Annotated in this window: 52 protein-coding genes (2 of these 52 cut by a window edge); 23 read left to right on the forward strand and 29 right to left on the reverse strand. The window is 70.0% G+C overall.

Annotated features, from left to right (window positions below; genetic code table 11):
• On the reverse strand, positions 1–1,107 hold the 5' portion of the coding sequence (locus AC1DP3_RS13485; RefSeq protein ID WP_477294074.1) for a glycosyltransferase. It extends 300 nt beyond the left edge of the window; the window shows 1,107 of its 1,407 coding nt (coding positions 1–1,107); the start codon lies at positions 1,105–1,107; its stop codon lies beyond the left edge, outside the window.
• An 88-nt stretch (positions 1,108–1,195) separates the two neighbouring features.
• On the opposite strand from AC1DP3_RS13485, the gene AC1DP3_RS13490 reads away from it, so the two are divergent.
• Positions 1,196–1,534: a helix-turn-helix domain-containing protein gene (locus AC1DP3_RS13490; RefSeq protein ID WP_477294075.1), complete on the forward strand. Its 339-nt coding sequence runs from the start codon at positions 1,196–1,198 to the stop codon at positions 1,532–1,534.
• Between the two features lie 305 nt (positions 1,535–1,839).
• Here the strand turns inward: AC1DP3_RS13490 and AC1DP3_RS13495 are convergent, their stop codons facing one another.
• From AC1DP3_RS13495 to AC1DP3_RS13535, 9 genes are all read right to left on the reverse strand, one after another.
• Positions 1,840–2,442, reverse strand: coding sequence for a ClpP family protease (locus tag AC1DP3_RS13495; RefSeq protein WP_477294077.1), 603 nt, complete (start codon positions 2,440–2,442; stop codon positions 1,840–1,842).
• 103 nt (positions 2,443–2,545) lie between these two features.
• Positions 2,546–3,175, reverse strand: coding sequence for a ClpP family protease (locus tag AC1DP3_RS13500; RefSeq protein WP_477294079.1), 630 nt, complete (start codon positions 3,173–3,175; stop codon positions 2,546–2,548).
• 608 nt (positions 3,176–3,783) lie between these two features.
• On the reverse strand, positions 3,784–5,367 hold the full coding sequence (guaA, locus tag AC1DP3_RS13505; RefSeq protein WP_477294081.1) for a glutamine-hydrolyzing GMP synthase: 1,584 nt from the start codon (positions 5,365–5,367) through the stop codon (positions 3,784–3,786).
• Positions 5,368–5,380: 13 nt separating this feature from the next.
• Positions 5,381–5,902, reverse strand: a complete 522-nt coding sequence (locus AC1DP3_RS13510; protein WP_477294083.1) for a DUF3817 domain-containing protein — start codon at positions 5,900–5,902, stop codon at positions 5,381–5,383.
• Positions 5,903–5,912: 10 nt separating this feature from the next.
• Positions 5,913–7,157 carry an SURF1 family protein gene (locus AC1DP3_RS13515; RefSeq protein WP_477294085.1) on the reverse strand — a complete coding sequence of 415 codons (1,245 nt, stop codon included), beginning with the start codon at positions 7,155–7,157 and terminating at the stop codon, positions 5,913–5,915.
• The gene (locus AC1DP3_RS13520; protein WP_477294183.1) at positions 7,154–8,272 is read right to left on the reverse strand and encodes a GuaB3 family IMP dehydrogenase-related protein; all 1,119 of its coding nucleotides are present in this window, start codon (positions 8,270–8,272) and stop codon (positions 7,154–7,156) included. Before AC1DP3_RS13520 ends, AC1DP3_RS13515 begins: the two co-directional genes overlap by 4 nt.
• Positions 8,273–8,624: 352 nt before the next feature.
• The gene (locus AC1DP3_RS13525) at positions 8,625–10,313 is read right to left on the reverse strand and encodes an ABC-F family ATP-binding cassette domain-containing protein (protein ID WP_477294087.1); all 1,689 of its coding nucleotides are present in this window, start codon (positions 10,311–10,313) and stop codon (positions 8,625–8,627) included.
• A gap of 721 nt (positions 10,314–11,034) precedes the next feature.
• Complete coding sequence (locus tag AC1DP3_RS13530) at positions 11,035–11,319, reverse strand: DUF2277 domain-containing protein (protein ID WP_477294089.1); 285 nt, start codon at positions 11,317–11,319, stop codon at positions 11,035–11,037.
• A gap of 50 nt (positions 11,320–11,369) precedes the next feature.
• Positions 11,370–12,011 carry a TetR/AcrR family transcriptional regulator gene (locus AC1DP3_RS13535; RefSeq protein ID WP_477294091.1) on the reverse strand — a complete coding sequence of 214 codons (642 nt, stop codon included), beginning with the start codon at positions 12,009–12,011 and terminating at the stop codon, positions 11,370–11,372.
• 83 nt (positions 12,012–12,094) lie between these two features.
• On the opposite strand from AC1DP3_RS13535, the gene AC1DP3_RS13540 reads away from it, so the two are divergent.
• On the forward strand, positions 12,095–13,618 hold the full coding sequence (locus AC1DP3_RS13540) for a DHA2 family efflux MFS transporter permease subunit (protein ID WP_477294093.1): 1,524 nt from the start codon (positions 12,095–12,097) through the stop codon (positions 13,616–13,618).
• A 361-nt stretch (positions 13,619–13,979) separates the two neighbouring features.
• Entirely contained in the window at positions 13,980–14,138 is a 159-nt protein-coding gene (locus AC1DP3_RS13545) for a hypothetical protein (RefSeq protein WP_477294095.1), read from the forward strand.
• A 7-nt stretch (positions 14,139–14,145) separates the two neighbouring features.
• On the opposite strand, the gene AC1DP3_RS13550 is transcribed toward AC1DP3_RS13545, so the two are convergent.
• Positions 14,146–15,012, reverse strand: coding sequence for an endonuclease domain-containing protein (locus tag AC1DP3_RS13550; protein ID WP_477294097.1), 867 nt, complete (start codon positions 15,010–15,012; stop codon positions 14,146–14,148).
• 205 nt (positions 15,013–15,217) lie between these two features.
• The gene (gene guaB / locus AC1DP3_RS13555) at positions 15,218–16,720 is read right to left on the reverse strand and encodes an IMP dehydrogenase (protein ID WP_477294098.1); all 1,503 of its coding nucleotides are present in this window, start codon (positions 16,718–16,720) and stop codon (positions 15,218–15,220) included.
• 274 nt (positions 16,721–16,994) lie between these two features.
• On the opposite strand from guaB, the gene AC1DP3_RS13560 reads away from it, so the two are divergent.
• The 4 genes from AC1DP3_RS13560 to AC1DP3_RS13575 are packed head-to-tail and all read left to right on the forward strand — an operon-like array spanning position 16,995 to position 21,044.
• The gene (locus tag AC1DP3_RS13560) at positions 16,995–18,317 is read left to right on the forward strand and encodes an ABC transporter permease subunit (RefSeq protein WP_477294100.1); all 1,323 of its coding nucleotides are present in this window, start codon (positions 16,995–16,997) and stop codon (positions 18,315–18,317) included.
• Positions 18,318–18,326: 9 nt separating this feature from the next.
• Positions 18,327–19,307, forward strand: a complete 981-nt coding sequence (locus tag AC1DP3_RS13565) for a branched-chain amino acid ABC transporter permease (RefSeq protein WP_477294102.1) — start codon at positions 18,327–18,329, stop codon at positions 19,305–19,307.
• 25 nt (positions 19,308–19,332) lie between these two features.
• Positions 19,333–20,307 carry an ABC transporter ATP-binding protein gene (locus AC1DP3_RS13570; protein ID WP_477294185.1) on the forward strand — a complete coding sequence of 325 codons (975 nt, stop codon included), beginning with the start codon at positions 19,333–19,335 and terminating at the stop codon, positions 20,305–20,307.
• On the forward strand, positions 20,304–21,044 hold the full coding sequence (locus AC1DP3_RS13575; RefSeq protein ID WP_477294104.1) for an ABC transporter ATP-binding protein: 741 nt from the start codon (positions 20,304–20,306) through the stop codon (positions 21,042–21,044). The genes AC1DP3_RS13570 and AC1DP3_RS13575 overlap by 4 nt, the downstream gene beginning before the upstream one ends.
• Before the next feature lie 130 nt (positions 21,045–21,174).
• Here AC1DP3_RS13575 and AC1DP3_RS13580 read toward each other — a convergent pair whose 3' ends face one another.
• Positions 21,175–22,458, reverse strand: coding sequence for an ABC transporter substrate-binding protein (locus AC1DP3_RS13580; protein ID WP_477294106.1), 1,284 nt, complete (start codon positions 22,456–22,458; stop codon positions 21,175–21,177).
• A gap of 268 nt (positions 22,459–22,726) precedes the next feature.
• Between AC1DP3_RS13580 and AC1DP3_RS13585 the strand changes: the two genes are divergently transcribed.
• From AC1DP3_RS13585 to AC1DP3_RS13595, 3 genes are read left to right on the forward strand one after another with little or no spacing between them, the layout of a single operon-like run.
• Positions 22,727–22,936 (forward strand): heavy-metal-associated domain-containing protein, encoded by a 210-nt coding sequence (locus AC1DP3_RS13585; RefSeq protein WP_477294108.1) that lies wholly within the window; start codon positions 22,727–22,729, stop codon positions 22,934–22,936.
• Complete coding sequence (locus AC1DP3_RS13590; RefSeq protein ID WP_477294110.1) at positions 22,936–25,395, forward strand: heavy metal translocating P-type ATPase; 2,460 nt, start codon at positions 22,936–22,938, stop codon at positions 25,393–25,395. The genes AC1DP3_RS13585 and AC1DP3_RS13590 overlap by 1 nt, the downstream gene beginning before the upstream one ends.
• Complete coding sequence (locus tag AC1DP3_RS13595; protein ID WP_477294111.1) at positions 25,392–25,739, forward strand: metal-sensitive transcriptional regulator; 348 nt, start codon at positions 25,392–25,394, stop codon at positions 25,737–25,739. The genes AC1DP3_RS13590 and AC1DP3_RS13595 overlap by 4 nt, the downstream gene beginning before the upstream one ends.
• A 606-nt stretch (positions 25,740–26,345) precedes the next feature.
• Here AC1DP3_RS13595 and rarD read toward each other — a convergent pair.
• Both rarD and groES read right to left on the reverse strand, forming a co-directional pair.
• The gene (gene rarD, locus AC1DP3_RS13600; RefSeq protein ID WP_477294187.1) at positions 26,346–27,254 is read right to left on the reverse strand and encodes an EamA family transporter RarD; all 909 of its coding nucleotides are present in this window, start codon (positions 27,252–27,254) and stop codon (positions 26,346–26,348) included.
• 251 nt (positions 27,255–27,505) lie between these two features.
• The gene (groES, locus tag AC1DP3_RS13605) at positions 27,506–27,802 is read right to left on the reverse strand and encodes a co-chaperone GroES (protein WP_163618107.1); all 297 of its coding nucleotides are present in this window, start codon (positions 27,800–27,802) and stop codon (positions 27,506–27,508) included.
• 147 nt (positions 27,803–27,949) lie between these two features.
• On the opposite strand from groES, the gene AC1DP3_RS13610 reads away from it, so the two are divergent.
• The gene (locus tag AC1DP3_RS13610; protein ID WP_477294113.1) at positions 27,950–29,161 is read left to right on the forward strand and encodes a THUMP-like domain-containing protein; all 1,212 of its coding nucleotides are present in this window, start codon (positions 27,950–27,952) and stop codon (positions 29,159–29,161) included.
• 360 nt (positions 29,162–29,521) lie between these two features.
• Here AC1DP3_RS13610 and AC1DP3_RS13615 read toward each other — a convergent pair whose 3' ends face one another.
• From AC1DP3_RS13615 to coaA, 9 genes are all read right to left on the reverse strand, one after another.
• Positions 29,522–30,181: a DUF4190 domain-containing protein gene (locus AC1DP3_RS13615; protein ID WP_477294115.1), complete on the reverse strand. Its 660-nt coding sequence runs from the start codon at positions 30,179–30,181 to the stop codon at positions 29,522–29,524.
• Entirely contained in the window at positions 30,178–31,269 is a 1,092-nt protein-coding gene (tsaD, locus tag AC1DP3_RS13620; RefSeq protein ID WP_477294117.1) for a tRNA (adenosine(37)-N6)-threonylcarbamoyltransferase complex transferase subunit TsaD, read from the reverse strand. The genes AC1DP3_RS13615 and tsaD overlap by 4 nt, the downstream gene beginning before the upstream one ends.
• A complete protein-coding gene (rimI, locus tag AC1DP3_RS13625) occupies positions 31,266–31,904 on the reverse strand; it encodes a ribosomal protein S18-alanine N-acetyltransferase (RefSeq protein ID WP_477294119.1) in 639 nt (212 codons plus the stop codon). The genes tsaD and rimI overlap by 4 nt, the downstream gene beginning before the upstream one ends.
• A complete protein-coding gene (gene tsaB / locus AC1DP3_RS13630) occupies positions 31,901–32,569 on the reverse strand; it encodes a tRNA (adenosine(37)-N6)-threonylcarbamoyltransferase complex dimerization subunit type 1 TsaB (protein WP_477294120.1) in 669 nt (222 codons plus the stop codon). The genes rimI and tsaB overlap by 4 nt, the downstream gene beginning before the upstream one ends.
• Positions 32,570–33,078: 509 nt before the next feature.
• Complete coding sequence (tsaE, locus tag AC1DP3_RS13635; protein ID WP_477294122.1) at positions 33,079–33,591, reverse strand: tRNA (adenosine(37)-N6)-threonylcarbamoyltransferase complex ATPase subunit type 1 TsaE; 513 nt, start codon at positions 33,589–33,591, stop codon at positions 33,079–33,081.
• Positions 33,592–33,700: 109 nt separating this feature from the next.
• Complete coding sequence (gene alr / locus AC1DP3_RS13640; RefSeq protein ID WP_477294124.1) at positions 33,701–34,825, reverse strand: alanine racemase; 1,125 nt, start codon at positions 34,823–34,825, stop codon at positions 33,701–33,703.
• Entirely contained in the window at positions 34,822–35,205 is a 384-nt protein-coding gene (locus tag AC1DP3_RS13645) for a holo-ACP synthase (protein WP_477294126.1), read from the reverse strand. The genes alr and AC1DP3_RS13645 overlap by 4 nt, the downstream gene beginning before the upstream one ends.
• 392 nt (positions 35,206–35,597) lie before the next feature.
• On the reverse strand, positions 35,598–37,451 hold the full coding sequence (gene glmS / locus AC1DP3_RS13650; RefSeq protein WP_477294127.1) for a glutamine--fructose-6-phosphate transaminase (isomerizing): 1,854 nt from the start codon (positions 37,449–37,451) through the stop codon (positions 35,598–35,600).
• 304 nt (positions 37,452–37,755) lie between these two features.
• Positions 37,756–38,709: a type I pantothenate kinase gene (gene coaA, locus AC1DP3_RS13655; protein ID WP_477294129.1), complete on the reverse strand. Its 954-nt coding sequence runs from the start codon at positions 38,707–38,709 to the stop codon at positions 37,756–37,758.
• Positions 38,710–38,784: 75 nt separating this feature from the next.
• Between coaA and AC1DP3_RS13660 the strand changes: the two genes are divergently transcribed.
• The gene (locus AC1DP3_RS13660) at positions 38,785–39,717 is read left to right on the forward strand and encodes a Ppx/GppA phosphatase family protein (RefSeq protein ID WP_477294130.1); all 933 of its coding nucleotides are present in this window, start codon (positions 38,785–38,787) and stop codon (positions 39,715–39,717) included.
• Positions 39,718–39,880: 163 nt separating this feature from the next.
• Here the strand turns inward: AC1DP3_RS13660 and glmM are convergent, their stop codons facing one another.
• Genes glmM through rplM form a run of 3 tightly spaced genes read right to left on the reverse strand, consistent with a single transcriptional unit; the run spans position 39,881 to position 42,209 of the window.
• Positions 39,881–41,239 carry a phosphoglucosamine mutase gene (gene glmM, locus AC1DP3_RS13665; protein WP_477294132.1) on the reverse strand — a complete coding sequence of 453 codons (1,359 nt, stop codon included), beginning with the start codon at positions 41,237–41,239 and terminating at the stop codon, positions 39,881–39,883.
• Positions 41,240–41,256: 17 nt separating this feature from the next.
• Complete coding sequence (rpsI, locus tag AC1DP3_RS13670; RefSeq protein ID WP_477294134.1) at positions 41,257–41,736, reverse strand: 30S ribosomal protein S9; 480 nt, start codon at positions 41,734–41,736, stop codon at positions 41,257–41,259.
• Positions 41,737–41,762: 26 nt separating this feature from the next.
• A complete protein-coding gene (gene rplM, locus AC1DP3_RS13675; RefSeq protein ID WP_477294136.1) occupies positions 41,763–42,209 on the reverse strand; it encodes a 50S ribosomal protein L13 in 447 nt (148 codons plus the stop codon).
• A 303-nt stretch (positions 42,210–42,512) separates the two neighbouring features.
• Between rplM and AC1DP3_RS13680 the strand changes: the two genes are divergently transcribed.
• Positions 42,513–44,405, forward strand: a complete 1,893-nt coding sequence (locus AC1DP3_RS13680) for a DUF4012 domain-containing protein (protein WP_477294138.1) — start codon at positions 42,513–42,515, stop codon at positions 44,403–44,405.
• 197 nt (positions 44,406–44,602) lie between these two features.
• On the opposite strand, the gene AC1DP3_RS13685 is transcribed toward AC1DP3_RS13680, so the two are convergent.
• Positions 44,603–46,573: a hypothetical protein gene (locus tag AC1DP3_RS13685; RefSeq protein ID WP_477294140.1), complete on the reverse strand. Its 1,971-nt coding sequence runs from the start codon at positions 46,571–46,573 to the stop codon at positions 44,603–44,605.
• A 359-nt stretch (positions 46,574–46,932) separates the two neighbouring features.
• Here AC1DP3_RS13685 and AC1DP3_RS13690 point away from each other — a divergent pair, with 359 nt between their 5' ends.
• The 6 genes from AC1DP3_RS13690 (at position 46,933) to galU (ending at position 51,795) form a co-directional block, all read left to right on the forward strand.
• Entirely contained in the window at positions 46,933–48,096 is a 1,164-nt protein-coding gene (locus AC1DP3_RS13690) for a glycosyltransferase (RefSeq protein ID WP_477294142.1), read from the forward strand.
• 67 nt (positions 48,097–48,163) lie between these two features.
• The gene (locus tag AC1DP3_RS13695; RefSeq protein ID WP_477294144.1) at positions 48,164–48,781 is read left to right on the forward strand and encodes a hypothetical protein; all 618 of its coding nucleotides are present in this window, start codon (positions 48,164–48,166) and stop codon (positions 48,779–48,781) included.
• A gap of 34 nt (positions 48,782–48,815) precedes the next feature.
• Positions 48,816–49,526: a signal peptidase I gene (gene lepB / locus AC1DP3_RS13700; RefSeq protein ID WP_477294146.1), complete on the forward strand. Its 711-nt coding sequence runs from the start codon at positions 48,816–48,818 to the stop codon at positions 49,524–49,526.
• A 40-nt stretch (positions 49,527–49,566) separates the two neighbouring features.
• Complete coding sequence (locus tag AC1DP3_RS13705) at positions 49,567–50,403, forward strand: hypothetical protein (RefSeq protein WP_477294148.1); 837 nt, start codon at positions 49,567–49,569, stop codon at positions 50,401–50,403.
• A gap of 87 nt (positions 50,404–50,490) precedes the next feature.
• Entirely contained in the window at positions 50,491–50,823 is a 333-nt protein-coding gene (locus AC1DP3_RS13710) for a DUF3467 domain-containing protein (protein WP_477294150.1), read from the forward strand.
• 75 nt (positions 50,824–50,898) lie between these two features.
• Positions 50,899–51,795, forward strand: coding sequence for a UTP--glucose-1-phosphate uridylyltransferase GalU (gene galU, locus AC1DP3_RS13715; RefSeq protein ID WP_477294152.1), 897 nt, complete (start codon positions 50,899–50,901; stop codon positions 51,793–51,795).
• 155 nt (positions 51,796–51,950) lie between these two features.
• Here the strand turns inward: galU and AC1DP3_RS13720 are convergent, their stop codons facing one another.
• Positions 51,951–52,892 carry a lysostaphin resistance A-like protein gene (locus AC1DP3_RS13720; RefSeq protein WP_477294154.1) on the reverse strand — a complete coding sequence of 314 codons (942 nt, stop codon included), beginning with the start codon at positions 52,890–52,892 and terminating at the stop codon, positions 51,951–51,953.
• A 54-nt stretch (positions 52,893–52,946) separates the two neighbouring features.
• On the opposite strand from AC1DP3_RS13720, the gene AC1DP3_RS13725 reads away from it, so the two are divergent.
• From AC1DP3_RS13725 to AC1DP3_RS13740, 4 genes are all read left to right on the forward strand, one after another.
• Positions 52,947–53,537 (forward strand): arsenate reductase/protein-tyrosine-phosphatase family protein, encoded by a 591-nt coding sequence (locus AC1DP3_RS13725; RefSeq protein WP_477294156.1) that lies wholly within the window; start codon positions 52,947–52,949, stop codon positions 53,535–53,537.
• Between the two features lie 161 nt (positions 53,538–53,698).
• Positions 53,699–55,240, forward strand: a complete 1,542-nt coding sequence (locus AC1DP3_RS13730) for a tyrosine-protein kinase domain-containing protein (RefSeq protein ID WP_477294158.1) — start codon at positions 53,699–53,701, stop codon at positions 55,238–55,240.
• A gap of 3 nt (positions 55,241–55,243) precedes the next feature.
• On the forward strand, positions 55,244–56,179 hold the full coding sequence (locus tag AC1DP3_RS13735) for a hypothetical protein (protein WP_477294160.1): 936 nt from the start codon (positions 55,244–55,246) through the stop codon (positions 56,177–56,179).
• 172 nt (positions 56,180–56,351) lie between these two features.
• Positions 56,352–57,671: the 5' portion of a gluzincin family metallopeptidase gene (locus AC1DP3_RS13740; protein ID WP_477294161.1), read on the forward strand. It continues 585 nt past the right edge of the window; 1,320 of the gene's 1,905 nt are visible here — the first part of the coding sequence; it begins with the start codon at positions 56,352–56,354; its stop codon lies off the right edge, out of view.

A 57,671-nucleotide genomic window follows, 5' to 3' on the forward strand; every position in this document is an offset into this window, starting at 1 on the left:
CGCGGCGAGCGCCTCGAGGACGACCAGCGGCTGACCTTCGTTCGTGCTCGCCAGGACGAAGACGTCCGCTTCCGACCACGCCAGGGCGGTGTCCGAGGCGTGGCCCTTGAACTCGATGGCATCCGCGATCCCGAGCTCGGCGGCGAGCGCTTCGAGCTCGGCGCGCTGCGCACCGTCGCCGTAGACGTGCAGATGGGCTTCGGCACGGTGCTCGTGAACCGCGGCGAGCGCCCTGATCGCGTGGTCGACCCGCTTGCGAGGGATGAGCGAATTGAGCACGAGGATGCGGCCGGGCACGGGGTCGGGCGCGAGACCGGATGACTGCGGAGCCGGGTGCGGCACGACAGCCGAGCGGATGCCGCTCCCCACCCGCCGCTCGACATCCCGCTGCTGGCTCTCGGTGAGCCAGAGCACGGCGTCGAAGCGGTCGGCGACATGGAACCAGCGCTGCCACGCGGCATCCATCGGCGAATCCCAGGTGAAGGGAGCCAGCACGTGGCAGGCGTGGGTGGTGTGGAGGATCCGGATGCCGGGGTCCAGCGCCGGCTGACCGGCGGCGACAAGCGCCTCCCCCACCTGACGCGCTTCGCAGACGAGCACGACGGGCTCGTCCAGCGGTGCGGTGATGCTGTTGATCCAGGCGCGGTAGAGCCCCGCGAAGCCCGGCAGCCAGCCGGCCGCGCCAGCGTCGTTCCAGACGCGGACGGGCGCCCCGGCGAGATGCCAGGCCGGGTCGCCGCTGATGACCGGCAGCTCGAGCACGGTCCGGCCGTCATCCCCGAGGATGGCGCGATACTCCCCCTCGTATTCGGGGATCGGCTCCGAGAGCGCGGCATCGCGCAGCCAGGAAGGGTCGGTACGGGCATCGTCGAAGAGGTTCCGCAGCCGGTCCGGATGGGGGAGCAGCCCGCGGCGCACCCACTCGGCGCGGTCGGCGTCGTGGTCTGCGCTCTCTCCCGGGTCGATCGTGAGGAGGAGCGGATCGGCGCCCGTCGCCGCCATGTCGAGCGCGCGGCGCAGCACCGAGATCGTGAAGCCGCCGTCACGGTCGGGGATCAGCCGGCTCGCGAGCACGAGGTAGCGCGCGTCAGGCAGCAGGTCGGTCACCGGTCCATCCTCCCCCACCCCGCCCCTCCCGTTCTGCTCAGAGCGGAAGGGCTGTGAGCCGCCGGCATCCGGGATCTATCGTGACCCCATGGCCGAGATCATCCCGCTGCCGACGAAGAAGCCCCGCGAAGCACAGGCGCTCGAGCCGTTGTGGCGCGATGCGCTCGGTGATCTCCTCCGCCGCCTCCGGCACGAGCGCGGCGAGCGCCTCGCCGACACGGCTGATCGCGCCGGCGTCTCGCCCCAGTACCTCTCCGAGATCGAGCGCGGGCTCAAGGAGCCCTCCAGCGAGATGATCGCCGCTGTCGCCGGAGCGCTCGACGTGACGCTCGTCGACCTCACGCTGGGGGTCGCCGACGACCTGCGCGCTCGCACGGCTGAGCGCGCAGCCGTCGGCTGCCGTGCCGGCTACACCCTCGCGGCCTAGCCGGGCCGGTCCCCTCTGCAGAACTCCGTCGAATCGCACACCGGGCTCCCGACCGGCCCCGCGATGACAGGCCCGCGACAGGCGCGGCGTGCGATTCTTCCGGAGTTATGCAGACCGAGGTCAGCCCAATGCCGCGCCGCCCCGCGCCCGCCGCGCCGCGGCCGKCCGCGCCGGTCGCCGCCTGKCCGCGCCCGTCCCCTCTGCAGAACTCCGTCGAATCGCACACCGGGCTCCCGACCGGCCCCGGGATGACAGGCCGACGGGCGGCGCGGCGCGCGATTCTTCCGGAGTTGCGCAGACCGAGGTCAGCCCTGGGCCACTCCACCCCGCTCCAGCACGAGGTCGGCAAGGCCGTAGGCGACAGCATCCGGAGCCGTGAAGATGCGGTCTCGATCCGTGTCGGTGCGGAGCTTGGCGACGTCCTGCCCGGTGTGGCGGGCGAGGATCCGCTCGACGTCGCCGCGCACCCGCACCAGCTCGTCGGCCTGCAGGATGAGGTCCGGGATCGCACCGCGCCCCTGCCCCGCAGGCTGGTGCAGCACGACCCGGGCGTGCGGCAGCACCGCGCGCTTGCCGGCCGCGCCCGCAGCGAGCATCACGGCGCCGACGCCGATCGCCTGCCCGACCACGGTCGTCGCGACATCCGGCCTCACGTGCTGCATCGTGTCGTAGACCGCGAGCATCGCCGCCGGGTCGCCGCCCTCGCAGTTGATGTACAGCTGGATGTCGCGGTCGGGGTTGTCGGCGTCGAGGTGCAGCAGCTGAGCGATGAGGGCGTTCGCCACGCCCGCGTCGATGCCCGTGCCGAGGTAGACGACCCGCTCGGTGAGCAGGTGCGAGTAGACGTCCATGATGCGATCCCCGCGGGGATGCTGCGCCACGACGCTGGGGATCGTGTACGAGGTCATGCCGTGCCTCCGTTGCGTTCCGTCACTCTGCGTTGTTGCATGTCCCGATTTCTGCACTCCGCCCGCCCTCCAGGACGCAGAAAGTGGGACACGGTGAGCCCGGTCATGCCGCCACCTCCTCGGCGCCGACGCTGAGGCCGGCCGGGCGCCGGCGCCGCGGCACCACCTGGCCGAACTCGGCGACGATGCCGTCAATGAACCCGTAGTCCAGCGCCTGCTGCGCGGTGTACCAGCGGTCGTGGAGGGAGTCCTCGAAGATCCGGGTGACGGGCTGGCCGGTGTCCTCGGCGATCAGCGCGAGGACGGTGTCGCGCATATGCCGCAGGTCGTCGGCCTGCACCTCGACTTCGCCGGCCGAGCCGCCGATGCCGGCCGATCCCTGATGCATCAGGATCCGGGCGTGCGGCAGCGCCCGCCGCTTGCCCCTCGCACCGGCCGACAGCAGGAACTGCCCGGCGCTGCACGCGAGACCGAGGGCGAGCGTCGCGACATCGTTGGGGACGAGCCGCATCACGTCACGGATCGCCAGCATCGACGGCACCGAGCCGCCGGGCGAATGGATCCACAGCGCGATATCGGATGCTTCGTCCTCGGCCGCGAGCGCGAGCAGCTGCGTCGCGATCAGCGTGCCGTTGTCATCATCGAGCGGGCCATCCAGCACGAGCACGCGCTGATGGAACAGCTCGCGCCGGGCTTCCGCCCCGAACAGGGGGATCTTTCCGTCTTCTGCCATGCCCCCAGCATCCGCGCCGCGACAGGTGAGCGCTCCCCGATCCGCCTCCAGCCGCTCCGCCCCCAGCAGAGCTCACCCTCAGAACCACCTCGACCCGCCGAGCGGCTCCCAAGCCAGGGCTGCGACCCACACCAAGCACGGCAGCCGAGGCAAGGGCATGCCGGCGGACTGCTCAGCTGCCCGTGCCCCCTCGCCGACACTGAAGCCCCGCCCGGCGCCGCGCTCAGCCCCCTGAACGCCAGAACACTATTCAGCTGCCCGTGCCCCCTCGCCGACACCGAAGCCCCGCCCGGCGCCGCGCTCAGCCCCCTGGACGCCACAGCACTATTCAGCTGCCCCGTACCCTCTCGCCGACACCGATCCCCCGCCCGGCGCCGCGCTCGGCCGACCTGAAGCCACAGCGACACCGAGGCCCCGCCCGGGCGCCGCGCTCAGCCGACCTGAAGGCACAGCGACACCGAGGCCCAGCCCAGCGCCGTGCTCAGCCGACCTGAGGGCCCGCGGGAGCGCCCACGCCGGCCCCGCAGCGCAGGCCCCGAAATCTGATCCGGATTCTCAAGGAGAGCCGACGACGACAACCCCACCCACCCGCGGGAATCACGAGAAACTCACTCCCATTCAATGGTCCCCGGGGGCTTGGACGTCACGTCGAGGACGACCCGGTTGACCTCCCGCACCTCGTTCGTGATGCGGTTCGAGATGCGCGACAGCACGTCGTACGGCAGACGCGTCCAGTCCGCGGTCATCGCATCTTCGGACGACACCGGACGGAGGACGATCGGATGCCCGTAGGTGCGGCCGTCGCCCTGCACGCCGACCGAGCGGACGTCGGCCAGCAGCACGACGGGGCACTGCCAGATCTCGCCGTCCAGGCCCGCCTTCGTCAGCTCTTCGCGGGCGATCGCGTCGGCGTCACGCAGAATCTCGAGGCGGTCAGCGGTGACCTCACCCACGATCCGGATGCCGAGGCCGGGGCCCGGAAAGGGCTGGCGGCCCACGATCTCCTCCGGGAGGCCGAGCTCGCGGCCGATCGCGCGCACCTCGTCCTTGAACAGGGTCCGCAGCGGCTCGACGAGGTCGAATTGCAGGTCCTCGGGGAGTCCGCCGACGTTGTGATGCGACTTGATGTTGGCCGTGCCTGTGCCGCCACCGGACTCGACGACGTCGGGGTAGAGCGTGCCCTGCACCAGGAAACGGATCGGCTCACCATCGGCCGCGGCCTCGGCCACCAGGGCTTGCTCGGCGGCTTCGAACGCGCGGATGAATTCGCGGCCGATGATCTTGCGCTTCTGCTCGGGGTCGCTGACACCTTCGAGCGCGCTCAGGAACTGCTCGCGCGCATCGATGGTGATGAGGCGCACGCCGGTGGAGGCGACGTAGTCGTTCTGGACCTGCTCGCGCTCGCCCTTCCGCAGCAGGCCGTGGTCGACGAAGATCGCGGTCAGCTGGTCGCCGACGGCCCGGTGCACGAGCGCGGTCGACACTGCGGAGTCCACCCCGCCCGACAGGGCCGAGATCACGCGGCCCGATCCGATCTGGGCCTGGATGCGCTCGACCTGCTCGGCGATGACGTTGCCGCTGTTCCAGTCCGCGGGAAGCCCGGCAGCCTTGTGCAGGAAGTTCTCGATGACCTGTTGGCCGTGGTCGGAGTGCTTGACCTCGGGATGCCACTGCACGCCGTAGAAGCGACGCTCGTCGCTCCCGAAGGCGGCCACGGGGGTGGCCGACGTCGAGGCGAGCACGTCGAAGCCCTCCGGCGCCCGCGACACCTGGTCGCCGTGGCTCATCCAGACGTTCTGGTCGGCCGGCTGGCCGCCGAGCAGCACGCCGCCGTCACCGGAGAGCGCGGCATCCGTCGCCCCGTACTCGCGGAGTCCCGTGTTGGCGACCTCGCCGCCGAGCGAACGGGCCATCACCTGGAACCCGTAGCAGATCCCGAGCGTGGGAACCCCGAGGTCGAACACGCCCTCGTCGAGGGTGGGAGCACCCGGCTCGTAGACCGACGAGGGTCCGCCCGAGAGGATGATGCCGACGGGGTTCTTGGCCGCGATCTCCGCGGCCGATGCCGTGTGCGGGACGATCTCGCTGTAGACGCCGGCTTCGCGCACGCGCCGGGCGATCAGCTGCGCGTACTGCGCGCCGAAGTCGACGACGAGTACAGGTCGCTGGGATGTCTCGGTCTGCTCTGTCACCGGCTGCTTTCTGTCAGATGAGCGGGCGCTCGGTCTTGTCTGTGGGAATGTTCTGGGTCAGCGTCGAGTGCGCCGCCAGGTTGTGCGTCTGCTCCTCGCCCGCTCGGGCGGCCGTCTCGCGCTCCGCGAGGTAGCGCTTGACGTCACGGGCCGTACGGACCTCGAGGAAGAAGGAGAGGAACGGGATGATGCCGCCGAGTGCCAGCAGCAGGAAGCGCATGAAGGGCCAGCGCATCAGGCTCCACACGCGGAAGCACGAGAAGAGGTAGACGACGTAGAACCACCCGTGCGCGACCAGGATGCCGAGCGAGAGGTTCAGCCCATCGCCGGTCGACTCGCCGAACGCGTCGAGGGGGGCGAACCACAGGAAGCCGCCGGACCCGCCGAGGAACAGCTCGTAGCCCAGCGCATACTTCACGATCATCTCGCCGCACAGCAGCAGGAGCATCGTGCCCGTGATGATCGAGCAGACCTGATAGAACCTCAGCGCACCACGGATCGCAGGGAACGTCGCGAGTTTTGGTGCAGAAGGCATGAAGGCCAGTTTAGCCGCCGGATGCCGCGTCCCCGGCGGGCCCGGATCCCGCGGTCACCGCATCTTCCAGGTCCTCGACCTCCTTCTCCCAGGCGTCTCGCGCGAGGCGGTACCAGAGGTAGAAGGCGAAGCCCGCGAAGATGGCCCATTCGATCGCGTAGAAGATGTTCAGCCAGTTGATGCCGGAGCCCTCGTCGGGCGCCGGCGAGTGGATGTCGGCCAGCGGGGCGGGCGAGGTCTCGGCCGCCAGATAGGGGCGGTAGACGTCCAGGCCCTCGACGTCGTGCCACTGGCTGAGGTGGGCGGCCGGCGACATGCGCGTCATCGTCTGCGGGTCGGCCCCGCGCGGCGGCGGGAGGGGGCCCTCGTCCGAGATGAGGCGTCCGACCACGGTCACCGGGCCGTCGTCGCCCGCGGCATCCGCCTCGAACTGGTCGGCACCCGCCCGCGCCTCCTCGAGCGTCGCCGCCCACCCGATCGCGACGGCGACGGATGCCCGAGCCTCCGTACCGTCGAGGCGCAGCTGCCCGGTCACCCAGTAGCCCTCTTCGCCGTCGTTGAAGCGCGACGTCACGATGAGGAAGTCACCGGCGACCCAGCGGCCGGTCGCTTCGACGCGCTGGCCGACCAGCGGCTCGGGCAGGTACTCGCCGGGGGCGGTCACCTCCGCGAGGGGCAGGACCTCCTCGGTCGCGCCGGGAGGGAGCGGATCGGTGTCGATGGCGCGGCTGAGCTGCCACTGGCCGAGCCACGCGAAGATGCCCGCGACGACGAGGCAGAGGAGCAGCAGAGCGAGCCAGCGCGGGCGCAGCAGGACTTCGCGCAGGGTGGGCGGGAAGACGGCGGGCTCGTCGGCATCGAGGGCGTCGACGCGCTGCACGGGGTTCTGCTCGGCGCGCGGGACATCGCCATGCTCGCCGCGCGGGACGTCGCCCTGCTCGCCGCTCGGGACCGAGTCGCCATGCTCGCTGCGCGGGACGGAGTCGCCGTGCTCGGCGCGCGGGACGTCGCCATGCTCGGCGCGCGCGACGGAGTCGCCGTGCTCGCCGCGCGGGACGGAGTCGCCGTGCTCGGCGCGCGGGACGTCGCCATGCTCGCCGCGCGGGACGTCGCCCTGCTCGGCGCGCGGGACGTCGCCATGCTCGCCGCTCGGGACCGAGTCGCCGTGCTCGGCGCGCGGGACGGAGTCGCCGTGCTCGCCGTGCTCGCCGTGCTCGCCGTGCGCGCCCAGCGACGGGTCGTCGGGGTCGGTCATCCGCCGTTGTAGGGCGCCACCACGACCTCGACGCGCTGGAACTCCTTGAGGTCGGAGTAGCCCGTCGTCGCCATGGACTTGCGCAGCGCGCCGATGACGTTGGCCGTCCCGTCGGCGACGGGTGCGGGGCCGTAGAGGACCGCCTCGAGATCGACCAGCTGGTCCACCTTCATGCGGTGGCCGCGCGGAAGCTTGGCGTGGTGCGCTTCCGGGCCCCAGTGGTAACCGCGGCCGGGGGCGTCGGTCGCGCGCGCGAGTGCGACGCCGAGCATGACAGCATCCGCTCCCATCGCGAGTGCCTTGACGATGTCTCCCGAAGTTCCGACGCCGCCGTCGGCGATGACGTGCACGTAGCGGCCGCCCGACTCGTCGAGGTAATCGCGGCGAGCGCCGGTGACGTCGGCCACGGCGGTCGCCATGGGGGCGTGGACACCCAGCGTCGCGCGGGTGGTCGAGGCTGCTCCCCCACCGAATCCGACGAGCACGCCGGCGGCGCCGGTGCGCATGAGGTGCAGAGCGGCGGTGTAGGTGGCCGCGCCGCCGACCACGACCGGGACGTCCAGGTCGTAGATGAACTTCTTGAGGTTGAGCGGCTCGTCCACCGAGGAGACATGCTCGGCCGAGACGGTGGTGCCGCGGATGACGAAGAGGTCGACGCCGGCCGCGACGACGGTCTCGTAGAGCTCCTGCGTCCGCTGCGGGGTCAGCGCTCCGGCGACCGTCACTCCCGCCGCGCGAATCTCGGCCAGGCGATCGCGCACGAGCTCGGGCTTGACCGGCTCGGAGTAGAGCTCCTGCATCCGGGCCGTGGCCGAGCCGTCGTGCATTGAGCCGATCTCCGCGAGGAGGGGCTCGGGGTCGTCGTACCGGGTCCACAGACCCTCGAGGTCGAGCACGCCGAGGCCGCCGAGCTCCCCGAGGCGGATGGCGGTGGCGGGGCTCATGACCGAGTCCATCGGGGCCCCGAGCACCGGGATCGCGAACTGGAACGCGTCGATCGACCAGGCGGTCGAGACGTCCTCAGGGTTGCGCGTGCGCCGCGACGGCACAACAGCGATGTCGTCGAAGGCGTAGGCCCGGCGGGCGCGCTTCGCGCGGCCGAGCTCGATCTCCATGCTCACCCACCCAGCCTACTCGGGGGCCCCGCCGCGCCTTGGTCGCCCCGTGCCGCGACGCCGGGGCGCGGGGCGCAGGGTGCCGCGGCGCCTGGGCGCTGGGCGCGGGGCGCGGGGCCTGGGCTGCGCGCGCCGACCGGGGCCAGGCGACGGACTCGCKAGCCCATGAATTGTTGCCGAGCCCATGTGAAACAGTGCATGGGCTCAGAAAGAACTCATGGGTTCGCGAGTCCTGGCCTGGCTGCGCGTACCGAACGGCGGGCGGATCGACCGACACGCCGGGTCCCGAGCAGCGGGTCGGTGAATATCCCCGCGGTTGCGCACACGCGGGACCGCGGGTGGATGCGGGGGCTCACCGCGTGCGCGCCACCCTGCCCTCGTCCCAGACCGGCCCCGACGTCTCGCGCACCCTTCCGTCCTCGCCGAACACCAGGAATCGGTCGAACGACGTGGCGAACCACCGGTCGTGCGTCACCGCGAGCACCGTGCCCTCGAAACGCGCGAGCGCGTCCTCGAGCGCCTCCGCCGAGACGAGGTCGAGGTTGTCGGTCGGCTCGTCGAGCAGCAGCAGCGTGGCCCCCGACAGCTCCAGCAGCAGGATCTGCAGCCGCGCCTGCTGGCCGCCGGAGAGCGTGTCGAACGTCTGCTCGGCCTGGCGCACGAGCCCGTACCGGTCAAGCGCGGAGCTGGCAGCATCCCGAGGCATCCCGGATCGCACGTCATCCCCGCGGTGCAGGATGTCCAGCAGCGTGCGGCCGGAGAATTCGGGATGCCGGTGGGTCTGGGCGAACCAGCCCGGCACGACTCGCGCACCCAGCACCGCCCTGCCGGAGTGCGGCACGGGGTCAAGGCCCGCCCCGACTGCGGTGATGTGGCCGAGCCGCCCGTCGGGATCGGTGCCGCCGCGGGCGAGGAGCCGCAGGAAGTGAGACTTGCCCGAGCCGTTCGAGCCCAGCACGGCGACCCGGTCGCCGAACCAGATCTCCAGGTCGAAAGGCTGCATGAGCCCGGTGAGCTCGAGCTGCTCCGCCACCACCGCACGCTTGCCCGTGCGGGCGCCGCGCAATCGGAGCGCGAGGTCCTGCTCGGGCGGCCGCTCCTCGGGCGGCCCGGCGTCCTCGAAGCGCCGCAGCCGGGTCTGCGCGGCTCGGTACCGTGAAGCGAAGCCGTCGTTCGCGGCCGCCTTCACCTTCAGGTCGGCGACGAGCGCACGCAGCTTCACGTGCTGCTCATCCCAGCGGCGGCGCAGCTCGTCGAGGCGTGCCATCCGGTCGTCCCGCGCCGCGTGGTAGGTGGCGAAGCCGCCCCCATGTACCCAGGCCGAGCTGCCCGCGGGGCTCGCCTCGAGCGTGACGATCCGGTCGGCGGCGCGCGCGAGCAGCTCTCGATCGTGCGAGACGAGCAGGACGGTCTTCGCCGTCTCGCGCAGGCGCGCTTCCAGCCACCGCTTGCCGGGCACATCGAGGTAGTTGTCCGGCTCGTCGAGGAGCAGGACTTCCTCCGGCCCGCGCAGCAGCGCCTCGAGCGCGAGCCGCTTCTGCTCGCCCCCCGAGAGCGATGAGAGCGTCCGATACCGGGCCCGCGCGAACGGGATGCCGAGAGCCGCCGTCGTGCACGTGTCCCAGACGGTCTCATGCTCGTAGCCGCCCGCCTCGGCATAGTCGGCGAGTGCCGTCGCGTAGCGCATCTGCGCGTCGAGGTCGTCGCTCTCGATCATCCCGTTCTCGGACGCCTCAAGCTCGCGCGCAGCGCGCGCGACCCGCGCGGGCGCCACGGCGACGAGCAGATCGTGGACGGTCTGATCGCCGTCGCCATGCCCGATGAACTGGTCCATGACGCCCAGCCCGCCGCCGATCGAGATCGACCCCTGGTCGGGCGCGACCTCCCGCCGGATCATCCGCAGAAGTGTGGTCTTGCCGGCGCCGTTCGCTCCGATGAGCGCTGTCGTGGACCCCTCCCCGACGCGGAACGACACGTCGTCGAGCAGCGGCCGTCCATCGGGCAGCGCGAACGAGACGCCGTTGATGTCGATGTGGCCCATGGCGCCACTCCCTCCGCCCCTGCACGCGCGGAGCCGACCAGCTTATCCGCTCGTCGGCTCAGCCGGCGGACGGAGAGGGCGCAGCCATCGCGAACCTCGCAGATTCACGCCAACGTCGGACGATCTGGGCGGAATCCTGCGAGATTGATGCGATTCTGCGAGATTGGTGCGATTCTGCGAGATGGGGATGCTGCAGCCCGGCCGGGCGAACGACTCACGGCGCCGGCCCGTCGCATCGCATCAGGCAGTCGGCGCTGCCTAGGGCATCAGGCCGCGACGCTACGTGGCGCAGCCATCGCGAATCTCGCAGATTCACGCCAACGTCGGACGATCCGATCGGAATCCTGCGAGATTGGTGCGATTCTGCGAGATGGGGATGCTGCAACCAAGGCCTGGCGAACGATTCACCGCCGGCCCGTCGCATCGCATCAAGCAGCCGGCGCTGCCTAGGGCATCAGGCCACGACGCTGCGTGCCGAACGACGCTGGAATCAGGCCGCGACGCTACGTGCCGAACGACGCTGGGATCGAACGACGCTACGTGCCGAACGACGCTCGGACCGAACGACGCTCGGATCGGCCGACGTGTGTGGCGTGACTGGCATGTCGATCAGCATCTCGACAATCGGCACACCTGGCCGGCGGCGGCGTGCGGCGGCGAGGCGGCGCCTCGCATCAAGTCGTGGGGCACCGCATCAGGGAGCCCTCGCGGCACAACGGCCTCAGGCAGCAGGCGCCGCGTACCGGCCCGACTTCACCGCGCGCTCGCGGGCCTTCGCGGCCTCGATCTCGCGGTTCTTCGGAGGAACGGTCGCTACGAGGTCCTCGAGCAGGTGCCCGGTGATGTGGGCGATCTCGTGCACGGCGCGGTCGAAGGCCTCCTGATTGGCCTTCGAGGGCTTGGTCGTGCCCGCGATCTTGCGGACGTACTGGAGCGCGGCCGCGTGCACCTCGTCGGTGGACGCAGCGGGCTCGAAATTGTGGAGATTGTGGATGCTGCGGCACATGGCACCGACGATACGCCGGGAGGCGGCATCCGTCTGCGGTCAGATCTGCGTCACCAGGGTTCGTTGCCTTTCGGCGCGACATCGAGGATGTGCGGAAGCTCGGTCGGAAAGCAGGCGCGGAAGAGCTCGGTGATCCGCGGATCCGAGCCGTAGTCGTCGACCAGCCGCATGCCGATCATCACGTTGATGAGCATGCCCTCCGCCAGGAACATGCGAGCCTCGTCGGGCGCGAACCCGGCTTCGTCGCGGAAGAACTGCCACACCTGGGCGAAGCCCCTGCGGGATGCCGGGCCGATGACGGGATGCCCGCCCAGCAGCCACGCGTGCGACAGGGTCTGGTGCAGGCCTCGGATATTGAGCAGTTCGACGTACGCCTCGCCGATGCGCTTTGAGACGGGACGATCGGATGCCTCGTCCTCGGCGAGCGCGAGCCGGAAGACGCGCATCAGCTCGTCGAGCGAGTACTTCATGCCCGCGAGGAACAGGTTCTCCTTGGAGCCGAACAACCGCACCACGTAGGGCTGGCTGATGCCCGCGGTCCTCGCCACGTCATCGGTCGTCGTGCCCTCGTAGCCGCGCGCGCCGAACACCGCGATCGCCGCGATGATGATCTGCTCACGTCGCTCTTCCGAGCTCAGGCGGCGGCCCTGGTCGGATCGCGACGTCGTCGTCGTCTCCTGTTTCACATCCACGCTTGACATGTTATCAGCCGATTACTACAGTCGTCCTCAGCCTGGTAATCATTCAATTACAACCAACCTCGAAGGAGGCTCACATGAGCGCAGCAATTGCCGCCTCACCCGTTCGGAGACGGGCTTTCGGGCTCGTCGTGGCCGCGGCATCCATCCCGATGTTCATGGCGACGCTCGACAACCTCGTGATGACCAATGCGCTCCCGGTGCTCCACGCCCAGCTCGGCGCGAGCGTCGAGGAGCTGCAGTGGTTCGTGAACGCTTACACCCTCGCGTTCGCGAGCGCCATCCTCGTCGCCTCGGCGCTCGGTGACCGGTTCGGTCGCCGCACGGTGTTCGCCATCGGCATCGCGGTGTTCGGCGTCGGCTCGATCCTCGCGGCACTGAGCACCGACCCGGCTCAGCTGATCGGAGCACGCGCCCTCCAGGGGTTCGGGGCGGCGGGGGTCATGCCGCTGTCGCTCGCCCTCCTCTCCGGAGGCGTCGCACCCGAACGCCGACCGCTCGCCATCGGGCTGTGGGGTGGCATCTCCGGCCTCGGCGTGGCGGTCGGCCCGCTCGTCGGGGGCGCGATCATGGAGGGCTGGGACTGGCAGGCGATCTTCTGGATCAACGTCCCCATCGCGATCGTCGCCATTCCCTTCGCGCTCTTCGCCCTGAACAACGACTTCGGCGCGAAGGCTCGAATCGACGTCGTGGGCGCCCTCCTCGCCGCGGTCGGCGTGCTGGCTCTCGTCCACGCCATCGTGCGCGGCAACGACGACGGATGGTCCTCACTCGGGGTCATCGCCGAGATCGGGGCCGGGGCGACCCTGCTCGTGGCGTTCGTGCTGTGGCAGAGGCGGGCGAAGGCTGCTCTCGTCCCGCTCCGCCTGTTCGGCGACCGCTCCTTCTCGATCACGAACGTCGTCGGCTTCGGCTTCAGCTTCGGAACGTTCGGCGCGGTCTTCATCCTGATCCAGTACCTGCAGGTCGTGCAGGGCTCGACGCCGCTCGAGGCGGCCCTGCAGACCACTCCGTGGACGCTCGCGCCCATGTTCGTCGCGCCCCTCGCCGGGATCTTCGCGCCCCGCGTCGGCACGCGGATCCTGATGCTCTCGGGACTCCTGCTGCAGGGCCTCGCCCTGGGGTGGATCGGCCTGACCATGTCGGCCGACCTCCAGTACGCCGCACTCGTGGCGCCGTTCATCATGGCCGGGGCCGGGATGGGCCTTGTCTTCGCACCCTCGGCGACGGCCCTGCTCGCGACCCTCGGCGTGCTGGACCACGCCAAGGCATCCGGTGTCAACTCGACGGTGCGAGAGATCGGCCTCGCCCTGGGCACAGCGGTGATGACGGCGATCTTCGTCGGCGCCGGCGGTGAGCTGCAGCCCGACCTCTATGTCGACGCGGCGCGGCCCGCCGTCCTGGTCGGCTCCGCCATGCTGTTCGCGTCCGCGGTCGCGGCGCTGTGGCTGCCGGCGGGTCGTTCGAGCCGCTTCGCCGAGCGGGTGACGGATGCTGCTCCCCCCGTCTCGGTCGGTGCTCCGGCCATCGGCGACGCGGCGTCGGCCGGCGCGGAGCCCGGGGCGCCCGGCGCTCTCGACGGCGAGCTCGCAAAGGCCTGACACGGGGTTCCTCCGGGGGCGGTGGCTTGGGCCATCGCCCCTTCCGCGCAGAGCCGAGCCTCCGGAGCATCCGGCCTCCTGAACGCCGTCTCACAGACCTCGCAGAATGTCGCGAACTTCACAGCAGCGGAGCCGGATGCTGTGCGATCGGCGCAGTGCTGCGAACCCTGTGAGCCCGCACAGCGCCCGCGTGCGCCCGCACCGCGACCGCGCGAGCCCGCACCGCGAGCCCGTGAGCCGCACCGCACCCGGTGTGCCCGCAGCGCGGCCGCCGGAGCCCGCACCGCAACCGCGTGAGTCTGCACCGCAGCCGCGTGAGCCCGCGCCGTGCCGCAACCGGGTGAGCCCGCACCGCAACCGCGTGAGCCCGCACCGCGACCCCGTGAGCCCGCACCGCAACCGGGTGAGCCCGCACCGCAACCGCGTGAGCCCGCACCGCGACCCCCTGAGCCCGCACCGCACCGCGACGCGCGAGCACGCACCGCACCGCAACCGCGCGAGCACGCACCGCGCCGCGTGAGCTGGCGTCAGGCCGCGAGATGCAGGCCGGCCGCCACCGCCCGGCGGATGGTGTTCGCAACGGACTCCCAGTCGTGCACGATCTGGGCGTAGCTGAGCCGCAGCACCGTGTACCCGCGCAGCCGCAGCTCGGCGTCGTGTGCGATGTCGCTGCCACGCTGTGCGCTGCTGCTGTGGAACTCGAAGCCGTCGATCTGCAGTATCAGACGGTCTCCCACGACGATGTCGACGAACCGCCCCGCGAGTTTGACCTGCTGACGCACCTGCAGCCCCCACCGGCGCAGGGGAGTCACGACGAGGGTCTCGAGCCCTGAGTCGGACAAGCCCGTGACAGACTCGGCGAGCTCGCGAGCTGCGCGCGAGCGGAAGGCGATGCCGCGCAGCGCCTCACCCGACAGCCCCTCCTTGCGTGCGGCCGACTCCCACAGCACGCGTGCCGTGTCGAACGGCTGGCATGCGGCGATGTGGGCGAGCGCATCCTCAACGGGCGCGACAAGCTGGTGCCCGGCGATGGGCGAGAGCGGCTTGGTCCAGTGCAGCACACCCGGCCAGTTGTCACCGAGCCGTGCCGAGCCTGAACCTGGTGTCAAGTGGAGGTGCAGCTCCGAACCCACTGACTCCGGCATCCACCACTTCCGTCGGCGCGCGAGCGCGCTGCAGGTCACCCGGCCACCGGCGCGGGCGGCCGTGACGAGGTCGACCTCGGCATCGGGGAGCGTGATCCATACCCGCCTGATCAAGGCGGCTTCGCCCGCCCGGACCAGTTGCCTGAGAAGCCGGATGCCGAATCCCTCGCGCAGCAGGTCGTCGCGGTGGCGGATGCTGTCGTGCGCGCGCAGCGCATCGCGCAGGTCATCGAGGGTCTTCGGTTGCATGCGAGGACTGTGCCTGGCGCGGAGGCGCCATCACGTGCCTCCGCCTCGGTCTGGGCACACCCGACACAGAGGCCGCTCCTGTGGAGGAGGCTCTGCGCCCAGCCTCGCGCTCACAGGGTTCGCAGATTCACCTCAACTCCACAGCCACTGGCCGCAGAACTGCGGAGTAGGCGCACAACTGCGAACTCTGTGAAGCCTCCCGCGGCTACTTGCGGTAGTTGGGCGCCTCGACCACGATCTGCACGTCGTGCGGGTGGGATTCCTTGAGGCCGGCGGCCGTGATGCGGACGAATCGGCCCTTGGCCTTCAGCTCGTCGATCGTGCGGGCACCGACGTAGAACATCGACTGCCGCAGCCCGCCGACGAGCTGGTAGGCGACGGCCGAGACGGGTCCGCGGTACGCGACCTGTCCCTCGATGCCCTCGGGGATCAGCTTGTCGTCGCTCGGGACGTCGGCCTGGAAGTACCGGTCCTTCGAGTACGAGGTCTTCTTGCCGCGCGTCTGCATGGCTCCGAGCGAGCCCATGCCGCGGTACTGCTTGAACTGCTTGCCGCCGACGAACACGATCTCGCCCGGGCTCTCGTCCGTCCCGGCAAAGAGCGAGCCGATCATGACGGAGTCGGCACCGGCGACGAGTGCCTTCGCGATGTCGCCCGAGTACTGCAGCCCGCCGTCGGCGATGACCGGGATGCCGGCCTCGCGAGCCGCGAGGAACGCCTCGTAGATCGCGGTGACCTGCGGCACGCCGACGCCTGCCACCACGCGCGTGGTGCAGATGGACCCGGGACCGACGCCGACCTTCACGGCATCGACGCCCGCGTCGATGAGCGCCTGCGCGCCCTCCCGGGTCGCCACGTTGCCGCCGATGACGTCGATGTGGGCGAACGTCGGGTCGGCCTTGAGCCGGCGGACGATGTCGATGACACCGGCGGACTGGCCGTTCGCCGTGTCCACGACGATGACATCCACGCCGGCATCGCGCAGCGCCTCGGCGCGCTCCCACGCGTCGCCGAAGAATCCGATCGCGCCGCCGACGCGGAGCCGACCGTGCTCGTCCTTGGTGGCGAGGGGGTACTTCTCGCTCTTGTCGAAGTCCTTGATCGTGATGAGACCCGCGAGCCGGCCATCCTCGTCGATGAGGGGCAGCTTCTCGACGCGGTGCTTGGCGAAGAGGGCGATGACCTCGCCCGCGCTGATGCCGACCCGGCCCGTCACGAGCCCTTCGGTCGTCATGACGTCGCGCACCTGGGTCGTCTGGCGCTCGAAAGCGGAGACGAAGCGCATGTCGCGGTTGGTGATGATGCCGACCAGGCGTCCGTCGTCGTCGATCACCGGCAGTCCCGAGATGCGGTACTTCGCGCAGAGGTCGTCGACCTCTTCGACCGTCGCGTCCGGCGTCGTGGTGATCGGGTCGGTGATCATGCCGGACTCGCTCCGCTTGACGCGATCGACCATCGCGGCCTGCTCCGCGATCGAGAGGTTGCGGTGCACGATGCCCAGGCCCCCCTCGCGGGCCACGGCGATGGCCATGCGGGCCTCGGTGACGGTGTCCATGGCGCTCGAGATGAGCGGCGTCGCCACGGTGATGCGGCGGGTCACGCGCGAGGACGTGTCGGCCTCACTCGGGATGACGTCCGTGTGGCCGGGCAGAAGCAGGACGTCGTCGTAAGTCAATCCGACGAAGCCGAAAGGGTCGTGATGCTCCATGGTTCTCCTGCGCGCGCGGCGCCTAGCTCGGGGTGGACGACGACGGCCGGTGCGCAAGAACGCTCCGTACTGGATTCTAAGCGAGCGCGCCTGCGAATCATTCCCAGGAAGAGCAGGGACGGGCCGGGATGCCGCTCCCCCCGAAACCCCACCGCACAGGTGCCTTTATCGTGTGCGCCTGAAACACCGCCGACACATTACGCTCGTACCGTCGATCATCATGGCCGATGCGACCCGAGCTTCGGTGTCTGCGGTGTGCCGACTGGGAGGTTCTGTGGGTCCTCGGACTGAAAACGCGAAGCGTTCGAAGCGCGCCAGCAAAGCTTCGGCGCTCCTCGCGCTGTTATTCGTCCTCTTCGGATTCTTTGCAACCAGCGCCCCCGCCGTTGCTGCCGAAGGCGACCCCTACCGGATCAGCGGAAATGTGAAGCTGGACGGCGAACCCCTCGAGGGTGTGACCCTCGTCATCGACGGCCCCGGTGGCAAGCAGGAGGTCGAAACCGACGAGAACGGCCAGTGGTCGGTCGCCGTTCCCGAGAAGAACGAGGACTACACCGTCACGCTCGACGAGGAGACCCTGCCGGAGGGCATCGCGGTCGTCGATCCTGAGGACGACACCCCGAACGAGAAGGAAGTCACCGTCGGCCCTGGCGGCCGGGTGTCGGTGAACTTCTTCATCGGCGAGGGCGAGCGCAACGTCACGAGCTTCTTCGATCAGTTCCTGCAGCGGCTCGTGCAGGGAATCAGCTTCGGCCTGATGCTGGGACTGGCCTCCATCGGCCTGTCTCTCGTGTTCGGCACCACCGGCATCTCGAACTTCGCGCACGGCGAGATGGTGACCTTCGGCGCCGTGATGGCCTTGGCGCTCATCGGTCCCGCCAGCCTCGCACTGCCGGCGTGGATCGGCATCCCACTGGCGGTGCTTCTCAGTGCGGTCCTCGGGCTCGTGCTCGACGTGGTCATATGGCGGCCCCTGCGGCGCCGACGGACAGGTGTCGTGCAGCTCATGATCGTGAGCATCGGGCTCTCGCTGGCGATGCGGTACACCTTCCAGCTCTTCATCGGCGGCGGCACCGCCCAGCTGCCCGGCACTTCTGCGCCGAGGATCCTCACCATCGGCCCTGTGGGCCTGAGCCTCATCGACGTCGCCTCGATCGTGGTGTCGATCGTCGCGATCGTCGGATTCGCCTTGTGGCTCACCCGCTCGCGGCTGGGCAAGGCGACACGCGCGATCTCGGACAACTCCTCGCTCGCCGCGGCATCAGGCATCGATGTCGACTTCGTGGTGCGCATCGTCTGGATCGTCTCGGGGGCGATGGCAGGCCTCGCCGGCATCCTGTACGCCTATTACATCCCGGGCATCAAATGGGACATGGGCGCCCAACTGCTGCTGCTGATGTTCGCCGCTGTCACGCTCGGCGGTCTCGGCACGGCGTACGGCGCCCTGATCGGGTCGCTCATCGTCGGCGTCCTGGTCGAAGTGTCGAGCCTCTGGATTCCACAGGATCTGAAATACGCGGCAGCACTTCTTCTTCTGATCCTGATCCTGCTGTTCCGACCTCAGGGCATTCTCGGCCGCAGCGAGAGAATAGGTTAGGCGCGCACCATGGACTGGATCCAAATCCTCAGCAACACCCTCTCGTCGATCCTGAGCCCGGCCACAATGGGCTACGCCCTCGCGGCTCTCGGCCTCGCCGTCCACTTCGGCTACGCCGGCCTGCTCAACTTCGGCATCGCGGGCTTCATGGCCATCGGCGCCTACGGCTACGCGATCTCTTCACTCACCTTCGGGTTCCCGTGGTGGGCGGCAGCGCTCGTGGGCCTCGCGGCCTCGGCCGTCTTCGCGCTGATCCTCGGCATCCCGACTCTGCGCCTGCGAGGCGACTACCTCGCCATCGTGACCATCGCCGCAGCCGAGGTCGTGCGCCTGCTCTTCCTGACCACGGCCTTCGACGAGGTCACCGGCTCGGCGGACGGCCTGACGGCCTACCAGGGTGATTTCCGTGACGCGAACCCGCTTCCCGAGGGCACATACGGCGTGGGCCCCTGGGTGTACAACGCGAACGGGTGGTGGGTGCGCATCATCGGCCTCGCCCTGCTGGTGTTCGCGGTTCTCCTGGTCTGGACGCTGATGCGCAGCCCGTGGGGCCGCGTGCTCAAGGGCATCCGCGAGGATGAGGATGCCGTGCGCTCGCTCGGGAAGAACGTCTTCGCCTACAAGATGCAGGCGCTCATCCTGGGTGGCGTGATCGCGGCGGCGGGCGGAATGCTCTATGCACTGGAACGAGCGGCGAACCCCGGCGTGTATGTCACCTCGCTGACATTCTTCGTCTGGACGGCGCTGCTGCTCGGCGGTGCGGCGACGGTCTTCGGACCACTGCTCGGCTCCCTCATCTTCTGGGCCCTGCAGACACTGCTGAGCAACCTGCTCCCGGCGCTCGTCGATGCCGGAGCGCTGCCGTTCCTGAGTCCGATCCAGGCCGGCACCCTGCGGTTCATCCTCGTGGGGATCGCCCTCATGCTGCTCGTGATCTTCATGCCGCAGGGCATCCTCGGCAATAAGAAGGAGCTGACCTTTGTCAAGTGATTCCCCTCCCGAGTACGAGCCGACACTGACGGCTCCGGTCGCCCGTCCGAAGGCGACGGGCCTGCACATCGGCGACGCGGTTCCCGGATGCAAGAAGGTCGACCCGATCCTCGTGGCCGACGGGATCCGTCGCACCTTCGGCGGCCTGACCGCGGTCGACGTCGCGCACCTCGAGATCCCGCGTGGCGCGATCACCGCGCTGATCGGCCCCAACGGCGCAGGCAAGACCACTCTGTTCAACCTGCTGACCGGCTTCGACAAGCCGGACAGCGGCGAGTGGAGCTTCGACGGCCGCTCCCTGCACAACGTGTCCGCCTACAAGGTGGCGCGCCGAGGTCTCGTCCGCACTTTCCAGCTGACGAAGGCCCTGGGGCTGCTGACAGTGCTGGAGAACATGAAGCTGGGCGCGACCGGGCAGCGGGGCGAGTACTTCTGGCAGGCCCTCATCCCCGCGATCTGGCGTCGGCAGGATGCCGACATCGAAGAGCGCGCGATGCGACTGCTCACGAAGTTCAAGCTCCACGAGAAGTCCGCGGACTTCGCCGCCAGCCTGTCGGGCGGGCAGCGGAAGCTGCTCGAGATGGCCCGGTCGCTCATGACCGAGCCGACTCTGGTGATGCTCGATGAGCCGATGGCCGGGGTCAACCCCGCACTCACGCAGTCACTGCTCGACCACATCCTCGACTTGAAGGACGAGGGCATGACCGTGCTGTTCGTCGAGCACGACATGCACATGGTGCGCCACGTGGCCGACTGGGTCGTGGTGATGGCTGAAGGCCGCATCGTGGCCGAGGGCGACCCGCAGACCGTGATGCGCGATCCTGCAGTGGTGGACGCGTACCTCGGCGCACACCAGGAACTCGACCTCGGTGTCGTCACCGGGCGGATCTCGGTGATTCAGGCCGATCCCACGACCGATGCGGCGGCGTCGGCGTCGGCAGACGCCGACGCGCTGGTGGACCAGGGCGTGGCCGAAGGCGAAGCGGAGGAGGGCAAGTGAGCACCGACGTCACGACAGGAACCCCGGTCGTCGCCATCGACAACGTCCATGCCGGGTATCTGCCGGGGGTCAACATCCTCAACGGCTGCTCCCTCGAGGCGTACCAGGGCGAGCTCATCGGCATCATCGGGCCGAACGGCGCGGGCAAGTCCACACTGCTGAAGGCCATGTTCGGGCAGGTGAACATCCGCAGCGGCACGGTGACCCTGGATGGCGACGACATCACAGGGCTCAAGGCGAACCAGCTCGTCAAGCGCGGGGTGGGCATGATCCCCCAGAACAACAACGTCTTCCCCAGCCTGACGATCGAAGAGAACCTCCAGATGGGCCTGTATCAGCAGCCATCGATGTACAAGGAGCGCCTCGAATTCGTCACCGGCATCTTCGCCGAACTGGGCAAACGACTCAAACAGCGCGCGGGATCCCTCTCCGGAGGCGAGCGTCAGATGGTGGCGATGGGTCGGGCCCTGATGATGGACCCCAAGGTCCTCCTTCTCGACGAGCCGTCAGCGGGCCTCTCGCCCGTCCGTCAGGACGAGGCTTTCATCCGCGTATCCGAGATCAACCGCGCCGGCGTCACCTGCATCATGGTGGAGCAGAACGCCCGCCGGTGCCTGCAGATCTGCGATCGCGCCTACGTCCTCGACCAGGGGCGCGATGCGTACACGGGCACGGGTCGCGAGCTTCTGAACGACCGAAAGGTCACCGAGCTCTATCTCGGAACGCTCGGCACCTGAGCCCACCGCGAAGCGAGGGGTGACACCACATSATSATGTGGTGTCACCCCTCGCTTTTCACGTGGTGCCGGACAGGCACAAAAGGGAATGGCCCCGGTCCGAAGACCGAGGCCATTCCTGATTCAGCGGATCAACCCTCGTATGCCGAGTAGTTGTTGTCCGGACCGAACTGGTAGATCCCGATCGACGCCTCGGTCGGGTCGCCGACCTCATCGAACGTGATCGGGCCCGAGATGCCGTCGTAGTCAGCGGTACCGCCACCGAGGATGATGTCGGCGCAATCCGCGAACGTCGTGCACTTCTCACCGTCGCCGGAGCCGCCCGAGACCTCCATGAGCTTCTCAGCGATCGCGGCGCCGTCCGTCGCGCCGCCGGCCGCGAGGCTGGCGAGTGCGAGCAGGATGGTCGCGTCGTAGGACTCGGCCGCGTAGCTGTACTCGGTCAGCGGGGGCGTGCCCTCTTCCTCAAGGAAGGTGTCGAGCTCGGCCGTGAAGTCCTTGATCGAGTCGATCGACAGGCCGGGCAGCGTGCCCTTGGCACCCTCGAGGTAGCCGGCCGGGAACTGGTCGCCGAAGTTGGCGAGGTTTCCGTCGACGAAGTACAGGTCCTTGCCGGGGTATCCAGCCGCCGAGAGCGCGGGCACGATCGTCTTCGCCTCGTCGAAGGTGATGAGGACGATCGCGTCGGGGTCGGCCGCGAGGACCTCGCCGATCTGCGAGTCGAACGTCGTGTCGCCGATGTTGTAGGTCGGCTGTGCGACGACCTCGCCGCCGGCGGCCTCGAAGGCCTCCTGGACGTAGCCTGCGAGACCGGTGCCGTACGAGTCGTTCTGGACGATCATGCCGAGCGTCTGTCGACCGTCCTCGGCGATCAGGTTGCCCAGGACCTCGCCCTGCAGGACATCCGAAGGTGCCGTGCGGAAGAACAGTCCGTTGTCGTCGTAGGTCGTGAAGACGTCCGACGTGTTGGCGGGCGAGAACTGGATGACCCCAGCGCCGGTCACCTGGTCGATGAACTGCAGCGAGGTGCTGGACGATGCGGCGCCGATGATGGCCGCCACACCCTCGCTCAGGACGCGTGGGATCTCGGTCTCGTATGCCTTGTTGTCGGTGTTGCCCGAGTCGCCGTAGACAACCTCGACGTCAAGGCCCGTGTCGGCCGTGGCGTCGTTGATCTGAGACGTCGCGTAGGCGACGCCGGCCTCTTCGGGCGGGCCGAGGAACGCGAGGTTGCCCGTCTGCGGAAGGGCGGTGCCGAGCTTCAGGGTGTAGTCCTGGATCTCGACAGCGCTCTCCTCGGGGGTCGCTTCGCCGGTTCCGCCTGAAGAGCAGCCGACGAGGACGAGGGCGCTGGCGCCGACGATCGCAATGCCGCCGAGGAACCCGGCGGTACGCGAGCGGGTGAAGACGCTCATATTGCTCCTTGCTGTGAATGAAGGCGGGCACGGCGCTGGAGCCGTGCCCAATTGGACCAAACCTAATCGGCCCCAGGTCACTTGTGTATTGCCTTTCGTTAACGATGTGTAACAGGGCCGAATCGTTATGAAGCGCGGAAACCCGGGGCATCCGATTCCGGGCACATGCAGGAATACTCCGGGAAGGGAGTACGTTGGATTCGGTACCCCCATGGGGTATCAATCGAACGTCGGGTGCACACCCGGCTGAGAAGGACAGGAAGAGATGATGACGACGACCGAGTTCCAGGTGACCGGAATGACCTGCGGACACTGCGAGTCTGCAGTGCGCGGAGAAGTCACCAAGGTGCCAGGGGTCGAGCAGGTCGAGGTGAGCGCCTCGAACGGACGCCTCGTGGTCAAGAGCAGCACCCCGCCCGCTGATGCCGAGATCATCGCGGCCGTCGACGAGGCGGGCTACGAGGCGGTGCGCGTCTGATGACCGCATCCCACTCCCCCGAGCAGCTGATGCCGCAACGGGTCGACCTCGAGATCACGGGGATGACCTGCGCCTCCTGCGCCGCCCGCATCGAGAAGAAGCTGAACCGGCTGGATGGTGTCGAGGCATCCGTCAATTTCGCGACCGAGAAGGCGCATGTGACGGCGCCTGCCAGGATGGATCCGCAGACGATCATCGCCGAGGTCGAGAAGACGGGCTACGGGGCCTCCGTTCCCGCGCCCGTGACGCACGCGCACCATGTCGAGCCGGAGCTCGTCTCGCTGCGGCGACGACTCGTGGCATCCATCGTGCTGGCGGTGCCCGTCATCCTGCTGTCGATGATCCCCGCGCTGCAGTTCCCCKGCTGGCAGTGGGTCTCTCTGGCCCTGGCGACGCCGGTCGTCACGTGGGCTGCCTGGCCGTTCCACCAGGCGACGTGGACGAACCTGCGCCATGGCGCGGTGACGATGGACACGCTCATCTCGGTGGGCGTGGGCGCCGCGTATCTGTGGTCGTTGTACGCACTGTTCTTCGGCGACGCCGGCATGATCGGCATGACCCATGGCTTCAGCTGGACGGTCTCGCCGAGCGATGCCGCAGGCAACCTCTATCTCGAGGTGGCCTCGGGCGTCACGATGTTCGTGCTCGCCGGCCGGTACTTCGAAGTGCGGTCCAAGCGCGAGGCCGGCGCGGCGCTCCGCGCGCTGCTCGACCTCGGGGCGAAGGAGGTCGCGGTCCTCCGGAACGACCTCGTCACGGGCTCGCGGATCGAAGTGCGGATGCCGGTTCAAGACCTCCGCGTCGGTGACGAGTTCGTCGTCCGGCCCGGTGAGAAGATCGCGACGGACGGCGTCGTCGTCACGGGGACGTCGGCGGTCGATGCGTCGACCGTGACCGGTGAATCCGTCCCGGTCGAGGTCGGCGAGGGCGACCCCGTCGTCGGTGCCACGGTGAACGTCGGCGGACGCCTCGTGGTCCGCGCGACCCGGGTGGGGCGCGACACCCAACTCGCCCAGATGGCACGTCTGGTGGAGCAGGCGCAGTCCGGCAAGGCGGAGGCCCAGCGCCTCGCCGACCGGATCTCGGGCATCTTCGTGCCGATCGTCATCGCGATCGCACTCGCGACGCTCGCGGCCTGGCTCCTGCTCGGCTTCCCCCCGGCAGCCGCCTTCGGCGCCGCTGTCGCCGTGCTCATCATCGCCTGCCCCTGCGCCCTCGGGCTCGCGACTCCGATCGCGCTCCTCGTGGGCACCGGCCGCGGAGCGCAGCTCGGCATCCTGATCCGCGGTCCCGAGGTTCTCGAGTCGACGCGTGCGGTCGACACCGTCGTGCTCGACAAGACGGGCACAGTGACGACAGGACGGATGTCGCTCCTCGACGTCGTGCTGCCCGCTTCGGTCGCGGGCGCAGAGGCACACCCGGCCGCGGCTCGAGGAATGGAGGCGGGTTCCTCCGACGATCGCCCGATCGTCCGACCGGCCGACGCGCGCGCCCAGGTGCTGCGGCTCGCCGGCGCACTCGAGCACGCCTCGGAGCACCCGATCGCGCGGGCCATCGCCGCGGCAGCCCGGGCGGAGACCGGCGAGCTGGCGCCCGTCGAGTCGTTCCAGAACGTGCCGGGGCGCGGCGTCTCGGGCATCGTCGACGGCCACGCGGTCATCGTCGGCGGGGAATCCCTGCTGGAGGACTGGGCGCTGCGACTGCCCGACGATCTGGCGGCGGCCAAGGCCGAGGCCGAGGCATCCGCTGTCACCGCCGTCGTGGTGGCCTGGGACGGAGAGGTGCGCGGCATCCTCACGATCGCCGATCGGGTCAAGCCGACGAGCTCCGAGGCGATCGCCCAGCTGCGAGACCTGGGGCTCGAGCCGATCCTGCTCACCGGCGACAACGAGACGGCGGCGCGTCGAGCAGCCGCCGAGGTGGGGATCGACCGGGTCATCGCCGGCGTGCTGCCCGCAGGCAAGCTCGACGTCGTGTCGTCGCTCCAGGCCGAGGGCCGGGTGGTCGCGATGGTCGGAGACGGCGTCAACGACGCGGCCGCCCTCGCGCAGGCAGACCTCGGACTCGCGATGGGAACGGGAACGGATGCTGCGATCGAGGCATCCGATCTGACCCTCGTCCGCGGGGATCTGCGCAGCGCGGCCGATGCGATCCGGCTGTCCCGGGCCACCCTCGGGACGATCAAGGTCAATCTCTTCTGGGCCTTCGCCTACAACATCGCCGCGATCCCGCTCGCCGCACTGGGGCTGCTCAACCCGATGATCGCGGGCGCCGCCATGGCGTTCTCCAGTGTGTTCGTGGTGGGCAACAGCCTGCGTCTGCGCGGGTTCCGCAGCCTGTCGAGCACGGCGCCCATCGCCCGCCAGGCCACGGCGACACCCGACACCGAACCCAGGCCCGACGCCACCCGACACGTCGGCGGCGACCACACCCCCCACCAGCACCAGGAGCAGCGATGACCCTCGAGCAGACGCAGCATGCAGCATCCGTCACGCACGCCGACCACTCGGCGGGCGAGCATGCGCATCACGGCTACATCACCGACAAGGCGAAGTACCTCAACCGGATGAAGCGGATCGAGGGTCAGGCGCGGGGCATCCACAAGATGGTCGATGACGAGAAGTACTGCATCGACATCCTGACGCAGATCAGCGCCCTCACGAGCGCACTCGAGGCGGTCGCCCTGGGCCTGCTCGACGACCACCTGCGCCACTGCGTGGTGGATGCCGCGAAGCTCGGCGGCGCCGAAGCCGACGCCAAGATCACCGAGGCCACGCAGGCCATCGCCCGCCTCGTGCGCTGATAGCGCGCTCAGGCCGTGCGCTGACGGCGTGCACTGACGGCGTGCACCGAGCCCGTGCGCTGAGGCCGTGCGCTGACAGCGCGCACGGAGGCCTTGCGATGACAGCGCGCACGGACGAGGTCGGCGGGCCCCCCACGTCCTGCGGAGCCACGGTAGGCCGGCCCGGACCCGCGCGTGCCGTCCGCGCCGGCGTCCGTCCGGGGCGCGCCGCCGATCCCAAGCCGCCCGAGAGGTGGCGGGTGTCATCTTCCGTTCTCTTCTGCCTCACCCCGTCGCTCATCGCCCGGGCTCTCACCGAAAGCCCACGTCCCGGGCGCGAATCTCGTGCGCGCTCGGTGAGAGCACGGGCGATGTACAGCAGGAAGGTGGCCCGCAGAGTCGGGACGGGCGCGCGGGATGACGGCGTCAGGCGCCGCGCGCGGCCCGCCGGCCCGCCGGCCGGGCGCGGGACCCCACTGGCGCGCTGGCGCCGGACCGCCCGGCCACTCTCACGCGGGAGCGGCCCGCGGGCGCCTCAGGTCAGCCCGCCCACTCTCACGCGGGAGCGGCCCGCGCGCGCCTCAGGTCGGCCCGCCCACTCTCACGCGGAGCCGTCCGAGGCGCGCCTCAGGTCAGCTCGGCGACGTCCGACGGGGCGTCGTCCTTCTGCCCGGCGCGCGCGCGGCGGGCGGCGAGCACGGAGTCGACGGTGAGGAGCGTCAGCGCCACCCACACGAGTCCGAAGCCGATCCAGCGCTCGACGGGCATCGGCTCGTTCAGCAGCCAGACGCCGAAGCTGAACTGCAGGATCGGTGCGACGAACTGCAGGATTCCGATGAGGGTCAGGGGCGCTCGCCGGGCGCCGGCCGCGAAGAAGAGCAGAGGTGTCGCCGTCGCGACTCCGGCGAGGAGCAGCAGGACCGTGTGGGCAGTGCTGCCGCTTCCGATCGTGAGGCCGGTGGTCAGCCCGACGACGACGAGCTGGATCACCGCGATCGGCGTCAGCCACAGCGATTCGAGCGTGAGGCCGCTGACCGCGTCGACCGACGGCCCGATCTGCTTCTTCACGAGGCCGTAGAGCCCGAAGCTGAAGGCGAGCGACAGGGCGATCCACGGGAACGAGTGGTATCCGACGATGATGACGAGCACCGCGGCGGTCGCGATGCCCAGGGCGACCCACTGGGCCGCACGGAGCCGCTCGTGCAGCACCAGCACTCCGAGCAGCACCGTGACGATGGGGTTGATGAAGTACCCGAGGCTGGTCTCGACCACGTGGTTTGTGAGCGTCGCGATCAGGAAGACCTGCCAGTTGACGTAGATCAGCGCGCCCGCCACGATCGTCCAGACCACGAGCCGCCGGTTGCGCAGGATCGTGACGAGCTTGCTCCAGGTGCGCGTGACGGTCAGGAGAATGGCGCAGAACGCCAGCGACAGCAGGATGCGCCAGGCGACGATCTCCCACGGGCCCGTGGGCTTCAGCAGCAGGAAGTACAGCGGGAGGAAGCCCCAGATCAAGTACGCGGTGAAGGCGTAGATGCCGCCGAGCCTGCGCTCGCGGGCGGCCGCCGGGCTGAGGGGTCCGGGTTCCGCCGCCGCCTCGGGCGAAGAAGCATCGGGCGACAGGCGTTCACGGCTCACCTACCAAGGGTAGGCCGCGGGTGATCGCGTCGGCCGCCGTGCGGCATCCGTCCCCTGCCTACCTGCCTGCGATTTCGGCCACGCGCGATCGGGAATGACGAAGGGGTCCGGATGCTGAGCATCCGAACCCCTTCGCGAAGCGCTTGTCGTCAGCGGACGACGACCGCCAGCACGTCGCGAGCCGACAGGACGAGGAACTCGTCGCCGCCGAACTTGACCTCGGTGCCGCCGTACTTGCTGTAGATCACGCGGTCGCCGACGGCGACGTCAAGCGGGATGCGGTTGCCGTTGTCGTCGATGCGACCGGGACCCACCGCGAAGACCTCGCCCTCCTGGGGCTTCTCCTTGGCGGTGTCGGGGATGACCAGACCGCTGGAGGTGGTCTGCTCGGCCTCGACCTGCTTGATGACGATGCGGTCCTCGAGCGGCTTGATGGAAACCGACACGGGTTTACCTCTGCTTTCCTTGTGACAAAACTCATTAGCACTCACATGGGGCGAGTGCTGATCCAGTCTAGGCGGGCGGCTGGCACTCTTGCAACGTGAGTGCCAGATGACGTCACACGCCGACGCGGTCACCCGTACGCTGGCCGGATGGATCTGGCTGAGCTCACCGCCCTGCTGACGCCCGAGGGCCTGCGGCTGCTCGACGAGATGCCTGCCATCGACTCCGCCGACGACGTCGCGCGCACAGTCTCGCGCCTGCGTGCCGCGGGGCACTCCCCCGAGGTCGTGTCGGCCGTGGTGGGCCAGGCGCGGCTGCGCACCCGCGCCCGCGCGAAGTTCGGCCCCTTCTCCGAGCGGATGCTGTTCACCCGCGCCGGCCTCGAGCAGGCGACGCGGCTGTCGATCGCCGGACGTCACGCCGCACGGTTCCGCGACGCCGGGATGTCCTCCGTCGCCGACCTGGGCTGCGGCATCGGCGGCGACGCGCTCGGCCTCGCGGCGCTGGGCCTCAAGGTGCTGGCCGTCGACGCCGACGAGGTCACCGCCGCGATCGCCGCCTACAACCTCGCGCCGTTCGGTGCGGACGCCGTCGTGCGGCACGCCCGGGCGGAGGAGGTGACGGATGCCGCAGCATCCGGAATCCCGCAGGCCGACGCGTACTGGCTCGACCCCGCTCGCCGCACGGCCGGACACTCCGAGACCTCGCGGACGAGGCCGGAGGACTGGTCGCCGTCGCTCGACTGGGTGTTCGACCTGGCCGCGCGGCATCCGGCCGGTGTGAAGCTCGGCCCGGCGCTCGATCGCGCGCTGCTCCCCGCCGATGCCGAGGCCCAGTGGGTCAGCGCCGAGGGATCGACCATCGAGCTCGTGGTGTGGACGGGAGCTCTGGCCCGGCCGGGGGTGCGACGGGCTGCACTCGTCGTGCGCGGCGAGTCGGCGTCGGAGCTGACGGGAGAAGCGGATGCCGAGGACGAGCCGGTGCGCGAGCTCGGCGCCTTCATCCACGAGCCCGACGGGGCGGTCATCCGCGCACGCCTCATCGGTGATGTCGCGCGCTCGCTCGACGCGGGCATGCTCGACGAGCACATCGCGTACCTGACGTCGGATGCTGCGCTGACGAGCCCCTTCGTCGCATCCTTCCGGGTGCGCGAAGAGCTGCCCGCCGATACGAAGAAGCTCGCCAAGGAGCTGCGTGCGCGCGGCATCGGGCGGCTCGAGATCAAGAAGCGGGGAGTGGATGTCGACCCCGCCGTGCTGCGCAAGACGCTGTCGCTGAAGGGCGATGAAGCGGCGACGCTCATCCTCACGCGCATCGGGAACAGGCGCAGGGCACTCCTGGCCGACCGAGTGGGGGCGTGAGCCGGGGTCATCCCGGCGTGAGCCGGGTCGAGGGTGCGTCAGCCCGGCGTGAGCCGGGTCGAGGGCGCGTCAGCCCGGCCTGAGCCGGGTCGAGGGCGCGTCAGCCCGGCCTGAGCCGGATCGAGGGCGCGGCAGCCCGGCCTGAGCCGGATCGAGGGCGCGGCAGCCCGGCCTGAGCCGGGTCGGCCTTACCGTTTCGGGTCGCGCGCTGGCGGAGTCGACCGCGGCTGGTGCACTCGACTGGCGCTGGTGGGCTCGTGCGCTGGCGGAGCCGGCCGCGGTGGCTTACTGCGAGCGCGCCACACTTCGATGGAGCGCTCGCAGGGATCTGCAGCGCTCTGCGATTGCACTGAGCGCGGCTCAGCCGATGAGGCCCGCGGTCATCCCGGCGAAGACGAGCCAGCCGGCGCTGTAGATGATCGAAACCGCGCCGAGCACGATCGCCCAGATCGCCATCGCGCGGCTCTCGACGGGTCGGCGCAGCGCGAGGATCGCGGAGACGATCGCGACGATCCCCAGCGGAAACCCCCACCCCACGAACAGCGACGCGATCAGCGCGAGGATCGCGAAGGCCAGCGCCCAGCCGGCCCACCCTCGTGCCGGCTGGGCGGGCTCCGGCATAAGCCACTGCATGACCGGTTCGGGCTGCTCCCCGTCGGGGTCGGCGGGCGCTGACACCGAAGTGATCGGCAGCGGAGCCGTCGGCAGGCGCTGAAAGCCGCCGCGGTGCGCTCCGGGGAGGACCGTATCCGTTTCGGCTGCGACGGGCGGCACGGGCTCGCTCGGCGGGGTCGAAGAAGCTGCGGCGCTCCCCGGCGCCGGGCGGGGCTCGCTCGCGGGGGTCGAGGGGCTGGGCGCGGCCGAGGGGCCGGCATCCGGGACGGGCTCGCTCGGGGGGGTCGAAGAAGCTGCCGCGCTCCCCGGCGCCGGGCGGGGCTCGCTCGCGGGGGTCGAGGGGCTGGGCGCGGCCGAGGGGCCGGCATCCGGGCCCGGAATCGCACCTTCAGCCGGAGTGCTCACGCCGCCGCCTCTGCCGACTCCCCGACCTGGATCTCCGTCACGGGCAGCGTCGAGTCGGCCCCGAAGTCGAGGGTGGACGGTCGCCGGCCCGCCATGATGAGCTCGGACGCGAGGGCCGCGATCATCGCGCCGTTGTCGGTGCAGAGCGACAGCGGAGGGACGCGGACAGTCACGCCCGCGGCATCCGCTCGCTCGATCGCCACATCGCGCAGGCGCTTGTTCGCGATCACGCCGCCGCCGAGCAGCAGACGGGGCACGCCGTAGTCCGCGCACGCGGCGAGGGCCTTCGTGACGAGCACGTCGACGACGGCCTCCCGGAAGGATGCCGCGACATCCGCAACGGGAACCACGTCGCCGGCCGCTTCGCGCTGCTCGACCCATCGCGCAACCGCCGTCTTGAGGCCGGAGAACGAGAAGTCGTAGCGGTTCTTGGCCATGTCCGACGCACGTGACAATCCCCGAGGGAACCGGATCGCCTCGGGATCGCCGGATGCCGCAGCCCGGTCGATCTGCGGGCCGCCGGGGTAGGGCAGCCCGAGGATGCGCGCGATCTTGTCGAAGGCCTCGCCGGCCGCGTCATCCATCGTCTCGCCCAGGAGTTCGACGTCGGTCGTGAGGTCGCGGACGAGCAGGAGCGACGTGTGCCCGCCGCTGACGAGCAGGGCGACCGTGGGGTACTCGAGCGGTGGGGCATCGGCATCCAGGATGTCGGCGGCGATGTGCCCGACGAGATGGTTCACGGCGTAGAGGGGGCGTTCGAGCGAGACGGCGAGCGCCTTCGCCGCGCCGACGCCGACCATGAGCGCTCCCGCGAGGCCGGGGCCGCTCGTCACCGCGACCGCGTCCATCTCGGCGAGAGTGACGCCCGCTTCGGCGAGCGCGGCCTCGATGGACGGCTGCAGGGCCTCCAGGTGCGCTCGCGCGGCGACCTCGGGCACGACTCCGCCGTAGCGCGCGTGCTCGTCCATGCTGCTGGCGATGGTGTTGCTCAGGAGGGTGCGACCCCGCACGATCCCGATCCCGGTCTCGTCGCAGCTCGTCTCGATGCCGAGCACCAGCGGCTCGTGCGGCTGCTCGCGCCCGGTCATGTGCACACTCCGCCCTGCCAGGCGGCGCCGCTCGGAGCCGCTGCCTCGGCCGCGGGGGTGGTCGTCGCGGCGCCGACCGCATCGCCGTCGGAGATTCGGTCTTCATTCGGCGCGAAGGCCGGATTCGCTCCGACATCGGGCGATTTCTCCGACGCCGCCGAAGACGCCGCCCCGCGATGGGCCGCCCAGCCGGCGACGTCGAGACGCATCACGACCGCATCGACGTCGTCCGGCTGGTAGTAGCGCGGGCGCCGGCCGACTTCGGTGAATCCCTCGGAGGCATAGAGCGCCTGCGCGACGGGGTTGTCGGCGCGCACCTCGAGGAACACATCGTGGACGCGGCGGGCGGATGCCTCGGCGAGCAGCGCCTCGAGGATCACGCGGCCGCGTCCCCGGCCCCGTGCGGCCTCGGCGATCGCGATCGTCTGGATGTCGGCATCCCTCGCTCCGCGCGGGGCACGCAGCCCCGCGTAGCCGAGCAATCGTCCCGCCTCTTCGTCGACCAGGTAGTGGCCGTGCGGCGACGAGAGCTCTTCGCGCATCATCGCACTCGACCAGGCGTCGGTCGGGAACGAGGCGCGCTCGAGCGCCATGATCGCGTCGAGGTCGTCCGGGGTCGCGGTGCGCAGGGTCATGCCGCCCCTCCCGCAGGCGTGACGCGCTTGGGTCCGGCCGAGAGGGTCACATCGGGCGCGCGCAGATAGAGGGCGTCGTGAGGGCCGATCGTTCGGCCCGCGGCCATCCCCCGCGCTGCGGCGAGCGCCACCATCGCCGCCGGAATCCGCTCGGCATCCCGGCGCCGCGCTTCAGCGAGGTCGAGGACGGCATCGACCTGATCCCGCAGCGCGAGCGCGGGCTCGGACACCCGCACCGGAAGCCCCTCGTCGTCCAGACCCTGGTAGACCGTGAAGGCCACCTCGCGGCGTCGCGCATCCGTGACGACCGCGAAGCGCTCGGCATCGTCGAGCTCGCCCCTGAGCGCAGCCTGCATCAGAGCATCCAGCGCGACCGCGTCATGGCTCACCACGGGGATGACCGGGATGCCGCGCGCCAGCGCGAAGGCGCGGGCTGCGGCGATCCCGACTCGGAGTCCGGTGAACGGACCGGGGCCCATGCCGGCGGCGACATATGTGATGTCGCGGGGACGAATGGATGCCTCGGCCAGCGCCCGCTCGATCAGTCCGCCGATGACCTCGGCGTGTCCACGCGGGTCGGTGCTCTCCAGCTGCGACCGCACGACTCCGTCCGGTTCGACGACGGCGACGCCCGTGCCGAGGGAGGTGTCGATGCCGAGGATCACCTGTCCAGGGTAGCCGGGGCTCCGGCGTCGGCCTCGCCTGAACCTCAGGACCCGGACTTCTCAGGGCCGCGCTCTCCGTGCCCGCACATCCTGCTCACCAACTTCAGAGTATTGCGCGAACTTCGGACGATCCAGTCCGATCCATCCGATCTGGCGCGTTTCTCCGGACTTCGCGCCGCAACTTCGCGCGCCGCACGGAGGACGAGCGGCGTCCCGAGTTTCGCCGCGAGGGGTGGGTCCTGCTCACAGACTTCGGAGTATTGCGCGAACTTCGGACGATCCAGCCCAATCCCTGCGAAGTTGGCGCGTTTCTCCGAACTTGGCGCCGCAACTTCGCGCGCCGCACCGAGGGCGAGCGAGGTACCGGGTTTGGCCGCGAGGGGGGGCCTGCTCACAGACTTCGGAGCAGTGCGCCAACTTCGGACGATCCAGCCCAATCCCTGCGAAGTTGGCGCGTTCGTCCGAACTTCGCGCGGCTCATCAGCGGCGAGCGACGTGCAGAGCCCGCCCTACGGCCGCCGCGACACCGTCACCGCGCGAGGCGCGTCGGCATCGAGCTCCGCCGCGGCCGGCCCGCTCCCGCCGCACGCCGTGTCGAGCCCCGCTCCGCCCCACTCGCGTTCGAGTTCGATCTCCCACCACGAGTCGACCAGTGCGTCGACCATGCCTCGGCCCCACTCCACGATGACCACCGACCGCTCCAGATCGATGTCCAGATCGTCGAGTTCGGCGGAAGACCCCAGGCGGTACGCGTCGACGTGCACGAGGGGCGGACCTCCGATGAGTGACGGATGCGTCCGGGCGAGGACGAACGTAGGACTCTGGACCGGTCCGCGCACACCGAGTCCCGCAGCGATGCCCCTCGTGAGTGTCGTCTTTCCGGCGCCGAGGGGTCCCGTGAGCACGACCAGGTCGCCGGGGCGCAGCATCCGCCCGAGCTGCTCTCCGAACTGCTCCATGTCGTCCGGCGAGGCGATCTCGCGCCGGCCCTCGACACTCTCCAGGCCGCTCACCCGAACCATCCCCTGCAGAACTCCTTCGATTCCACGCGCTCCGCGCGACATGCGATCCACGTGACGAGCTCCCTGCCCGATCTGAAGGAGTTGTGCAGATCGGATTGCCGAAAGGGCGTCACGCCGAGACCTGCCGGCGCGGCACCCGTGGCCCGATGCGCGTCACGATCTCGTAGTTGATCGTGCCCGCGGCATCCGCCCATTCGCCCGCCGAAGGAAAGCCGAGCGTCGGATCGCCGAAGAGCACGGCTTCATCGCCGACCGCGACCGGCTGATCGCCGACGTCGACGACGAACTGATCCATCGCGATGCGCCCCGCGACGCGGAAGCGCTGACCGCCGATCCACACCGGCCCACCGCCCGACGCCGACCTGGGCACCCCGTCGGCATAGCCCAGCGGCACCAGCGCCAGAGTGGTGTCGCCCTCGGTGCGGTAGGTGTAGCCGTACGACACGCCGTGGTCCCCCTGCACTCGCCGGACGGCCGCAACCGGAGCGCGCAGCGTCATCGCCGGGCGCAGCCCGAGGTCGCCCGAGTCGCGGTCGTCGAACGGCGACAGCCCGTAGATCGACACGCCGAGACGCACGCAGCCGAGGCGTGCCTCGGGGAGCGCGATAGCGGCGTGCGAGGCCGCGATGTGACGCAGCTGCGGCGCGAGACCGACGGATGCTGCAACGGCGACGCCGTCGTCGAAGAGGGCGAGCGCGGCCCGATCGTCGTCATCGGAGGTGTTCGAGAGGTGGCTGAACAGCCCGACCACGCGCAGTTTGCCGATGCGCTCCAGCCGTGCGGCCTCGGCGAAGACGACCCGGAAGTCCTCGGGCGCGATGCCGTTGCGCCCGAGCCCCGTCTCGAGCTTGAGGTGCACGCCGACCGGACGATTGACGGATGCCGCAGCCGCCGCCTGCAGCAGCTGATCGAAGCTCGAGATCCCCAGCTCGATGCCCGCGCCTGCCGCCTCACGGAAGTTGGCGCGAGGTGCGTGGAGCCATGCCAGGATCGGCGCCGAGATGCCCCCGCGTCGCAGCGCGAGCGCCTCGCCGATGTCGGCGACGCCGAGTCTGGCCGCGCCGCCCTCGAGCGCCGCGGCCGCACTGCGGACCGCCCCGTGACCGTAGCCGTCGGCTTTGACCACCGCGATGACCTCGGCGCCGGTCAGGCGCCGGAGGTGCCGGACGTTCGCGGTGATCGCGCCGACGTCGACGGTCGCCTCCCGCAGGACGCCATCGGGCAGCCGGCTCATGCGGCACCGTCCGTCGAACCCTCGGACCCGAGAGCCTCCGCGATGACGTACGCGGTCGCGAATCCCCCGTCATGGGACATCGACAGATGCAGGGTGGTGATCCCCCGCTCGGCGACGGTGGAGGCGGTCGATCCCGTCAGGGTGAACCAGGGGCGTCCCGACTCCTCGGGCGTGATCTCGATCTCTGTCCAGTGCAGGCCGTCCGAGCCGCCGAGCGCCTTGATGAGCGCTTCCTTGGCGGCATACCGTGCGGCGAGCGATCGGGGCGGACGCAGGCGTTCCGCCGGCGAGAACAGCCGCTCGACGAGTCTCGGGGTGCGCTCGATCGTCCGCTCGAAGCGCCCGATGTCAACGAGGTCGACGCCGATCCCGACGATCATCTCACCCTCCCGAAGCCGCGGCCCGCGGCATCCGTCAGCCTACCGACGGACTCGCGAACCCATGCGCAGCTGCCGAATCCATCTTCTGTTTCCCGTGGTTTCGGCAAGAACTCATGGGTTCGCGAGTCCGACGCGAGGCCCCGGGACGCGAAGCCGCAGGCGGCAGGACGCGAAGCCGCACGGCGCGGGCAGTGAGCCAACGCCAGTCCACGGGGACGCGAGGACGCGACGCGCGAGGACGCCAGTCCACGAGGACGCGAAGCCGCAGGCCGCGGGACGCGAAGCCGCACGGCGCGGGCAGTGAGCCAACGCCAGTCCACGAGTCCACGGGGGACGCGGCGCGAGGACGGGACGCGCGAGGACGCGACGGCGGACGCGGCCAACCGCGCGGCTTACTCGACGGTGACGGACTTCGCGAGGTTGCGCGGCTGGTCGACGTCCAGCCCCTTCGCGGTCGCCAGACCCATCGCGAAGATGTGCAGCGGGACGACAGCGAGCAGCGGCTCGAACAGCGGTCCCGCGAGCGGGATGTGCAGCACCTCGTCCGCGAAGGGCAGCACGGCGGCGTCGCCCTCTTCGGCCACCGCGATGATCCGTGCGCCGCGCGCACGGATCTCCTGGATGTTCGAGACGACCTTGGAGTGCAGCAGAGCCGACTCCCGCGGCGACGGCACGATCACGAAGACCGGCTGACCGGGCTCGATGAGCGCGATGGGGCCGTGCTTCAGCTCGCCCGCGGCGAAGCCCTCCGCGTGGATGTACGAGATCTCCTTGAGCTTGAGCGCGCCCTCGAGCGCGATGGGGTACCCCACGTGCCGGCCGAGGAACAGCACCGATCGCGTGTCGGCCATCCAGTGCGCGAACTGCTCGATGCGGGACTGCTCGTTGTCGAGGATCCGCTGGATCTTCGACGGAACTGCTTCGAGCTCCAGCACCTGCTGGGCGACCTCCGTCGGCGACAGCGCGCCGCGGATGCGGCCGACGTGCAGCGCGAGGAGGTAGAGCGCGGTGATCTGCGCGACGAAAGCCTTCGTCGAAGCGACCGCCACCTCGGGACCGGCGTGGGTGTAGACGATCGCGTCCGACTCCCRCGGAATCGTCGCCCCCTGGGTGTTGCAGATCGAAAGCGTGCGCGCCCCGCGCTCCCGCGCGTACTTCACCGCCATGAGCGTGTCCATGGTCTCGCCGGACTGGCTGATCGAAACCACGAGGGTGTCCGCGCCGATCACCGGATCGCGATAGCGGAACTCGTGCGCCAGCTCCACGTCGACGGGAACACGCGTCCACTGCTCGAGCGCGTACTTGCCCACCAGGCCGGCGTATGCAGCCGTCCCGCAGGCGATGATGATGACCCGGTTGATGCCCTCGAACAGCTCGTCGAGGCCATCGAGCTCCGGGATGACGACCGCACCATCACGGATGCGGCCGCGAATCGTGTTCGCGACGGCCTCTGGCTCTTCCGACACCTCCTTGGCCATGAACGACGACCAGCCGCCCTTGTCGGCGGCGCCGGCATCCCACAGCACCTCGAAAGGCTCGACATCGACGGGCTCGCCGGTGAAGTCGGTGACCGTGACGCCGTCGGGCGTGATCGCGACGATCTCGTCCTGGCCGATCGCCAGGGCGCGCCGGGTGTGCTCGACGAAGGCGGCGACGTCCGAGGCGAGGAAGTTCTCGCCCTCGCCGAGCCCGATCACGAGCGGCGAGTTGCGACGCGCGCCGACGACGAGGCCGGGGTTGTCCTCGTGCATGGCGAGCAGGGTGAACGCGCCGTCCAGCCGCCCCACGGTCGTCCGGAAGGCCGCCACGAGGTCGCCGCCGTGCGCGCGATACTCACGGCCCAGCAGGACGGCGGCCACCTCGGTGTCGGTCTCGCTGCGGAACGAGTAGCCCTCCGCGACCAGTTCCGCCTTGATCTCGGAGAAGTTTTCGATGATGCCGTTGTGGATGACGGCCAGCTTGTCGTCGTCGGCCAGGTGCGGGTGGGCATTCGCGTCGGTGGGTCCACCGTGGGTCGCCCAGCGCGTGTGACCGATTCCGGTGGTGCCGTCAGACAGCGGCGACGACGACAGGTCGTCGCGCAGCATCTTCAGCTTGCCGGCCTTCTTGCGCATGCCGAGGCCGCCGTCTCCGTCGATGACGGCGATGCCGGCGGAGTCATATCCCCGGTACTCGAGACGGGCCAGCCCCGCGAGAAGAATGGCCTGACTCTGGCGCGGGCCCACGTATCCGACGATTCCACACATGCCCCCAATCGTAGGCGGCGGGTTTGGTGCAGAGCCTGAACAAACGTCGGCGGCGCGGGTCGGCTGGCTCGGCATCCCCTGGCCCTGGTCAGCCCTTCGCCGCGCGCCCGATCGACAGGTCAACCACGCGTGTGCAGGACGATTCGGCCCGATCCGCCCTGCAGATCCGTGGTTGACCTGTGCCCAGGCGCGCGGTGATGCCAGGACTGCGCGGGGAGGGGGTGCCCCCGATGGACCAGGACGGATGCTGCCGCAGAACCGCGCAGGCAGCTCGCGCACCCGAGCTCGCAGCACCCAGCCCGGCTCAGAGTTTGCGGAGCAGCACCGACTCGACCGTGTGGTTCGCGGCCTTCTGCAGCACGAGACTCGCACGGTGGCGGGTGGGCAGCACGTTCTCCTCGAGGTTCGGGAGGTTGATCGTGTTCCAGAAGCCCATGGCACGCTCGACGGCCTCGTCGTCGGTGAGGTCGGCGAAGACGTTGAAGAACGAGTTCGGGTTGCTGAACGCGCCCCGGCGCAGGGCGAGGAACCGGTCGACGTACCACTGCGCGATGTGCTCGGCATCCGCGTCGACATAGATCGAGAAGTCGAACAGGTCGCTCACCGCCACGTCGTTGGGGGTGGGCGGGGGCTGGAGTACGTTGAGCCCCTCGACGATGACGATGTCGGGGCGGCGCACGCTGATCGAGGCATCCGGAACGATGTCGTACCGCATGTGCGAGTAATAGGGAGCGCGCACTTCGGCCGCACCGCTCTTGACCTCGGTGAGGAACGACACGAGCGCCCGGCGGTCGTACGACTCGGGGAAGCCCTTGCGGTCCATCAGCCCCCGGCGCTCGAGTTCGGCATTCGGGTAGAGGAAGCCGTCGGTTGTGACGAGCTCCACCCGCGGAGTGCCGGGCCAGCGGCTCGTGAGCTCCCGGAGCAGGCGCGCGATCGTCGACTTCCCGACGGCGACCGATCCGGCGACGCCGACGATGAACGGCGTCGTCGTGTCGGCTTCGCCCAGGAACCCGGATGTCTCGGCCCCGAGCCGCTTCGTGGCCTCCGCGTACAGCGACAGCAGCCGCGACAGGGGCACGTACACCGACGACACCTCGGCCATGTCGAGGCGGTCGCCCAGACCGCGAAGCTGCACGATCTCGGTCTCGGTGAGAGGCTGCGCGATACCCGCTGCCAGCCGCGCCCACTCCGCGCGGGGAATCTCGCGATAGAGCGAGAGGACCTGGGTCAGGGTCGCTGCGTCGTCGGCGAACATCCCCCACATCGTATCGGGTGGGACGGATGCCGCTCCCGGCCCCGCGCCCAGCACCCTGCCCGCTAGCCTGAAGCCGTGCGCCTGGGAGTCCTCGACATCGGTTCGAACACCGTCCATCTGCTCGTCGCCGACGCCCGGCCGGGCGGCAGGCCGCTCGCCACCACGAGCGAGCGGACGGTGCTGCGCCTCATGCGCTACCTGACGCCGGACGGCTCGATCAGCGATGAGGGCGTGACGGCGCTCGTCGAGGCGGTGACCCGCGCCCGCGACGTCGCGGCGGCCGAGAAGGTCGATGAGCTGCTGGCGACCGCGACATCCGCGGTGCGCGAGGCGACGAACGGCCCCGAGGTCATCGCCCGGATCGAGGAGGCGCTGGGCCAGGAGCTCCAGGTGCTCGGCGGTGAATCCGAGGCCCGCTTCACCTTCCTGGCGGTGCGCCGCTGGTTCGGGTGGTCTGCGGGCCAGATCCTCCTGTTCGACATCGGCGGCGGCTCGCTGGAGCTCGCGGCCGGAAGCGACGAGCTGCCCGAGGTGGCGGCATCCGTCCCCCTCGGCGCAGGGCGGATGACGATCGAGTTCCTCCCTGACGACCCGCCCGGCCTCGACGCGGTCGACCAGCTGCGCGCTCACACGCGCTCGATGCTCGCGCCGGTCGTCGAGCAGTTCCTCGCGCAGCCCCGACCCGACCATGTCGTGGGATCGTCGAAGGCGATCCGCTCACTCGCGAAGCTCGCCGGCGACCCTATGCCCGGCTGGTCGGGAAGCGACCGGATGCTGCTCCCCCGCGCCGCCCTGGGCTCGTGGATTCCGCGCCTCGCGCGCATCCCCGCGGCGGCGCGGCAGGAGCTGCCGGGGATCACGGCCGACCGCGCGCTGCAGATCGTCGCGGGCGCGGTCGTGCTGCACGCGGCGATGACGGCGCTCAAGGTGGACGAGCTGGAAGTGAGCCCCTGGGCGCTGCGCGAAGGGGTGCTGCTGCGCTACACGGAGTCGATGTCCTGGGGCTGAGGCCGGGCACCCCCGGTGGTGGCGTCACCGCGCTGTCGTCGAATCCACACACCGCACGCCAAACCACCCGGTTCTGCGCGCCCACGTCGGTGGACTCGCGAAGAACGGGTGGATTCGGCGGTGATGGGCGGGGTACCGGCCCATCCACGTCGGAGGCCCGGAGTTACAGCGCGAGCCGCTCCCGCACGACACCCGCGAGCCGGTCGGCGATCTCCTGGGCGGCACCGGCATCGGATGCCTCGACCATGACCCGCACGAGAGGCTCGGTGCCGCTTGCCCGCAGCAGCACCCGCCCGCTCTCGCCGAGCTCGGCGGTGGCCGCGGCGACAGCATCCGTCAGCATTTCGTCCGAGCCGACGCCATCGCGATCGACGTCGCGCACGTTGATGAGCACCTGGGGATAGACCGTCATCACGGAAGCGAGTTCGGCGAGGGTCTTGCCCTTCCGCGCCATCTCTGCGACCAGGTGCAGGCCCGTCAGCAGGCCGTCCCCGGTCGTGGCGTAATCGCTCATGATGACGTGGCCGGACTGCTCGCCGCCCAGCGTGAACGCGCCCTCGTTCATCGCCTCGAGCACATAGCGGTCACCGACAGCGGTCTGCAGGACCTGGATGCCCTGCTGCGCCATCGCCCGGTGCAGGCCGAGATTGCTCATGACGGTCGCGACGAGCGTGTCGTCCTTGAGCTGGCCGCGCTCTTTCATGGAGACGGCGAGGATCGCCATGATCTGGTCGCCGTCGACGACCTTGCCGGAAGCATCCACGGCGAGGCAGCGGTCGGCGTCGCCGTCGTGGGCGATGCCGACGTCGGCTCCGACGCGCACGACATGCTCGGCGAGCGAGTCGAGGTGGGTCGAGCCGACCCCGTCGTTGATGTTCATGCCGTCGGGGTCCGCGCCGATCACGGTCACACGGGCGCCCGCATCCTTGAATGTCTCGGGCGAGACCCCGGATGCCGCGCCGTGCGCGCAGTCGAGCACGACGTGGATGCCATCGAGGCGATGCGGCAGCGAGGCGAGCAGGTGGAGGACGTAGCGGTCCTCGGCGTCGGCGAAGCGCGCGATGCGGCCGACATCGCCGCCGGTGGGCTGCAGCTTGGGGCCGGACATGGCGGCTTCGATGCGCTGCTCGACCACGTCGGGGAGCTTGACACCGCCGCGGGCGAAGATCTTGATGCCGTTGTCAGGGGCCGGGTTGTGTGAGGCCGAGATCATCACGCCGAAGTCGGCGTCGATATCGGCGATGAGGAAGGCGGCGGCCGGAGTCGGGAGAGTGCCGGCATCCAGCACATCCACACCTGAGGACGCGAGGCCTGCCTCGACGGCGGCGCTCAGGAAGTGGCCCGAGATCCGCGGGTCGCGCGCGACCACCGCTGTGGGGCGACGCCCGGCGGCCTTGCGCGCCTGAGCGGAACGACCCTGGCCCAGGACGACGGCGGTCGCCTGGGCCAGGGACAGTGCGAGATCGGCGGTGAGGGGGCCGTTGGCCAGCCCCCTCACCCCGTCCGTGCCAAAAAGCGGCATACGGAGCGGAGCGCCGATCAGCGCTTCGAGTACTGAGGCGCCTTGCGGGCCTTCTTGAGACCGGCCTTCTTGCGCTCCTTGATGCGGGCGTCGCGCGAGAGGAAGCCGGCCTTCTTGAGGGTCGGACGGTTGTTCTCTTCGTCGATCTGGTTCAGCGAGCGGGCGATGCCGAGGCGCAGGGCGCCGGCCTGGCCCGAGGGGCCACCACCCGAGATGCGCGCGATGACGTCGTACGCGTCGGTGAGGTTGAGCACCGTGAACGGGTCGGTCACGAGCTGCTGGTGCAGCTTGTTCGGGAAGTAGTCCTCGAACGTGCGGCCGTTGATGGTGATCGTGCCGGAGCCGGGGACGATGCGCACGCGGGCGATCGCCTCCTTGCGGCGGCCGACGGCCGAGCCCGAGACCGAGAGCACGGGGCGCTCGGCGGCGACGACGGTCTGGTCGACCGGGGTCTCGGTGGAGTAGTTGCTGGTTTCGGTTTCTTCGATGTTCGCCACGAGTCTGTCCTTATCCTGTGCGGCGCTTACTGGGCGACCTGGTCGAAGGTGTACGTCTTGGGCTGCTGGGCAGCGTGCGGGTGCTCGGCACCGCGGTACACCTTGAGCTTCGTCAGCTGCTGGGCACCCAGGCTGTTCTTGGGGAGCATGCCGCGGACGGCCTTCTCGACCGCGCGGACCGGGTTCTTCTCGAGGAGCTCGGCGTAAGTGACCGACTTCAGGCCACCCGGGTAGCCCGAGTGACGGTAGGCCTTCTTCTGCTCGAGCTTCTGGCCCGTGAGGGCGACCTTCTCGGCGTTGACGATGATGACGAAGTCACCGGTGTCGATGTGGTTCGCGAAGGTCGGCTTGTGCTTGCCGCGGAGGAGGGTCGCGGCGTGCGAGGCGAGGCGGCCGAGGACGACGTCAGTCGCGTCGATGACCAGCCACTCGCGCTGGGTCTCACCAGCCTTGGGGGTGTAAGTGCGCGTCACAGTAGTGCTGCTTTCTTGATCGAACGGAGAGGTTCGTGAATCCCACTCCGGGGTGGTTCCCTGGGGAACACGCCAGTGGAGGGCTCACGTTCGTATGGGCCGGGTCAGCTGAGCCGGACACCAAAGAGCAAGCTTACGGCATCGGGATGCTGCGGCCAAACCGCCCGCTTCCCTGAGGGATCCCGCCGCGGTCGGCACGCATGCTCTACTGGGGGCGAGATCCCAGGGACGCTCACTTATGCTGTGGACGTGATACCTGGGGATGGGGACCCTCAAGGCGGCACGCCGACTCCGGCGCCGCCTGTGAGCAGGCGCGGCGGGCGCGCCACGCGCGAGACGCGCGAGGTCGACGACGACCTCGCCGACCTGTACGCGCCCGAGGATGAGGACCTCGCCCCTCGCCGGAAGCACCGCGTGTGGCCCTGGGTGCTGCTGCTCGTCCTCCTTGCCCTCATCGGCCTCCTCGTCGGGGTCGCCATCGGGGTCAAGCACATCGCCGATCGCGCGTTCCTCGTGCGAGACGAGCTCACGGCGGCGCGCTCCGTCGTCGCGACGATCCCCGGCCTGGCGCAGGCTCGCGACACCGCGGGACTCGAAGCTGCCGCGGTCGAGCTCACGACCCACGCGGATGCCGCGCTGGCCGCGACCGACGACCCCATCTGGACCCTCGTCGAGCAGGTGCCGGTCTTCGGGGAGAACCTCTCGGCGGTCCGCAAGACGACAGCGGCCGCGCACCTCCTGGTCGACGACGCGCTGCCTCCCGCCATCGAGCTCCTCGGCGTCGTCGACATCAACAAGCTCGGCCTCAAGGACGGGCGCATCGACCTGTCCGCCTTCCAGGCGGCCCTGCCGATGATCCCCGCTCTGCGTGATGCCGTCGGCGCAGCGCAGGCGGAAGTGGCGGACATCAACCGCGGAAACCTCGTGCCGCAGGTGGACGACGCCATCGGCGAGATCGTCGACGTGCTCGACCAGGCCGCCCCCGTGCTGAACGAAGCGGAGCGGGTGCTGCCGGTGGCGCTGCGGGTGCTCGGCCAGAACGAACCCCGCAACTATCTCCTGATGTTCCAGAACAACGCCGAGACGCGGGCGACGGGCGGCATCCCGGCGTCCCTCGCGATGCTGCACATCGAGAACGGCGCAATCACACTCCCTCGCCTGTCGAGCTCCACCGAGCTGGCGGACGACGGCGGGAACCTCGACCCCGGCATGCCGCCGGAGGCGCTCGGCATCTACGAGCGCGACACCATCCGCAGCATGCAGAACTACACGCGCACGCCCAACTTCCCCACGAGCGCCGACCTCATGTCGCGCCTGTGGCAGAAGGAGATCGGCGGCACGATCGACGGGGTCATCTCCCTGGACCCGGTGGCGCTGACGTTCCTGCTCGAGGCCACCGGCCCCGTCGGACTCGCGGACGGCACGCAGCTCGACGCGGGCAACGCCCCGCGGGTCATGCTCGAGGAGGTGTACGACCGGTACGGGCCGGAGGAATCGGACGTCTTCTTCGCGGATGCCGTCACCCGCACCTTCGCGAGGGTCGTCTCGGGAACGGGCGCTCCGTTCGCCCTCCTCGATGCGATCGGCAAGGGTGTCGATCAGAAGCACGTGATGGTGTGGCTCACCCGTGAGGACGAGCAGGCCATGTCGGTCGAGCAGGGTGCCTCGGGGACGTTCGTCTCCGACAACGCCAAGGGAGCGCAGGTCGGCGTCTTCCTCAACGACTCGGGCTACGGGAAGCTGGACTACTACCTCTCGAGCAGTGTGAAGGTGACCGCGGACACGTGTGCGACAGGCGACGGTCCCGCCACGATCACCACCTCGATCACGCTGAAGTCCGACGTCCCGGAGTCCGGGCTCAGCGATTACGCGCTCAACATCCGCGGTCCCCGCTTCGGAGTGCCACGCGACACGATCGTCATGGACGTCCTCTTCTTCGGACCGGTCGGCGGGCAGATCGTCGAAAGCCGGCCCTCGAACGGCGACTGGAGCAACCTCGTCCGGACGGGAATCGAGCAGAACCGGCCCGCGAAGACGATCGCGGTCGGCATCCCCCGTGGGGAGTCGCGCACCGTGACCTTCACCTCGACGGTCGATCGGGCGAGCCTGGCCACGCCGTTGTCGCCGGTCGACGTGCGCACGACGCCGATGCTGAGCAAGACGCCCATCTCGATCGAGCAGACCGCCTGCGGGTGACCTGACGCTCTATCGCCTCGTGGCAGCCCCGGCGAAGGGAGCCGCCGCGCGGGCGAACCGTCCTACGGCGTCGGCACGGGCGAACCGTCCTACGGCGTCGGCACGGGCGAACCGTCCTACGGCGTCGGCCCCGGCGGACCGTCCTACGGCGTCGGCGCGGGCGGACCGTCCTACGGCGTCGGCACCGGCGAATCGTCCTACGGCGTCGGCACGGGCGGCACGTCAGGGGTCGGCACGGGGTCCGGCTCCGGCACGGGCGCCGGTGCCGGCTCGGGCACCGGCACGGGCACGGGGGTCGCTGGGCGAACCGGCGCGGGGCTGCTCCGGGTGGTCGGCGTCACCGGCTTCACCCCGGTTGCCGCGCGAGCCTGGTCGGCGCGCAGCGCAGTCACCGCGGCCGCGTAGGCGAGCATCTCGGCATCACCTGACCCGCCGGCGTTCTGAGCGGCAGGCACGGCGACGGATGCCTCGGTGACCGCATCGCGGAAGCTCTGCAGCGCGCGCCGGTTCTCGCCGACGATCACCGCTGCGGCGTCGGGGAGCGATGCACCCAGGGCGACCTGCGCGGCACGCAGTGCGTCGAGGGCCTGCTGCAGCGATGCCTGGGCACCGCGCACGTCGCGGGTCGCTGCGGCCACAAGGTCTTCATGGTCCTGGGCGCTCTGGGTCGCCGCCGCGACCTCGTCGATGTCGCTCATGTCGACGTCGCCGCGCTCGTACGGCTCGGGAAGGTCGCCGAGCGCCGGCTCGGCCAGCTTCGCATTCAGGGCTGCGAGCGCCGCGTTCGACGCGTCCAGCGCCTCCTGGGGAGCCATGCCGGCGATCGCCGCCAGCGGCGGCGCGGCGCTGTCGGCCGTTGCCCGCGCCGTCTCGACCGTGGCTTCGTACTCAGCGACTGCGGCGTCGAGCACCGATTGCGGCTCGGTGGCGTACGCCTCCGCAGCCTCGAGGTCATCGACGGCCGCGGCGAGCTGCTGCGCGGCAAGGTTGTCGGCGGCTACGGACCGCGCGAAAGCGAACCCCCCGGCCACGACGCCGATGAGCAGCAGGATCGACACGGCGACCGACCAGCGAACGCGTGTGCTCCACGCCCGGATGCCGCGACGCCGCGGAGGGACGGATGCGGCTACCGTCTGGGGGGGCACGTCAGTCGGCTGCCCCTGACTCGGCTGGGCGTGACTCGACGCTCCGACCGCCGCCGGGGTTGCGACCGCCGCGGGGACTGGGCTGGCCGGCAGCACCGCGCCGCCCGAAGCTATCGTCTCGAGCCAGCTGCCGGCAGACGCTTTTTCGGTCGTGAACCCAGCCTCTTTCTGGGGGGTGACGGCAGGCTCCTCCACCAGGTGCTCAAGCCATGCCAGCGAGTCGTCGATCTCCGCGTCGGCCGCGGGTGCCTCACTGCCCGGGCCCTCGGCCGGTGCATCCCCCGCCGTATCGCCGGCGGCAGTCGCGTCAGCGGGGGCAGTCGGAGCGAGTGCCGATGCCCCGAGCGCTGGCCCCGCCACGGGGAGGACGGGATCCTGAGGCTCTGGCTCCGGCTCGATCTCGGCCCGAGGCTCTGGCTCCGGCTCGATCTCGGCCCGAGGCTCCGGCTCCAGCTCCGCGTGAGGCTCCGCCGCCAGCTGGGCGGCCGGCTCAGGCTCCAGCTCCGCGGCCGACTCAGGCTCCGACTCCGGCTGGGGCACCGGCCCCGCCTCCGGGAGGACAGGCGACTGCTGCTGCGGCTGCGGCTCACCCTCCGGCTCCGGCTGGGGCACACGCTCTGGCCCGGGCGAGCCATCCACCACCTTCGCCGAAGGCGCGGCATCCGGTGTCGACTGCTCTTCTCCTGTCGGGGTCCCCGTCTCCATCACCGGCTGACGCGACGATCCGGATGCGGGCTCGGGGGGCGACACCGACCGGGGGTCCCACGAGAAGTCGGGTATGCCCTCGCGGACGGGGGGCGACTCGGTGGACAGGCCCGCGAACAGCGCGGCGAGGCGCTGCTCGGCGGCGCCGTCGCCGGCTGCGTCCTCGACGTCGTAGCGCGGCTCGGCGCTCGGCGTGAGCGGCGCGAACAGTTCGGCGAGGCGGCGGTCGGAGGCGGATTCCTCGCGCATTTCCGGCTCGCCGACGAGCGACGCCGCGCCGTCCTGCGGGTCGGTGTCGGGATCTTCGTCTGCTGTCACGCGTGTGCCTCACCCACGGGAAGGAGCGCGGTCATATTACACCGGCAGGCAGAGCCGTCTCTGTGAGCACAGCGAGTAAGCCCCGATCAGAGGGGGAAGCGCACCGGCTTTCGCGGAGTGCGCCGCCGCCCGTGTGCCGCCGCCGGGTGGCGGCATCCGCTCACATCCGCGATCTGATATGCGACGTTCTTCACGCACGTTCACATCAAGGAGTTGCAGCCGGCGAAGTCCGGGGTAGCCTAGCCGTTGCGTCGTCGCAGCCGTTGGAGCTGCGGCAAGCCTGGTGGATCTGAGTCTCACGAGGTCTCCTCGCTCGCCCGAGGGCAACACGAGGCATGCGTGTGACTGGGGGGTCATCGATGGCCGTATCTGAAGCAACGGGGCTGCCTGTGCAGGCGGATAGTGCGATATCACGCGGACTCATCGTCCACGAGTGGGTCGAGCGCTGGGGTGGCGCGGAACGGGTGCTCGACGCGATGATGGACGCCTTTCCGGAGGTCGGGGTCCGCGTTCTCTGGAACGACACCCCCATGCTGGACGGCAGCTCCTTCACCGAGTCCTGGATTGCCCGCACAGCCCTGCGCAACCACAAGGTGCTCGCGCTGCCCGCGATGATTCCCACGTGGCGGATGCCGACACCCGGCTCGCCGGAATGGATGCTGGTCAGCTCGCACCTGTTCGCCCACCACGTCAAGGCACGAGGCGGGACACGCAAATACGTCTATGCGCACACCCCCGCGCGCTACATCTGGGAGCCCGAGCGCGACCACCGCGGCAACGCGGCATGGGTGCGGGCTGCCAGCGCACTGCTGAAGCCGATCGACCGCCGCCGCGCCGCCGAGGCGACGTCGATCGCGGTCAACAGCCGGTTCACCGGCGAGCGAGTGGCCCGGGCCTGGGATCAGCCCTCGCGAGTGATCTACCCACCCGTCGACACCCAGACCCTCATGGCCACCGACGACTGGTCTCCCTTCCTGAGCGACGACGAGCGGCGGCAGCTGGATGCACTGCCCGAGACATTCCTGCTGGGCGCATCCCGGATGGTGGCATACAAGCGCCTCGACCGGGTCATCGAGATCGGCGCCCACGCGAAGGTGCCCGTGGTCATCGCCGGCACCGGTCCGAGCCACGACGAGCTGCGTGCGGTTGCGGCCGCGTCCAGCGCCGAGGTGACGTTCATCGTCGCGCCCTCCGACGCCATGCTGTTCGCGCTGTACGCACGCGCTCTCGCCTACGTCTTCCCCGCCGTCGAGGACTTCGGCATCATGCCGGTCGAGGCGATGGCCTGCGGAACGCCGATCATCGCGAACTCGGTGGGCGGCGTGCCCGAGACCGTCGAGATCGTCGGCGGTGGCGTCACGTGCGAGATCGAGGAGACGAACGACTGGGACGAGCTCATCCACCAGGCGACGTCGCTGGATGCCGGCGCCTTCCGGCAGCGGACCCAGGTGTTCTCGCGAGCGCGCTTCATCTCGGAACTGCATGAGTGGGTGCTCGGAGAGCAACCCGGGCCGATAGCCTGACGGTGTTCTCTTCCGCGGCCACCCGGGCAGCCCGGGCGAGCCGCGGGAGACCTTGAGAGGGGGCCTCATGGGTACTGACGCTGAGCCTGGCACTCCGGCGATCGACCGCCGTACGCTGCTCAAAGCCGGCGCGTGGGCGCCTCCCGTCATCCTGCTGTCCTTGCCCGCACCCGCGGCCGCGGCAAGCGTCACCGCCACGGGACAGCTCAACTTCACGAACCTCTCGTACTACTGGGCCTACGACGCCACCGGCGGGATCGTCGGGCTCACCGCGAATACGAGGGTGATCTTCACGGGACCCGGCGCGACAGGAACGGTCACCGCGATCACGATGGTGGTGACCATCCAGAATCCGACCGAGCTCTACCTCGCCGGTGCGACACCGACCATCCTGATGGGCGCCCCGGACTGGAAAGCATCCGGGCCGGCGGAGACGGTCATCATCAACAATGCGAGCTGGATCCGGTACACGTTCGCGTGGACGGGCGTCCTTGCGCCGAACGAGTCCACAGTGGTCATCGAGGCGACCGTCCCGTTGACCACGCGACAGTCCACCACCCCGGCGGGAAGCCCCTGGACGATCACCGCCTCGGCACCCGGCGCCCCTGGCGTAGCGCCTGCCACCGGTGCAGGCCTGGGGACGGAGTTCGAAGACCGGGGCCCCATCACCCCCATCACCCCCTGAAGCCTCGGTTCAGTCGAACGGGTACCGTGAACCTGTGACCCAGACGCAGGCGCGCCCCGCGCGGAAGCCGCTCTGGCGCCGCGTTCTGGGGAGCAGCTGGTTCCCGCTGGTCGCGTCGGTGGTCGTGACGGGGCTGGTCCTGAGCTTCGTCGCCAAGCCCTATTGGGTGCCGTCAGGGTCCATGGAGACGACCCTCCAGCCGGGCGACCGCGTCATGGTCAATCGGCTCGCGTACCAGGGGTCGTCTCCGGGCACGGGCGATGTGATGGTCTTCGACGCCGGACCGGCGTGGCAGATCGAGCCGTCCGGAGCGTCGAACCCGATCAAGAGCGCACTGCGGTGGGTGGGCGAAGTGACCGGCTTCGGCCCCTCGAGTGCGCACACGCTCATCAAGCGGGTGATCGGCACCCCGGGCACGACGGTGGAGTGCTGCACCGCGGACGGGCAGGTGACGATCGACGGACAGACGCTCGAGGAGCCGTACGTGACGTACGACCTTCCGTTCGAAGCGGGCGTGCTGGACTGCACGACCACCCCCCGATCGTCGCGCTGCTTCGGCCCGGTCGAGGTTCCCGCCGACTCGTTCCTGATGCTCGGCGACAATCGTGCGAACTCGGCCGACTCAGCCGTGGGCTGCCGCGGTGACAGCCCGCCCGCCGACTGCTGGCGGTGGGCGACGCGGCCGGACGTCGTGGGAAAGGCCTTCGTGCTGTTCTGGCCGCTCACTCGCTGGACCGGCCTGTAGCCCTGACCGCGGAGCCGCCGTCGTCGGCCACAATGTGACCATGACACGCACCGCTGAGACCACCTCGCTGCAGCGCACCTACCGCTACCTGCGGATCGGTCTCGCGGCAACCGTCGTCGTCATCTTCGTGTCGGTCGCCGTCGCGATCCCGGTGGTGGGGCTGCTGCCGTCGATCAGCCACTACTACTACACCCCCGCCCAGAACGGCTTCGTCGGCGCCCTGCTGGCCGGCACGCTCGCACTCCTCGCCCTCTCCGGGCGCCACGCGGAGCCCGTGCTGCTGGATGCCGCGGCCCTGGTCGCCCCGCTCATCGCGATCGTGCCCGCCGAGATCGCCCCCGGCTCTGTGCCGGGACTCGACGATGGCTGTGTGGACGCGTGCGTGCCGAGCGCGTTCTGGCCCTCGATCAACAACGGCGTCGCGACCTACCTGATCGTCGGCACGCTGGCAGTGATCGTCGCGATCGCGATGCCCGGGTTCCGACGCCTCGTGCCGGGCGCGCTGATCGCGATCGCGGTGATCGCGGTCGTGACCATCGCCTGGGGATTCTTCTTCGACACGTTCCTGACCTACGCGCATGTCATCGCGTCGGTGGCATTCTTCGGCCTGATCGCCGCGGTCGCGGTGGTGAACGCGATCGGGCGGCGGGAGGACGAGTATCCCCCGACGAGACCCTTCCGCATCTCGTACATCGTCATCGCGGTGCTGATGGTGCTCGACATGGGGGTGCTCATCCCGTCGGCGCTCTTCGGCGGTGGCGACGCCTGGGGCGTGCTCGTGTGCGAGTCGCTCGCGCTCGCGCTGTTCCTCGTCTTCTGGATGCTGCAGACCGCCCAGAAGTGGGATCAAGCCGACCCGACGCTCGTCGCCGTCTAGCGCCGCTCAGGGGCGGGGCCCCGGAGGAGCGGCATCCGATCCGACGGCGTCCTTGCCGCTGTCGGCGCCCACGCCTAGCGTGAGCAGGTGACCGACAACCCGACGCCCCCGAACATCCAGTTCGATGTCACTCTGCCGAGCGAGATCGAGACGGGCGTGTTCGCGGACTTCGCGAACATCTGGCACACGCCCAACACGTTCGTCCTCGACTTCCTGTCCGTGAAGGGGCCCGCCGCGCGCGCCGGCGAGACCGAGCCTGCCCGGCTGCCGGTCAAAGTCGCCGCGCGCGTCCGGATCCCGCCCGAGCAGATCTTTCCGCTGATCGAAGCGCTCACGCAGCAGGGTCAGCGATGGCTGCGGGAGAACGGCCGGTCCGAGCCGCCGGCGAACTGGGCGCAGCAGGCGCCGCCGACCGGGTGACGGCTCGCCCGCACGCGCGCTGGTGCGACACGCGGCTGTAACCGGCCCTTCACGAGCGTTGGATACCGTCGCGCCATGACCCCACACGCGATCAAGGCCGTGATTCCCGCCGCAGGTCTGGGCACCCGGTTCCTGCCGGCCACCAAGGCGATGCCGAAGGAGATGCTTCCGGTCGTCGACAAGCCGGCGATCCAGTACGTCGTCGAGGAGGCGGTCGCCGCGGGCATCGATGACGTACTCGTCATCATCGGGCGCAACAAGAACGCGCTCGCGAACCACTTCGACCGCGTGACCGAACTCGAGCACACTCTCGAGGCGAAGGGCGATCACAGCAAACTCGAGCGGGTCATGCACTCGAGCTCGCTCGCCGACATCCACTTCGTCCGCCAGGGCGACCCGAAGGGGCTGGGGCATGCCGTGCTGCGCGCGCGCAAGCACGTCGGCAACGAGACCTTCGCTGTGCTCCTCGGCGACGACCTGATCGACGCGCGCGATCCGCTCCTCTCGCGCATGATCGAGGTCTCCATGGCGCGCTCGGCGACGGTCGTGGCGCTCATGGAAGTCGATCCCAGCCAGATCCACCTCTACGGGTGCGCGGATGTGGAGTTCACCGACGAACCGGATGTCGTGACCGTCAAAGCCCTTGTCGAGAAGCCCTCGGCAGCCGAGGCGCCGTCGAACTTCGCGATCATCGGTCGCTATGTGCTCAAGCCCGAGATCTTCGACGTGCTGGAGAACACCAGTCCGGGCAARGGCGGCGAGATTCAGCTCACCGACGCGCTCGAAGAGCTCGCGGCCGACGAGACGGTCGCCGGTCCGGTGCTGGGGGTCGTGTTCTCGGGCCGACGGTACGACACGGGCGACCGGCTCGACTACCTCAAGTCGAGCATCCTGCTGGCCCTCGATCGCGACGATCTCGGGCCCGTCCTCTCCGACTGGATCAAGGACGAGCTGGCCCCGACGCTCGCGTGAGGTTCCCCTCGATGGCGAGCCGATACGTTCTGGACGAGCCGCTACGCCCCGTACGGTCCCAGCCGTATCGGGTCGTCGCTGCTGTATCGGCTCGCCGAATGGGGGCTCGCGGAATGGGGGCGGGCTCCGGAATGGGGATGCCGCTTCGGTCCCGCTCAGCCCCAGAGGGTGCCGGCGAGCGCGAGCAGCACGAACGTGCCGTTGTAGACGACGTGCGTGAGAATGGCGCCCCAGATGCGCCCCGTCAGGAGCACGAGGGCCGAGCAGACGAGTCCGAGCAGGGCGAGTGAGATGACGTCGCCGACGGTCGGGACGAGGGTCAGGGAGTGCAGCAGCACGAACAGACCGGTGCTCACCAGACCCGCAGCGATCCCCGCCATGAGCTTGCCGAAGCGCCTCCGCAGGAGGGTGTACACGCAGACGAGCACGACGGCGCGGAAGAAGAGCTCCTCGAGCACCGGCGCGATCACGACCGGGCTGATCACCTCGGTGAGCAGGAAGTCCGACCCGAGCTGCCCGCCGATCGTGGGATACGACGGAAAGGCTCCCGAGCCGCCGGTCGCGGTCTCGACCCAGCCCTGGGCGAATCGCAGCAGGATGCCGAGCGCGAGGCCGAACACGACGTCCGCAGCGCTGATCCTGAGCAGGCCGATGGGCCGTGAGCGGGCGAACGCCCACACGATCCCGACGAGAAGCCCGGCCCAGAGCGTCAGCTGCGCGGCGAGCGCAGCCCACTCGGCGCCGACGAACGTGATGATCGCGGTGCCGGCGATGACCGCGACGCCGAGGGAGAGGATCGCGACTCCGAGCGTGAGCTCGCGCCAGCGCGCCACCGTGCGACCGCCGAGCCGCCAGTCGCGCCGATGCGTCCGTTTGCGCGGGGCCGCGCCGGGCTCCCCGGTGACGGCCGTCGCGTCGGCCTCCTCGGTCACCGCGGTCGCGTCCGCCTCTGCGGTCACGTCGGTCTCCGGGGTCGGGTCGGTCTCGTCCGCCACGTCGGTCACGGCAGGGGAATCCCCGGCGCTGGCGAGGTCGGTCGCGGCAGTCGGCGACCCCGTCGGGACGCCCGGTGAGGCGTCGGTAGAGTTGTCCGGCACGCGCTACACGCTACCGTCCTCGTCTTTCCGCAACGTTTCCCGGAGGTCTCTGCCGTGTTCGAGGTGCTGACGGTCTGCACGGGCAACATCTGCCGCTCCCCGCTCGCGGCCGAGGTCCTGCGCGCCCGTCTCGCCCCCATCGACGCCGTCGTCACGAGCGCCGGAACAGCCGGCCTCCGCCATGCGCCGATGACGTCGGAGGCGCAGCTGATCGCGGTGCAGTACGGGGTGACGGCGGATGCCGCGGGGTCCCATCGGTCCCGCTACCTCCTCGAGCAGCACCTCGTCTCGCCCGACCTCATCCTCACCATGACGCGTGATCATCGCCGCCATGTCGCCGAGCTCGCCCCTTCCCGACTGCGGTCGACCTTCACGGTCCGCGAGTTCGCGCGGCTCGCCGCGGAGGTGTCCGACCATGAGCTGCGCGCGGCGGTCGATTCCGCTCCGGATGCCTCGCGACGCGTGCGTGCCGCCGCCGCGGTCGTCGCATCCCGCCGAGGACGCGGCATCCTTCCGGCGCATCCTGACGACGACGACGTCATCGACCCGTTCCGTCGCTCGTGGGAGACCTACGAGCGCTCTGCCGCGCAGCTGGTCCCCGCTCTCGACGACGTGCTGCGGGTGCTTCGGATCGCCGCCGGATGACGCCCTGGCTGACGCCCTAGGTGACTCCCTCGATGTCCCCGGTTTACACGCCCGACATGTGCAGGCGGGATGCTGGAAACTCACTTGTGCCACGATCGACGGACCTCGGGGTCCCCACCGGAATCCGCTCGCAGGATTTCGGCCTCTGAGTGAAAGGTGTCATGGAGCTCACTGATTACATCCGGATCCTTCGCAAGAGCTGGATTCTCATCGCCATCGCGACGCTGCTCGGAGTGGGGAGCGCAGCGGCGTATTCACTGACGCGCACCCCGACCTACGAGGCGAGCAGCACGGTGTTCGTGTCGACACAGGCCGGCGGAACGATCAGCGAGATGCAGCAGGGCTCGAGCTTCACTCAGTCGCGCGTGACGACCTACACGAATCTCGTGGCCACGCCGATCGTCATGAATCCCGTGATCGCCAAGCTCAACATCGACACCACGGTCTCGCAGCTCTCCGGCGCGGTCACCGCCTCGTCGCCGCTCAACACGACACTCATCACGATCACCGTCGAAGACACCGACGCGGTGCGCGCGGCCGACATCGCCAACGCCCTCGCGGCGAGTCTCACGGCGGCGGTCGAGTCGATCGAGACGCCGAACGGCACCGACACGAGCCCGGTGCGGCTCACGCGCGTGAAGGATGCGCAGCCGGCCCTCAGCCCGTCGAGCCCCAACGTCACGCTCAACCTCATCCTCGGCGGGCTGATCGGGCTCGCGATCGGCATCGGCATCGCCGTGCTGCGGTCGGTGCTCGACACCCGCATCCGCAACGCCCGGGACATCGAGCTCGTCACCGACCGGCCGATCATCGGAGCCATCGCTTTCGACCCTCGGGCGAAGGAGCGGCCGCTCATCGTGCAAGACGACCCGCGGAGTCCTCGCGCCGAGTCGTTCCGCGCCCTGCGCACGAACCTCCAGTTCCTCGACATGGGCGGGCGGGCGAGCTTCGTCATCACCTCGAGCCTGCCGAGCGAGGGCAAGTCGACCACGACCCTCAACCTCGCGATCGCCCTGGCCGACGCGGGAAAGCGGGTCGCGCTGATCGACGCCGACCTGCGCAAGCCCAAGATCGCCGAGTATCTCGGGATCGAGGGGGGCGCAGGTCTCACCGATGTGCTCATCGGACGCGCCGAGGTCGGCGACGTCATGCTCCCGTGGGGCGAACGCAGTCTGTTCGTGCTTCCGGCGGGCAAGATCCCCCCGAACCCGAGCGAGCTGCTCGGCTCCGCGCAGATGCATGCGCTGCTCGCCGAGCTCGAGAGCGAGTTCGACGTGGTGCTGTGCGATGCTCCGCCGCTTCTGCCGGTGACGGATGCCGCAATTCTGGCGAAGGCCACAAGCGGCGCGATCGTCATCGTGTCGGCGGGCCGCACGAACCGGCACCAGCTCTCCGGGGCGGTGGATGCCCTGCAGACGGTCGACGCGAAGGTCGTGGGCGTCGTTCTCTCGATGGTGCCGACCCGCGGGCCTGACGCCTACGGCTATGGGTACGGGTACGGGTATGGCTACGGGTACGGTCACGCACCCGAGGCCGCCACCCGCTCGACGCGACGCGGCGGCAAAGGCAAGCCCACTACTCCCCCGGCACCGCTTTCCGCGGCATCCACCGTGACCGCCGCTCCCACCGCCGACGGACCTGCCGCGGACGCCGTCGACGAGGCGAGCGAGCGTCAGCGAAGCGACACGACTCCGGTCGGGTAGGGGGTGCCACGACGCGGAGGCAGCACCGCATCGTGGGTCGGCGTCGTGGCCGTCCTTCTCCTCGCCGGAATCGTGGGAGCCGTGGCCATGCTGGCCTACCAGCAGGCGCGTCCCGCCGCGACGACGGGCGTCGCCGCCCCCGTGCCCACCTTCGTGCTCGGCGTGCAGACGCCGACACCGACGCCGACACCCACACCGACCGTCGCCCCGGTGGATCGCTCGACGGAGCGTTTCCTGAGCATCGACGGGTCCACCTGGTGGCGGTCGACGGCGGGTGCGTGCTCCGGCGCGGAGCCGCTTGTGGAACGCTCCGCCGACGCCGGCACCACGTGGGTGGATGTCACGGCCCGCTATCTGGGGCTCGCGCAGGTCGCCGGAGTGGATGCTCTCGCTGAGGGCGAAGCGGGAGTCGTGGCCGGCATCGGCGCGGCGTGCGAGGGGCAGTACCTCCGGACGTTCACCCAGGGCGAGTTCTGGGAGTCGTACCCGGGGCTGCTCGCGGCATCCCGCTTCATCGACGCGGCCGACCCCGCGACCGTTCATCTGCCGGCGGGTGAGGTGGGCGCCCCCTGCGCCGAAGCGCACGGCCTCCGCGCCGCCGGTGACATCGTGGCACTGGTGTGCGAGGCGGTGGCGTATCTATGGAGCGGTGGCTCGTGGGTCGCACTCCCGACTCCGGCTGTGGCGGCCGTCGCGGTGGATCGCGGGGACGTCCTGGTCGCGGCGCGTCCCGAAGAGCCCGAAGCGTCCGAAGAGCCCGAAGAACCCGACGCGACGTGCGCGGGCCTCGCGGTGACGCGGTTCCCGGCGGGCACCCCCGGTGCGGGCATCCCCGCGGGATGCGCGGAGATTCCGGATGCCGCGGCCCCCGCCGCCCTCGCCATGTCGCCCGACGGGCTCGTCGTCTGGTCGGGCGACGCGATGGTCCCCGTCCGCTGAACCCCCGGCGCACCTGCACCCGGCGCCGATCCCCGTCGAACCGCTCAGGTCTTGGCAAACCGTCGTCAGAGGGACAGACTCGGCACCAGTTCGATGACTTTTCTCGGGGCGAGGGGAATCGGCGAGATGACGTCCATCTGGCGTGCGCGCAGCGGAGCGGAGCAGGACAGCCGTGCCTAGGATCACCGAAGTCGTAGACGGCGTCCGGATCAGCGACAGTGCCGACGGCGCGGTCCATCTTCCGTCGCATGGGCGCCTCACCGTGCTCGCCCAGGATCCCGAAGTCGCCGTCGACGGGTTGCCGGTGGCTGTTGCGATCCCGTTCCCCCGCACGCGCCTGCAGCGCGGCCCCGCCAACCATCGCTTCCATGTCGTGGATGCCGGTGCCCGCGGTGTCGACGCGAAACCGCCCGTCCTCCTGACCGTCGAAGGCGCTCCCTGGGAGCTCTACGATCGCTGGGCCGGCGACGACGGCACCCTGCCGCTGGACGCGATCGACACTCCCGAGTTCCGGGCTCAGAACGTGTTCGCGATCGCGAACAACACGCTGGAGCTGTTCGAGCGCAATCTCGGGCGACGCATCCCGTGGCGGTCAGGGTGGCCGCACCTGTTCCTCGTCCCGCGCGGAATGCTCGGCGCCAACGCCCGCTACGCGCCGGATCGCCGTGCGGTCATCTTCGGCTGGCTGCCCGCGATCGCCGGCCTGCCGTCGGTACATGCGGCGTTGAGCTTCGATGTCATCGCGCACGAGGTGACGCACGCGATCCTCGACGGGCTTCGTCCCCGCTATGTCGAGCCGGGGCTGCCCGATCAGCTCGCGTTCCACGAGGCGCTGGCCGACATCGTGGCGATGCTGTCGGTGTTCGGGCTGGAGGGTGTGGTCGGACGCCTTCTTCAGCGTTCGCCCGAGAAGAGGTTCACGTTCCCTTCGGACCGAGCGGCGGCATCCCTCCGCGATGAGACCGAGCAGTCGAAGGCGCGCATCCGCGGACGTGCCGACTACCTGAAGTCCACCGCACTCATGGGGCTGGCAGAGCAGCTCGGCCGCGCTCGTGCGCTGCGCGATCGCACCCCCGATCCCGGTGCCGAGCAGATGCCGCTCCGCCGGTCGGTGGCGCTGGAGCCCGATCCGAACCTGCTCAGCGACCCGGAGTTCCTCGAGCCGCATCGCCGAGCCGAGATCCTGGTGGCCGCTGTCATGCACACTCTGTCGGGCATGTGGGCGACGCGCATCGACGAGCTCGAGCGGACGGGGGGCGTGAACGTCGCCCGAGTCGCCGAGGAGGGGAGCCGGGCGGCATTCCATCTCCTGCAGATGATCCTCCGGTCGCTCGACTATCTGCCGCCGGTCGAGCTCGAGTTCGCCGATGTGATCGATGCCATCGTCACGGCGGACAAGCGGCTGAACCCCGACGATGCGTTCGACAGGGAAACGCTAGAAGACGCGTTCGAGGAATTCGGCATCGTGCCGCCCGAGCACAAGATCGTCGAT

It is taken from the genome of Microbacterium sp. P5_B6, assembly GCF_056400345.1.

Coding starts and splice junctions, on each gene's coding strand:
- AC1DP3_RS13730 (WP_477294158.1), top strand. CDS start 53,699: ATGGAGCTCACTGATTACATCCGGATCCTTCGCAAGAGCTGGATTCTC.
- AC1DP3_RS13595 (WP_477294111.1), top strand. CDS start 25,392: ATGACCCTCGAGCAGACGCAGCATGCAGCATCCGTCACGCACGCCGAC.
- AC1DP3_RS13510 (WP_477294083.1), bottom strand. CDS start 5,902: ATGCCTTCTGCACCAAAACTCGCGACGTTCCCTGCGATCCGTGGTGCG.
- alr (WP_477294124.1), bottom strand. CDS start 34,825: ATGAGCCGGCTGCCCGATGGCGTCCTGCGGGAGGCGACCGTCGACGTC.
- rimI (WP_477294119.1), bottom strand. CDS start 31,904: ATGACCCTGCGCACCGCGACCCCGGACGACCTCGACGCGATCATGGCG.
- AC1DP3_RS13585 (WP_477294108.1), top strand. CDS start 22,727: ATGACGACGACCGAGTTCCAGGTGACCGGAATGACCTGCGGACACTGC.
- AC1DP3_RS13520 (WP_477294183.1), bottom strand. CDS start 8,272: ATGGAGATCGAGCTCGGCCGCGCGAAGCGCGCCCGCCGGGCCTACGCC.
- coaA (WP_477294129.1), bottom strand. CDS start 38,709: ATGTTCGCCGACGACGCAGCGACCCTGACCCAGGTCCTCTCGCTCTAT.
- AC1DP3_RS13500 (WP_477294079.1), bottom strand. CDS start 3,175: ATGGCAGAAGACGGAAAGATCCCCCTGTTCGGGGCGGAAGCCCGGCGC.
- AC1DP3_RS13690 (WP_477294142.1), top strand. CDS start 46,933: ATGGCCGTATCTGAAGCAACGGGGCTGCCTGTGCAGGCGGATAGTGCG.
- AC1DP3_RS13580 (WP_477294106.1), bottom strand. CDS start 22,458: ATGAGCGTCTTCACCCGCTCGCGTACCGCCGGGTTCCTCGGCGGCATT.
- AC1DP3_RS13530 (WP_477294089.1), bottom strand. CDS start 11,319: ATGTGCCGCAGCATCCACAATCTCCACAATTTCGAGCCCGCTGCGTCC.
- AC1DP3_RS13565 (WP_477294102.1), top strand. CDS start 18,327: ATGGACTGGATCCAAATCCTCAGCAACACCCTCTCGTCGATCCTGAGC.
- AC1DP3_RS13515 (WP_477294085.1), bottom strand. CDS start 7,157: ATGACCGACCCCGACGACCCGTCGCTGGGCGCGCACGGCGAGCACGGC.
- AC1DP3_RS13705 (WP_477294148.1), top strand. CDS start 49,567: ATGACACGCACCGCTGAGACCACCTCGCTGCAGCGCACCTACCGCTAC.
- AC1DP3_RS13610 (WP_477294113.1), top strand. CDS start 27,950: ATGGATCTGGCTGAGCTCACCGCCCTGCTGACGCCCGAGGGCCTGCGG.
- guaB (WP_477294098.1), bottom strand. CDS start 16,720: ATGGAGCATCACGACCCTTTCGGCTTCGTCGGATTGACTTACGACGAC.
- AC1DP3_RS13525 (WP_477294087.1), bottom strand. CDS start 10,313: ATGGGCCACATCGACATCAACGGCGTCTCGTTCGCGCTGCCCGATGGA.
- AC1DP3_RS13550 (WP_477294097.1), bottom strand. CDS start 15,012: ATGCAACCGAAGACCCTCGATGACCTGCGCGATGCGCTGCGCGCGCAC.
- AC1DP3_RS13645 (WP_477294126.1), bottom strand. CDS start 35,205: ATGATCGTCGGGATCGGCGTCGACCTCGTTGACATCGGGCGCTTCGAG.
- AC1DP3_RS13490 (WP_477294075.1), top strand. CDS start 1,196: ATGGCCGAGATCATCCCGCTGCCGACGAAGAAGCCCCGCGAAGCACAG.
- glmM (WP_477294132.1), bottom strand. CDS start 41,239: ATGCCGCTTTTTGGCACGGACGGGGTGAGGGGGCTGGCCAACGGCCCC.
- AC1DP3_RS13495 (WP_477294077.1), bottom strand. CDS start 2,442: ATGACCTCGTACACGATCCCCAGCGTCGTGGCGCAGCATCCCCGCGGG.
- tsaE (WP_477294122.1), bottom strand. CDS start 33,591: ATGGTTCGGGTGAGCGGCCTGGAGAGTGTCGAGGGCCGGCGCGAGATC.
- AC1DP3_RS13695 (WP_477294144.1), top strand. CDS start 48,164: ATGGGTACTGACGCTGAGCCTGGCACTCCGGCGATCGACCGCCGTACG.
- tsaD (WP_477294117.1), bottom strand. CDS start 31,269: ATGACCGGGCGCGAGCAGCCGCACGAGCCGCTGGTGCTCGGCATCGAG.
- AC1DP3_RS13540 (WP_477294093.1), top strand. CDS start 12,095: ATGAGCGCAGCAATTGCCGCCTCACCCGTTCGGAGACGGGCTTTCGGG.